54 protein-coding genes and 1 pseudogene (1 of these 55 cut by a window edge) are annotated in these 56,212 nt (G+C 59.0%); 33 read left to right on the plus strand and 22 right to left on the minus strand.

Annotated elements, in window-relative coordinates; genetic code table 11:
• Nucleotides 1-20 precede the first annotated feature (20 nt).
• From msrQ to AC30D7_RS12975, 6 genes are all read right to left on the minus strand, one after another.
• Nucleotides 21-641 (minus strand): protein-methionine-sulfoxide reductase heme-binding subunit MsrQ, encoded by a 621-nt coding sequence (msrQ, locus tag AC30D7_RS12950; protein ID WP_490134317.1) that lies wholly within the window; start codon nt 639-641, stop codon nt 21-23.
• Entirely contained in the window at nt 641-1,654 is a 1,014-nt protein-coding gene (gene msrP / locus AC30D7_RS12955) for a protein-methionine-sulfoxide reductase catalytic subunit MsrP (protein WP_490134318.1), read from the minus strand. The genes msrQ and msrP overlap by 1 nt, the downstream gene beginning before the upstream one ends.
• Nucleotides 1,655-1,717: 63 nt before the next feature.
• Nucleotides 1,718-2,575, minus strand: a complete 858-nt coding sequence (gene pssA / locus AC30D7_RS12960) for a CDP-diacylglycerol--serine O-phosphatidyltransferase (RefSeq protein WP_008006914.1) — start codon at nt 2,573-2,575, stop codon at nt 1,718-1,720.
• A 145-nt stretch (nt 2,576-2,720) separates the two neighbouring features.
• Nucleotides 2,721-3,737 (minus strand): ketol-acid reductoisomerase, encoded by a 1,017-nt coding sequence (gene ilvC / locus AC30D7_RS12965; protein WP_003228216.1) that lies wholly within the window; start codon nt 3,735-3,737, stop codon nt 2,721-2,723.
• A gap of 47 nt (nt 3,738-3,784) precedes the next feature.
• The gene (ilvN, locus tag AC30D7_RS12970; protein ID WP_003205610.1) at nt 3,785-4,276 is read right to left on the minus strand and encodes an acetolactate synthase small subunit; all 492 of its coding nucleotides are present in this window, start codon (nt 4,274-4,276) and stop codon (nt 3,785-3,787) included.
• Between the two features lie 2 nt (nt 4,277-4,278).
• Nucleotides 4,279-6,003 (minus strand): acetolactate synthase 3 large subunit, encoded by a 1,725-nt coding sequence (locus tag AC30D7_RS12975; protein WP_490134319.1) that lies wholly within the window; start codon nt 6,001-6,003, stop codon nt 4,279-4,281.
• 400 nt (nt 6,004-6,403) lie between these two features.
• Here AC30D7_RS12975 and AC30D7_RS12980 point away from each other — a divergent pair, with 400 nt between their 5' ends.
• Entirely contained in the window at nt 6,404-6,826 is a 423-nt protein-coding gene (locus AC30D7_RS12980) for a DUF4124 domain-containing protein (RefSeq protein ID WP_490134320.1), read from the plus strand.
• Between the two features lie 18 nt (nt 6,827-6,844).
• On the opposite strand, the gene AC30D7_RS12985 is transcribed toward AC30D7_RS12980, so the two are convergent.
• The 3 genes from AC30D7_RS12985 to mrcB are packed head-to-tail and all read right to left on the minus strand — an operon-like array spanning nt 6,845 to nt 10,249.
• Nucleotides 6,845-7,180 carry a YqcC family protein gene (locus AC30D7_RS12985; RefSeq protein WP_490134321.1) on the minus strand — a complete coding sequence of 112 codons (336 nt, stop codon included), beginning with the start codon at nt 7,178-7,180 and terminating at the stop codon, nt 6,845-6,847.
• Nucleotides 7,180-7,914 (minus strand): tetratricopeptide repeat protein, encoded by a 735-nt coding sequence (locus AC30D7_RS12990; protein WP_490134322.1) that lies wholly within the window; start codon nt 7,912-7,914, stop codon nt 7,180-7,182. The genes AC30D7_RS12985 and AC30D7_RS12990 overlap by 1 nt, the downstream gene beginning before the upstream one ends.
• A gap of 16 nt (nt 7,915-7,930) precedes the next feature.
• Nucleotides 7,931-10,249 (minus strand): penicillin-binding protein 1B, encoded by a 2,319-nt coding sequence (mrcB, locus tag AC30D7_RS12995; protein WP_490134323.1) that lies wholly within the window; start codon nt 10,247-10,249, stop codon nt 7,931-7,933.
• A gap of 119 nt (nt 10,250-10,368) precedes the next feature.
• Between mrcB and AC30D7_RS13000 the strand changes: the two genes are divergently transcribed.
• The 3 genes from AC30D7_RS13000 to AC30D7_RS13010 all read left to right on the plus strand — a co-directional run bounded on the left by AC30D7_RS13000 (nt 10,369) and on the right by AC30D7_RS13010 (nt 12,877).
• On the plus strand, nt 10,369-11,925 hold the full coding sequence (locus AC30D7_RS13000) for a bifunctional aminoglycoside phosphotransferase/ATP-binding protein (RefSeq protein WP_490134324.1): 1,557 nt from the start codon (nt 10,369-10,371) through the stop codon (nt 11,923-11,925).
• 91 nt (nt 11,926-12,016) lie between these two features.
• Complete coding sequence (locus tag AC30D7_RS13005; RefSeq protein WP_490134325.1) at nt 12,017-12,361, plus strand: pentapeptide repeat-containing protein; 345 nt, start codon at nt 12,017-12,019, stop codon at nt 12,359-12,361.
• Between the two features lie 243 nt (nt 12,362-12,604).
• Nucleotides 12,605-12,877, plus strand: a complete 273-nt coding sequence (locus tag AC30D7_RS13010) for a TfoX/Sxy family protein (RefSeq protein ID WP_009050884.1) — start codon at nt 12,605-12,607, stop codon at nt 12,875-12,877.
• A gap of 267 nt (nt 12,878-13,144) precedes the next feature.
• Here the strand turns inward: AC30D7_RS13010 and AC30D7_RS13015 are convergent, their stop codons facing one another.
• The 3 genes from AC30D7_RS13015 to AC30D7_RS13025 are packed head-to-tail and all read right to left on the minus strand — an operon-like array spanning nt 13,145 to nt 15,774.
• Nucleotides 13,145-14,011: a ChaN family lipoprotein gene (locus AC30D7_RS13015; protein ID WP_490134326.1), complete on the minus strand. Its 867-nt coding sequence runs from the start codon at nt 14,009-14,011 to the stop codon at nt 13,145-13,147.
• Nucleotides 14,012-14,023: 12 nt separating this feature from the next.
• Nucleotides 14,024-14,791, minus strand: coding sequence for a heme ABC transporter ATP-binding protein (locus AC30D7_RS13020; RefSeq protein ID WP_490134327.1), 768 nt, complete (start codon nt 14,789-14,791; stop codon nt 14,024-14,026).
• Entirely contained in the window at nt 14,791-15,774 is a 984-nt protein-coding gene (locus tag AC30D7_RS13025) for a FecCD family ABC transporter permease (RefSeq protein WP_490134426.1), read from the minus strand. The genes AC30D7_RS13020 and AC30D7_RS13025 overlap by 1 nt, the downstream gene beginning before the upstream one ends.
• 232 nt (nt 15,775-16,006) lie before the next feature.
• Here AC30D7_RS13025 and AC30D7_RS13030 point away from each other — a divergent pair, with 232 nt between their 5' ends.
• Nucleotides 16,007-16,324 carry a Rieske (2Fe-2S) protein gene (locus tag AC30D7_RS13030; RefSeq protein ID WP_490134328.1) on the plus strand — a complete coding sequence of 106 codons (318 nt, stop codon included), beginning with the start codon at nt 16,007-16,009 and terminating at the stop codon, nt 16,322-16,324.
• Here AC30D7_RS13030 and sfsA read toward each other — a convergent pair.
• Nucleotides 16,321-17,034 (minus strand): DNA/RNA nuclease SfsA, encoded by a 714-nt coding sequence (gene sfsA / locus AC30D7_RS13035; RefSeq protein WP_490134329.1) that lies wholly within the window; start codon nt 17,032-17,034, stop codon nt 16,321-16,323. The genes AC30D7_RS13030 and sfsA overlap by 4 nt on opposite strands.
• Nucleotides 17,034-18,206 carry a pyridoxal phosphate-dependent aminotransferase gene (locus tag AC30D7_RS13040; protein ID WP_018930205.1) on the minus strand — a complete coding sequence of 391 codons (1,173 nt, stop codon included), beginning with the start codon at nt 18,204-18,206 and terminating at the stop codon, nt 17,034-17,036. Before AC30D7_RS13040 ends, sfsA begins: the two co-directional genes overlap by 1 nt.
• A 336-nt stretch (nt 18,207-18,542) precedes the next feature.
• Between AC30D7_RS13040 and dksA the strand changes: the two genes are divergently transcribed.
• The 15 genes from dksA to AC30D7_RS13115 all read left to right on the plus strand — a co-directional run bounded on the left by dksA (nt 18,543) and on the right by AC30D7_RS13115 (nt 38,557).
• Nucleotides 18,543-18,986, plus strand: a complete 444-nt coding sequence (dksA, locus tag AC30D7_RS13045; RefSeq protein WP_490134330.1) for an RNA polymerase-binding protein DksA — start codon at nt 18,543-18,545, stop codon at nt 18,984-18,986.
• 170 nt (nt 18,987-19,156) lie between these two features.
• A complete protein-coding gene (gene gluQRS, locus AC30D7_RS13050) occupies nt 19,157-20,050 on the plus strand; it encodes a tRNA glutamyl-Q(34) synthetase GluQRS (RefSeq protein WP_490134331.1) in 894 nt (297 codons plus the stop codon).
• Nucleotides 20,051-20,127: 77 nt separating this feature from the next.
• Nucleotides 20,128-20,304, plus strand: a complete 177-nt coding sequence (locus tag AC30D7_RS13055) for a hypothetical protein (protein ID WP_003176118.1) — start codon at nt 20,128-20,130, stop codon at nt 20,302-20,304.
• Complete coding sequence (locus AC30D7_RS13060; RefSeq protein WP_490134332.1) at nt 20,288-23,242, plus strand: sensor histidine kinase; 2,955 nt, start codon at nt 20,288-20,290, stop codon at nt 23,240-23,242. Before AC30D7_RS13055 ends, AC30D7_RS13060 begins: the two co-directional genes overlap by 17 nt.
• 22 nt (nt 23,243-23,264) lie before the next feature.
• On the plus strand, nt 23,265-24,704 hold the full coding sequence (locus tag AC30D7_RS13065) for a sigma-54-dependent transcriptional regulator (RefSeq protein ID WP_490134333.1): 1,440 nt from the start codon (nt 23,265-23,267) through the stop codon (nt 24,702-24,704).
• A 714-nt stretch (nt 24,705-25,418) separates the two neighbouring features.
• Complete coding sequence (locus tag AC30D7_RS13070; protein ID WP_105343860.1) at nt 25,419-26,819, plus strand: polynucleotide adenylyltransferase PcnB; 1,401 nt, start codon at nt 25,419-25,421, stop codon at nt 26,817-26,819.
• 3 nt (nt 26,820-26,822) lie between these two features.
• Entirely contained in the window at nt 26,823-27,308 is a 486-nt protein-coding gene (folK, locus tag AC30D7_RS13075) for a 2-amino-4-hydroxy-6-hydroxymethyldihydropteridine diphosphokinase (RefSeq protein WP_490134334.1), read from the plus strand.
• A 378-nt stretch (nt 27,309-27,686) separates the two neighbouring features.
• On the plus strand, nt 27,687-28,487 hold the full coding sequence (gene panB / locus AC30D7_RS13080; RefSeq protein WP_490134335.1) for a 3-methyl-2-oxobutanoate hydroxymethyltransferase: 801 nt from the start codon (nt 27,687-27,689) through the stop codon (nt 28,485-28,487).
• Entirely contained in the window at nt 28,484-29,344 is an 861-nt protein-coding gene (gene panC / locus AC30D7_RS13085) for a pantoate--beta-alanine ligase (RefSeq protein ID WP_490134336.1), read from the plus strand. Before panB ends, panC begins: the two co-directional genes overlap by 4 nt.
• A 187-nt stretch (nt 29,345-29,531) precedes the next feature.
• On the plus strand, nt 29,532-29,912 hold the full coding sequence (gene panD / locus AC30D7_RS13090) for an aspartate 1-decarboxylase (protein ID WP_008153310.1): 381 nt from the start codon (nt 29,532-29,534) through the stop codon (nt 29,910-29,912).
• Between the two features lie 229 nt (nt 29,913-30,141).
• Nucleotides 30,142-31,806 carry a glucose-6-phosphate isomerase gene (gene pgi, locus AC30D7_RS13095; RefSeq protein ID WP_490134337.1) on the plus strand — a complete coding sequence of 555 codons (1,665 nt, stop codon included), beginning with the start codon at nt 30,142-30,144 and terminating at the stop codon, nt 31,804-31,806.
• A 203-nt stretch (nt 31,807-32,009) separates the two neighbouring features.
• The gene (gene acs, locus AC30D7_RS13100; protein ID WP_490134338.1) at nt 32,010-33,947 is read left to right on the plus strand and encodes an acetate--CoA ligase; all 1,938 of its coding nucleotides are present in this window, start codon (nt 32,010-32,012) and stop codon (nt 33,945-33,947) included.
• A 239-nt stretch (nt 33,948-34,186) separates the two neighbouring features.
• Nucleotides 34,187-35,203: a class I SAM-dependent rRNA methyltransferase gene (locus AC30D7_RS13105; RefSeq protein ID WP_490134339.1), complete on the plus strand. Its 1,017-nt coding sequence runs from the start codon at nt 34,187-34,189 to the stop codon at nt 35,201-35,203.
• Nucleotides 35,204-35,264: 61 nt separating this feature from the next.
• Complete coding sequence (locus AC30D7_RS13110; protein WP_490134340.1) at nt 35,265-38,261, plus strand: DUF748 domain-containing protein; 2,997 nt, start codon at nt 35,265-35,267, stop codon at nt 38,259-38,261.
• Nucleotides 38,261-38,557, plus strand: coding sequence for a DUF2845 domain-containing protein (locus tag AC30D7_RS13115; RefSeq protein ID WP_490134341.1), 297 nt, complete (start codon nt 38,261-38,263; stop codon nt 38,555-38,557). Before AC30D7_RS13110 ends, AC30D7_RS13115 begins: the two co-directional genes overlap by 1 nt.
• 173 nt (nt 38,558-38,730) lie before the next feature.
• On the opposite strand, the gene AC30D7_RS13120 is transcribed toward AC30D7_RS13115, so the two are convergent.
• Nucleotides 38,731-39,087: a BON domain-containing protein gene (locus AC30D7_RS13120; RefSeq protein WP_490134342.1), complete on the minus strand. Its 357-nt coding sequence runs from the start codon at nt 39,085-39,087 to the stop codon at nt 38,731-38,733.
• Between the two features lie 321 nt (nt 39,088-39,408).
• A complete protein-coding gene (locus AC30D7_RS13125) occupies nt 39,409-39,825 on the minus strand; it encodes a pilin (protein WP_018930190.1) in 417 nt (138 codons plus the stop codon).
• 226 nt (nt 39,826-40,051) lie between these two features.
• On the opposite strand from AC30D7_RS13125, the gene pilB reads away from it, so the two are divergent.
• Genes pilB through yacG form a run of 5 tightly spaced genes read left to right on the plus strand, consistent with a single transcriptional unit; the run spans nt 40,052 to nt 44,663 of the window.
• Complete coding sequence (gene pilB / locus AC30D7_RS13130) at nt 40,052-41,752, plus strand: type IV-A pilus assembly ATPase PilB (protein WP_490134343.1); 1,701 nt, start codon at nt 40,052-40,054, stop codon at nt 41,750-41,752.
• A 2-nt stretch (nt 41,753-41,754) separates the two neighbouring features.
• The gene (locus AC30D7_RS13135) at nt 41,755-42,972 is read left to right on the plus strand and encodes a type II secretion system F family protein (protein WP_490134344.1); all 1,218 of its coding nucleotides are present in this window, start codon (nt 41,755-41,757) and stop codon (nt 42,970-42,972) included.
• Between the two features lies 1 nt (nt 42,973).
• Nucleotides 42,974-43,846, plus strand: coding sequence for a prepilin peptidase (locus tag AC30D7_RS13140; protein ID WP_018930187.1), 873 nt, complete (start codon nt 42,974-42,976; stop codon nt 43,844-43,846).
• Nucleotides 43,843-44,466 carry a dephospho-CoA kinase gene (gene coaE / locus AC30D7_RS13145; RefSeq protein WP_026286732.1) on the plus strand — a complete coding sequence of 208 codons (624 nt, stop codon included), beginning with the start codon at nt 43,843-43,845 and terminating at the stop codon, nt 44,464-44,466. The genes AC30D7_RS13140 and coaE overlap by 4 nt, the downstream gene beginning before the upstream one ends.
• Nucleotides 44,463-44,663: a DNA gyrase inhibitor YacG gene (yacG, locus tag AC30D7_RS13150; RefSeq protein ID WP_007938961.1), complete on the plus strand. Its 201-nt coding sequence runs from the start codon at nt 44,463-44,465 to the stop codon at nt 44,661-44,663. The genes coaE and yacG overlap by 4 nt, the downstream gene beginning before the upstream one ends.
• A 9-nt stretch (nt 44,664-44,672) precedes the next feature.
• On the opposite strand, the gene AC30D7_RS13155 is transcribed toward yacG, so the two are convergent.
• Together AC30D7_RS13155 and AC30D7_RS13160 are read right to left on the minus strand one after the other, a co-directional pair.
• Nucleotides 44,673-44,888: a hypothetical protein gene (locus AC30D7_RS13155; RefSeq protein ID WP_007938959.1), complete on the minus strand. Its 216-nt coding sequence runs from the start codon at nt 44,886-44,888 to the stop codon at nt 44,673-44,675.
• A 63-nt stretch (nt 44,889-44,951) separates the two neighbouring features.
• A complete protein-coding gene (locus tag AC30D7_RS13160; protein ID WP_138866321.1) occupies nt 44,952-45,641 on the minus strand; it encodes an energy-coupling factor ABC transporter permease in 690 nt (229 codons plus the stop codon).
• 898 nt (nt 45,642-46,539) lie between these two features.
• Here AC30D7_RS13160 and AC30D7_RS13165 point away from each other — a divergent pair.
• The gene (locus AC30D7_RS13165) at nt 46,540-46,782 is read left to right on the plus strand and encodes a DUF2790 domain-containing protein (protein ID WP_490134345.1); all 243 of its coding nucleotides are present in this window, start codon (nt 46,540-46,542) and stop codon (nt 46,780-46,782) included.
• Nucleotides 46,783-46,791: 9 nt separating this feature from the next.
• On the opposite strand, the gene AC30D7_RS13170 is transcribed toward AC30D7_RS13165, so the two are convergent.
• Nucleotides 46,792-48,057, minus strand: coding sequence for an OprD family porin (locus AC30D7_RS13170; protein ID WP_490134346.1), 1,266 nt, complete (start codon nt 48,055-48,057; stop codon nt 46,792-46,794).
• Between AC30D7_RS13170 and AC30D7_RS13175 the strand changes: the two genes are divergently transcribed.
• On the plus strand, nt 48,020-48,238 hold the full coding sequence (locus AC30D7_RS13175; protein ID WP_490134347.1) for a hypothetical protein: 219 nt from the start codon (nt 48,020-48,022) through the stop codon (nt 48,236-48,238). The two genes, AC30D7_RS13170 and AC30D7_RS13175, sit on opposite strands and share 38 nt — an antisense overlap.
• Nucleotides 48,239-48,242: 4 nt before the next feature.
• Here the strand turns inward: AC30D7_RS13175 and AC30D7_RS13180 are convergent, their stop codons facing one another.
• On the minus strand, nt 48,243-49,610 hold the full coding sequence (locus AC30D7_RS13180; protein WP_490134348.1) for an aromatic acid/H+ symport family MFS transporter: 1,368 nt from the start codon (nt 49,608-49,610) through the stop codon (nt 48,243-48,245).
• 291 nt (nt 49,611-49,901) lie between these two features.
• Between AC30D7_RS13180 and AC30D7_RS13185 the strand changes: the two genes are divergently transcribed.
• The 6 genes from AC30D7_RS13185 to AC30D7_RS13210 all read left to right on the plus strand — a co-directional run bounded on the left by AC30D7_RS13185 (nt 49,902) and on the right by AC30D7_RS13210 (nt 54,647).
• Nucleotides 49,902-51,005, plus strand: coding sequence for an AI-2E family transporter (locus AC30D7_RS13185; protein ID WP_490134349.1), 1,104 nt, complete (start codon nt 49,902-49,904; stop codon nt 51,003-51,005).
• Nucleotides 51,006-51,027: 22 nt separating this feature from the next.
• Nucleotides 51,028-51,477, plus strand: coding sequence for an ion channel (locus AC30D7_RS13190; protein ID WP_490134350.1), 450 nt, complete (start codon nt 51,028-51,030; stop codon nt 51,475-51,477).
• A gap of 109 nt (nt 51,478-51,586) precedes the next feature.
• A complete protein-coding gene (locus AC30D7_RS13195; RefSeq protein ID WP_490134351.1) occupies nt 51,587-52,213 on the plus strand; it encodes a DUF1780 domain-containing protein in 627 nt (208 codons plus the stop codon).
• A 162-nt stretch (nt 52,214-52,375) separates the two neighbouring features.
• Complete coding sequence (locus tag AC30D7_RS13200) at nt 52,376-52,549, plus strand: DUF3094 domain-containing protein (protein ID WP_032830895.1); 174 nt, start codon at nt 52,376-52,378, stop codon at nt 52,547-52,549.
• 60 nt (nt 52,550-52,609) lie between these two features.
• Nucleotides 52,610-53,908 carry an NAD(P)/FAD-dependent oxidoreductase gene (locus AC30D7_RS13205; RefSeq protein ID WP_490134352.1) on the plus strand — a complete coding sequence of 433 codons (1,299 nt, stop codon included), beginning with the start codon at nt 52,610-52,612 and terminating at the stop codon, nt 53,906-53,908.
• A 337-nt stretch (nt 53,909-54,245) separates the two neighbouring features.
• Nucleotides 54,246-54,647, plus strand: a complete 402-nt coding sequence (locus AC30D7_RS13210; RefSeq protein ID WP_490134353.1) for an HvfA family oxazolone/thioamide-modified RiPP metallophore — start codon at nt 54,246-54,248, stop codon at nt 54,645-54,647.
• A 62-nt stretch (nt 54,648-54,709) separates the two neighbouring features.
• On the opposite strand, the gene AC30D7_RS13215 is transcribed toward AC30D7_RS13210, so the two are convergent.
• Both AC30D7_RS13215 and AC30D7_RS13220 read right to left on the minus strand, forming a co-directional pair.
• Entirely contained in the window at nt 54,710-55,573 is an 864-nt protein-coding gene (locus tag AC30D7_RS13215; protein ID WP_490134427.1) for a methyl-accepting chemotaxis protein, read from the minus strand.
• Nucleotides 55,565-56,212, minus strand: a pseudogene (locus AC30D7_RS13220) (MCP four helix bundle domain-containing protein) (its annotated part continues 123 nt past the right edge of the window); the annotation flags it as partial. The gene AC30D7_RS13215 and the pseudogene AC30D7_RS13220, both read right to left, overlap by 9 nt.

The following is a 56,212-nucleotide window of genomic DNA, read 5'->3' on the forward strand; positions in this document are numbered from 1 at the left end:
GATCTGCCGTCAACCTCTAATTACGCCTTTCTTGCAGAAGGTGCCTTTTTAACGATTAAACGTGGAATTCGGCGGGTTACAGGCGGCAATCTCAATACTAATAACAATGCACCTATAGAAGCGTAGATCACCCACTCCCTCAGATCGGCGCGAACGATCCACAACATATGCAGTAACCCAAGCCCGAGAATCACATAGACCAACCGATGCAGTCTTTTCCAGCGAACACCCAAATGCCGCTGACTGTAACGATTGGAGGTAACCGCCAGCGCCAACAAACCGAGAAACCCCAGCACCCCGACGATAATGTACGGCCGCTTGCGCAACTCGATACCCAGTTGTGACCAATCAAAGCCGAGGATGAACGCCGTATAACCGCTCAAATGCAAAACCACATAGGCGAAACACCACAACCCCAACTGCCGTCGGACAGCTATCCACCCCGACCAACCGGTGAGCTTCTGCAATGGCGTCATGCTTAACGTAATGAGCAGCAGGACAAGCGTCCCCAACCCTAGACGATCAACCAGCACCTTTCCTGGATCAGGTCCCAGCACATCCGCCCAGGCTTGATACAACCAAAGCAGCGGCCAAACAGCTGCGGCGATAAAGACACCAATACGCCAGAACAGATATCGCATCAGTAATTCTTCCGCAGATCGAGCCCTGCATATAAAGAAGCGACTTCATCCGAGTAGCCGTTGAACATTTGCGTGTCCCGCACATTGGGCTTGAACAGACCGCTCGGCAAACGCCTTTCCCGTGCCTGCGTCCAACGCGGGTGGTCGACTGTCGGGTTCACGTTCGCATAAAAGCCATACTCATTCGAGGCAATGCTCTGCCAGGTGGTTTTCGGCTGCTCACTGACCAGGCTGATTCGCACGATGGACTTGATGCTCTTGAAGCCGTATTTCCACGGCACCACCAGACGTAGCGGCGCACCGTTCTGATTGGGCAACTCACGTCCATACATGCCTACAGCGAGAATCGCCAACGGATTCATCGCCTCATCCAGACGCAGCCCTTCTACATATGGCCAGTCGATCAAGGCGAAGCCAGAACGTTGTCCAGGCATACTCTTGGGATCTTGCAGGGTTTCAAAGCGAATGAATTTAGCCTTGGATGTTGGCTCAACTTCCTTCAGCAAAGCCGAAATGGGAAAACCTATCCATGGAATGACCATTGACCAGGCCTCGACACAGCGAAGACGATAAATACGCTCCTCCAGTTGATAAGGCTTCATGAAGTCCTCCAGAGCATAGCGACCCGGCTTACCCACCTCCCCGTCTACTACCACGCTCCATGGTTCGGTTTTCAGTGCACCGGCGTTGGCCGCGGGATCGCCCTTGTCGGTACCGAACTCATAGAAGTTGTTGTAGTGGGTCGCATCCTTGAAAGGCGTGATCGCCTCATCCTTGACGCTGACCGCCCCCCATTTAGTGGAAGGCAGTTTTTCGGCAAACCAGGACGGCGCCTTGCCAGGTTCGACATCGGCATAACGCGCAACATCGTCGGCATTCGCCCAGCGCGGCAGACTGCTCACAGCCAAACCGGCAACGGCAGCGCCTAATACATTGCGGCGGGAAAGGTAGATAGATTCAGGCGTGACGTCCGACTCGTGACAGTCAGACGCTTTGGGGACTTTGATCAGCATGGCAACTCCGCAGCATTGGAGGACAGATGCACCCATTGACTGCGGAGTATGAGGGAAATTACATCACTCGGCTTTTTTGTGCCGACGAAGGCGCAACAGGTACTGCACCGGGCCAGAAGCTGCATAGGCAAGGAAAACCAGCAGCAGGATGCGCGGCGGATCACTGAACACAACGGCAAATACCAGCACCACTGCCAGGATCGCGACAAAGGGAACGCGCCCCTTCAAGTCCAGCTCCTTGAAGCTGTTGTACTTGATGTTACTGACCATCAGCATGCCCGCGGCGGCAACCATCAGCGCAACCAGGAACGACATCTTGGAACCCTGAATGCCGTAGTCGCTGAACGCCCAGACAATGCCCGCGACCACACCGGCCGCAGCCGGGCTGGCCAGACCGATGAAGTAGCGCTTGTCAGCGGTGCCGACCTGCGTGTTGAAGCGCGCCAGGCGCAACGCCGCACCCGCCACATAGATGAAGGCAACCATCCAGCCGACCTTGCCCATATCGCCCAAGGCCCAGCCGAATGCCAGCAAGGCCGGCGCGACACCAAATGCAACCATGTCCGACAGCGAGTCGTACTCGGCACCGAAGGCGCTTTGGGTGTTGGTCATGCGAGCGACGCGACCGTCGAGGCCGTCGAGCACCATGGCAACGAAAATCGCGATCGCGGCAAACGCAAAATACTTGCTCGCGCCGATTGCATCACCGGCACTCAAGGCGCTCTGGGCGCTCATCGAGTTGATGATGGAATAGAACCCTGCGAACAGGTTCGCAGTGGTGAACAGATTCGGCAGAAGATAGATACCACGATGCCGGACTTTACGGCCTTCAGCGTCATGCCCTTCTTCGATGTGCTCATCGATGGGCAGAAGGCTTTCGGCGTCAGAAGCCTGCTTTGGCTCTTCGGGACGTTCGCTCATGGACATTACCTTGCAACGGGGTGGAAAGTTTCGACGGGTGTCTGGGACGACGGTTCGACCGCAAACGATGCAGCTTTATACCAGAACCGGCGGATCCAAACGAAAAAACGCGGCCTAGGCCGCGTTTTCCGTACAAGCTCGTGACTTAGTTCTTGGCTTTGTCGACGATCTTGTTGGCACCGATCCACGGCATCATGGAGCGCAGTTGCTCACCGATGATTTCGATACCGTGAGCGGCGTTGTTACGACGCTTGGCGGTCATCGAAGGATAGCCGGTGGCGCCTTCGCTGATGAACATCTTGGCGTATTCGCCGTCCTGAATACGTTTCAGGGCATTGCGCATGGCCTGACGGGATTCGGCGTTGATCACTTCCGGACCTGTCACGTACTCGCCGTACTCAGCGTTGTTGGAGATCGAGTAGTTCATGTTGGCGATACCGCCTTCGTACATGAGGTCAACGATCAGCTTCAGTTCGTGCAGGCATTCGAAGTAGGCCATTTCAGGCGCGTAGCCAGCTTCAACCAGGGTTTCGAAACCGGCTTTTACCAGCTCAACGGTACCGCCGCACAGAACGGCTTGTTCGCCGAACAGGTCGGTTTCGGTCTCGTCCTTGAAGGTGGTTTCGATGATACCGGTACGACCGCCACCAACGCCGGCAGCGTAGGACAGCGCTACGTTTTTGGCGTTGCCCGAAGCATCCTGGTAGATAGCGATCAGGTCAGGGATACCGCCGCCTTTGACGAACTCGGAACGCACGGTGTGGCCCGGAGCTTTCGGCGCGATCATGATCACGTCGAGGTCAGCGCGCGGTACAACCTGGTTGTAGTGGATCGCGAAGCCGTGGGAGAAGGCCAGGGTGGCGCCTTTCTTGATGTTCGGCTCGATTTCGTTCTTGTACAGGGAGGACTGGAACTCATCCGGGGTCAGGATCATGACCAGGTCGGCAGCCGCTACGGCGGAAGCAACGTCAGTCACTTTCAGGCCGTGAGCTTCGGCTTTGGCAACGGTGGCCGAACCTTTACGCAGGCCAACGGTAACGTCAACACCGGAGTCTTTCAGGTTGCACGCTTGAGCGTGGCCTTGGGAGCCGTAACCGATGATGGCAACTTTCTTGCCCTGGATGATCGACAGGTCGCAGTCTTTATCGTAGAAAACTTTCATGAATTTCCCCTTTATATCTGGCCCTTCAGGCCATTCGCTAATTTGGTTTAGATGCTCAGGACTTTGTCGCCGCGGGCAATCCCGGTGACGCCACTGCGTACGGTTTCCAGAATCGAGGCAGTGCCGATCGATTGAATGAAGCTGTCGAGCTTGTCGCTGGTACCGGTCAATTGAACGGTATACACGCTAGCGCTGACATCAACGATCTGCCCACGATAAATATCGGTGGTGCGCTTGATCTCGGCGCGCTGGGCGCCGGTGGCCTTGACCTTGACCAGCATCAGTTCGCGCTCGATGTGAGCACTCTCCGACAAGTCGACCAGTTTGACCACTTCGATCAGCTTGTTCAGGTTCTTGGTGATCTGCTCGATGATTTCATCATGGCCGACAGTGGTCAGCGTCAGACGCGACAAAGTCGGGTCTTCGGTTGGCGCCACGGTCAGGCTTTCGATGTTGTAGTTGCGCTGCGAAAACAGGCCGACTACACGAGAAAGAGCGCCCGGTTCGTTTTCCAGAAGCAGGGAAATAATGTGCCGCATGATTAAGTACGCTCCGTCTTGCTCAACCACATATCACGCATGGAGCCGTCTTTGATCTGCATCGGGTAGACGTGCTCGCTGGTGTCAACCGAGATATCGATAACCACCAGGCGATCTTTCATGGCGAACGCCTCCTCCATCTTCGACTTCAAATCTTTCGAGTCGGTGATGCGCACGCCAACGTGACCATAGGCCTCTGCCAGTTTGACGAAGTCAGGCAGCGATTCCATGTAGGAGTGCGAGTGACGGCTGCCATAACTCATGTCCTGCCACTGGCGAACCATACCCAGCACGCCATTGTTCAGGATGACGATTTTTACCGGCAAACCGTATTGCAGGCAGGTCGACAGTTCCTGAATGTTCATCTGGATGCTGCCCTCGCCTGTTACGCAGGCGACATCGTCATCCGGGAAGCTCAGCTTGATGCCCATGGCCGCCGGAAAACCGAAGCCCATGGTGCCCAGGCCACCGGAGTTGATCCAACGGTTCGGCTTGTTGAACTTGTAGTACTGCGCCGCGAACATCTGATGCTGACCCACGTCGGAGGTCACAAAGGCGTCGCCCTTGGTCACTTCGCACAGGGTTTCGATCACGGTTTGCGGCTTGATCACGCTGCCGTCACCCTTGTCGTAAGGGAACAGACCGCGCTCACCGCGCCACTCATCAACTTGCTTCCACCAGCTGGCAACGGACTCCTTGTTCGGGGTCTCGCCGATTTCCTTGAGGATCGCGACCATTTCGGTCAGGACGCTCTCGACCGGACCGACGATGGGCACGTCTGCCTTGATGGTCTTGGAGATCGAAGCCGGGTCGATGTCGATGTGAATGATCTTGGCATTCGGACAGAACTTGGCCGGGCCGTTGATCACGCGGTCATCGAAACGCGCGCCGACTGCAAGGATCACATCGGCATGGTGCATCGCCAGGTTGGCGGTGTAGCTGCCGTGCATGCCGAGCATGCCGATGAACTGACGGTCGGTGCCAGGGTAGGCACCCAGGCCCATCAGGGTATTGGTCACTGGCAGGTTGAGCATCTTCGCCAGTTCGGTCAGCGGCGCGGAGCCACCACCGAGAATCACGCCGCCGCCCGAATACAACACAGGACGCTTGGCCGCCAGAAGCATTTCGGCTGCCTTGCGGATTTGCCCGGAGTGGCCGCGAACGGCCGGGCTGTAGGAACGCAGCTTGGCTTTTTTCGGGAAGATGTATTCGTACTTCTCGGCCGGGTTGGTCATGTCTTTCGGGATATCGACAACGACCGGACCAGGACGACCGGATTGCGCCAGGTAGAACGCTTTCTTCATGACTTCCGGGATTTCCGAAGCGTGCTTGATCATGAAGCTGTGCTTCACGATCGGCCGGGAGATACCGATCATGTCGGTTTCCTGGAACGCATCGGTGCCTACCATGGTGCTAGGCACCTGGCCGGAAATGATCACCATCGGAATGGAGTCCATGTAGGCCGTGGCAATACCGGTGATGGCGTTGGTTGCGCCCGGGCCGGACGTCACCAATACCACACCGGCTTTACCGGTGGCACGGGCATAGCCGTCAGCCATATGGGTCGCAGCCTGCTCGTGACGAACCAGGATGTGGGTCACTTCCGGTTCTTTGAACAGGGCATCGTAGACATGAAGAAGAGCACCGCCCGGGTACCCGTAGATATATTTGACGCCTTCGTCACGCAAAAAGCGGACGAGCATCTCACCGCCAGATAAAAGCTCCACGTTGTTCACCTCTAAAACGCCAGAATACCGCCCACATTCAAAGAGGACGGGTCTTAATAGGTTTACTTCTCGGCAGAGCATGAGCGACGGTGGTCGCCGACTACGTCAGCACTGACTGAGCAAGTATTGGGATCGTCCCAAGTGTTGCGGGCCTTTCCCACCCAGCGCGAGGTAACGCGTTGCGGGTGTAACAGGTCGGCGCGGATGTGCGCCTCATGATCTACCGAGTGGGTCTGCTTCTGGCAGTCCCTCTACAGCGGACTTTGGATTCTTCTGTTTCGCCCATCGCAAGTCAAGCCGTCAATGTGCTTTATTGAACTAAGCGCATGAGAACGCAAGAAAAAACCTTTAAACCGCAACTGTGTTAGCTTCAATTGCGCACCCCAGACAAGGAAATGGCATGCGAACGCTCATCTTCACCGCCAGCTTGCTGATCAGCCTGAGCCCTTTGTGCATGGCGGGTCAGATCTATAAATGGGTCGATGCCCAGGGCGTCACCCATTTCGATGCGCAGCCGCCCCAGGGCCGGGAGGCCACCGTCATGGTCACGCCCTCCCCGCCCATCGGCAAACCGGGCGCACTACCGCACGGCAACGTCATCGGCGATCAAAAGGCCATCGATCACAAAGTGAAAAAGCAGGTCGCCGAGCAGCAGAACCAGCTAAAAGCGTTCTGCGAACAAGCCCGGACGAACCTGGCTCAACTGCAGAACAATCCGCGATTGCGGGAGGAAGTCGACGGCGAGACACGCCGCCTGACCGACGAACAACGTCAGGAGCGCATCACCGAAGCACAGAAACAGATTGCGAAAAACTGCCAGTAAGCACTGGCAGTTTCCGATTCAGCGGGAGACGGTGATCAACGCGTCGAACTCTTTGAGTAAGACCTGGAGCTGCCGATCCTTGCCTTGGACATTGCGGGAGGCGAAGACCATTTCGGCCATCTCCTGAATCCCCGATGCGTTGGGCAATGGCAGATCCTGCTCCAGGATCGACTTCATCCTTGGCAAGAAGATCCATTGCAGCCATTGCTCGAAATCCAGCGTATCCACCGAAAATGGTTCAACGCTGGAAAGCGCCTCAGCGGACGGCGGTACTTCATCCCACCAGCCCTGAACGCGCAGCTCGCGCTCGATCAACAGCAACTGTTCGGCAATCTTCGGAAAGCGAGTATCCATCACAGCGAAACCTTGGCCTTCTGACGAGCCAATGCTGCACCGGCCGGATCACCCTGTTTCTCACGGGCCTGGGCGATCAATTCCCACAGGCTGGCCTGAAGGTCCGGACGCCCATTGGCGAACGTCAGACCACGACGGGCAAACTGCTCGGCCTGCGCCGCATCACCTTGAGCCATACGCACCTGGGCCAGGCGATAAAGCACTTGCGGCTCGCGCGGTGCAACACGCTGCGCACGTTCGAGACTGGAAGATGCGCCATTAAGGTCGCCACTGGCCTGTTGCTGCTGAGCGGTGGTCAACAATGCCAGGACCGGGCCGTCCAGTTGCTCGTCGGCAGACAGACCGCCGGCGTTTGCCGAAGGAATCCCGCTGGGCGTCGACGGCATGCTGTAACTGCCCTGATTGATCGGTGCCGACTGGATCGGCGAGGTATCAATCGGCCCCGGAGTGATCGGACCCGGGGTAATCGGCGAAGTGCTGATCGGTGCCGAGGAGACGGCGCCACCACCCGGGACCATCACCACGACCCCGGTGTCACCTTGCGGGATCGCCTGAGTCTGAGCTTGTACAGGACGTTTCACCGTCGACTGACGGAAACCGCCATTCGCCGAAATCCGCTCACTGTTGGAGACGGCAGTGCCGGCATCCTCAACCGGGATCGAACCACGCTGCACAGTGGAGCAGCCGCTGAGCAAAGCCACGGCAGTCACCGCTGGAATCAACCACTTGTTCACTTCAAATCCTCTTTGCTTAATTCATCCAGCCCTTGACCCAATCCATCACCGATTCAGCGGGGCTTTCGCCACCGCAAGCAGCACCGGGAGGCGGTTCGCTGCCGCGAATATACGGCATCTGCACTGCGCCTGGGCAGTTGGCTTCAGAACCTTGCCCTGTGCGCGAATCGACCCAGGCCTGAACAATGTTGTCCGGTTGCGGCATGTCCAGCGGCAGCGGATCGGCCTTGCGCATGAAACTGGTCCAGACCTGCAACGCGCCGGTGGCACCGGTGAACGGTGTCTTGCCATTATCATCGCGCCCCAGCCAGACCACGGCCAGCAGATCCTGACTGAAACCGGCGAACCAGCTGTCCCGCGAATCGTTACTGGTACCGGTCTTGCCAGCCAGCGTCAGGGTTTTCGGCAACACGTTGTAAACCGAACTGCCGGTGCCTTCACGCATGACGCGCTGCATGGCGCTCTGGATCAGGTAAATGGACGCCGGATCGAATTGCTGCTGAATCTGGAACGGATAACGCTTGAGCGGCTCGCCCTCGGCAGTCAGCACGCTGCGAATCCCGCGCATCGGCGTATTGAACCCGCCGTTGGCCAGCGTCTGGTACATGGTCGCCACTTCGATCGGGGTCATACCACCGGCACCGAGCAACATCGACGGGAACGCCGGGAACTCGCGGCTTACCCCCAAGCGTGCCAAGGTCTTCAAGACATTCGGCACACCCACCGCCAACCCGAGACGCGCGGTCGACAGGTTGTAGGAATGCGCCAACCCTTGATACAGGAATACCGTGCCGTGGGAACGGCGGTCATAGTTCTGTGGTTTCCAGACCTGACCGTCCGCACCCTTGACCGAGAAGTAGTCGTCCGACAGCCAACTGGTCAGCGTGTACTGGCTCGGCTTCTCAAGAGCTGTCAGATAAACCGCCGGCTTGATCAAGGAACCGATCGGTCGTACCGCGTCCAGCGCCCGGTTGAATCCGGCAAAACTCGCCTGACGGCTGCCGATCATAGCCTGGACCTCTCCGGTTTCCGGGTTGGTCACGACCATCGCCGCTTCCACGTCATCGGAACCCTTGCGCCCGGCCAGACGCTTGAACGTGTCATCGACCGAGGCTTCGGCTTTCATCTGCAGGATCGGGTCGAAACTGGTGAAGATTCGCAGCCCTTCTTCGGTCAAGTCTTCGTCGCGGTAGTCTTCGCGCAACTGACGCTTAACCAAATCGAGGAAACCCGGGAACGAGCTGTCGGCCAACTTGCCACGAGTGGTCACACCCAGTGGCATTTTCTTCGCCGCCTCAACCTGTTCGGCGCTGGCAACGCCTTGTTCCTTCAGTACATCGAGTACCAGATTGCGCCGTTCCAGCGCCCGCTCAGGGTTGCGACGCGGGTTGTAATAGGACGGCCCCTTGACCATGCCCACCAACAAAGCGACCTGGTGCAGTTTCAGCTCGGACAATGGCTGCCCGAAGAAGAACTGGCTGGCCAGGCCGAAGCCGTGCACCGCGCGCTGACCATCCTGGCCGACGAACACTTCATTGAGGTAAGCCTCAAGAATTTCGCTCTTGTCGTAATGCAGCTCAAGCAACATCGCCATCATGGCTTCGGTGAGCTTACGGGTCAGGCTGCGTTCACTGGTGAGGTAGAAGTTCTTGACCAACTGTTGCGTCAGCGTACTACCGCCCTGGGTCATCTTGCCGCCCGAGGTATTGACGTAGATTGCTCGGGCAATCGACTTCGGTGACACGCCCCAGTGGCTGTAGAAATCCCGGTCTTCTACGGCAACCAGGGTTTCGAGCAGATATGGCGGAACCTGATCGATCTTGATCAGGATGCGGTCTTCAAGGTTTTTCGGGTAAATCCCGCCGATCAGCAGCGGCTCCAGTCGCACCACGGACAACTTCGCATCGTTGGTCGACGAGAGTTCGGCCACATAGTCACCGGAGAAGCGCACGCGCACAGGCTGAGGCTTCTCAAGCCCTTCATAGAACTGGAAGCCTCGGGTGTTCAAGTCGACGGTATTGCCATTGACAGCCGCCGCGCCGGGGCCGTTGCTGACAGCTTCGCGTCGGTAGCCCAAGGCATCGAGTTCGGTGAGGAAGTCGTCCTTGCTGAGCTTTTGTCCGACGAACAGCTCGAGCGGGCGTGCGTACACCTTGGCCGGGATGGTCCAGCGCTTGCCGGAGAACTTCTCCTGGACCACGGCGTCGAGGTAAACCGCGAACCCGGCCAGCACAACAAGGCCGACCAGGCTGAGTTTAAGGGCCCAGCCCAGCCAGGGGCGCAGGCCTCTGGAAGGTGGTTTTTTAGGGGTGCGGGGGGATCGAGTTCGAGTCATGGCGGCGGATTATACGCACTTTATTCATACTCAACAGGAGCCCACCGAGGTTTGCGTCGGACGGACTTGCAGCCATAATGACGGCCTTGAATTTTCCCCCAGACTCTGAAGGATCGCCTGTGAGCCAGTCCCTGATCGCTGCCCTGCAAAACCCGGCCCTCTACCCGCATCCCGTAGAAGGGTTCCAGGTCATCGAGACCCATATTTCCTGGGTGATACTCACCGGTCCCTATGCTTATAAAGTGAAGAAGCCGGTGAATTTCGGCTTCCTCGACTTCACCAGTCTTGAAGCTCGCAAGCATTTCTGCGGCGAAGAGCTGCGCCTGAACCAGCGCCTGACCCATGACTTGTATCTTGAAGTGCTGCCAATCACCGGCAGCGCCGAGGCACCACAACTGGGTGGCGATGGTCCGGTCATCGAGTACGCGCTGAAAATGCGTCAGTTCCCACAAAGCCAACTGCTCAGCACCCTGCAAGCCAACGGCGAATTGACCACTGCACACATCGACGAGATGGCTGCGCAGATCGCTCAATTCCACCTCAGCGCGCCGAAAGTGCCTGCCGAACACGAAGCCGGCACGCCGGATAGCGTCATGGCGCCTGTACGCCAGAACTTCGAACAGATCCGCCCGTTCCTCAGCGACAAGGCCGATCTGCTGCAACTCGACGCACTGCAAGCCTGGGCCGAAAGCAGCTTCGAACGCCTCAAGCCGCTGCTCGCCCAACGCAAGGCCGACGGTTTCATTCGCGAATGCCACGGTGACATTCACCTGGGCAACGCCACCGTGATCGACGGCAAAGTAGTGATCTTCGACTGCATCGAGTTCAACGAACCGTTTCGCTTCACCGACGTTTACGCCGACACCGGTTTCCTGGCGATGGACCTGGAAGACCGTGGTCTGAAGAGCCTGGCGCGCCGTTTCATCAGCCAATACCTGGAACTGACCGGCGACTATCAGGGCCTTGAGCTGCTGAACTTCTATAAAGCCTACCGCGCACTGGTACGCGCCAAGGTCAGCCTGTTCAGCATGCCGGCCGAGGCCAATCCGGTGCAGCGCGCCACCACCCTGCGCCAATACCGCAACTACGCCAACCTGGCGGAAAGCTACAGCACCATTCCTTCACGCTTCCTGGCGATTACCCACGGCGTTTCCGCTGTCGGCAAAAGCTACGTGGCCATGCGTCTGGTCGAAGCCCTCGGCGCCATTCGCCTGCGTTCCGATGTCGAGCGCAAACGTATGTTCGGCGAGCAGACCGTACCAAACGACCTGCAGGCTGGTATCTATAGCGCCGACGCCAGCGTCGCCACCTATGCCCGCCTGCATGAAGTTGCCGCTGTGATCCTGCGTGCCGGCTTCCCGGTGGTGATCGATGCCACTTATCTCAAGCGCGACCAACGCGATGGCGCGGCAAAAATCGCCGAGGCCACCGGTGCGCCATTCCTGATCCTCGATTGCGACGCACCGCAAGCGGTGATCGAGAGCTGGTTGAAACAACGTCAGGCGGACAACAACGACCCGTCCGATGCCAGCCTGGCCGTTATCGCCGCCCAGCAAGCCAGCCGCGAGGCCCTGACGCCAGCAGAAATCCTCTGCAGCAAACGCGTGCAGACCAATGAAAGTGGCACCCTCGACACCGTCGTGGCGCAAATCCGCCAGCGTCTGCCAGGCCTGTAAGAAACTATTTCAGCCGTGAAGCCCTCGTCGGCTTCACGGCCGCCAAATAGTGGCACTATACTGGCGTCATAAAACCATCAGGTGATGCGACATGAGCCAGCCGAAACTTCTCGACACCCCGCTTTATGCCTTGCTGCACAAAGACGACATCACAGGCTTTAACAACGAACGCCCGAAAGACGGACCTATCGACATGGTCGGTGGTGACTTCCGTGGGCTCGATCTGCGTGAACTGAACGCCGACGGCGTCGACTTCACCGATGCCTATTTCCGCTCTGCCGACTTGCGTGGCATCGACTTTCGCAATTCGTCCCTGGAGGGCGCGAGCCTGGCCCACGCACAGATCTCCGGCGCCTACTTCCCGCCAGAGCTGAGTGCCGATGAGATTCTGATGTCGATGAATTTCGGGACACGCCTGCGCTATCGCTCCCGCTAAAAAAGCGACGCCTCACCCGGTCCAGCGCCCCCGCCTTGCGCTGGACTTTGTACTTTTTTTGCCCGAAAACTCAATTTTCCACTCGCCTTCGTACTACATGCCCCGCCTTTTAACGCCGCCTCTTGAGTTTGCCTCTTAGAAGCTTTTGCGTCGAAACCGACCAAACAATCACGCTTTTCCTACTGATGGCTACACTGCTGAGAGGCTCGCCCACGCACCGTTCGGCTGTCGCAAGGAGGCTTGATGAATGATGAACTGCAACACCTGAAGAATCTTGGCAAGACGTCGGCGCAATGGCTGCACGCCGTGGGCATCCACAGTGCCTCGGACTTGCGTCGGCTGGGAGCTGTGGATGCTTATCGAGCCGTGCGCACACGCGGTTTTCGGGCATCCAAGGTGTTGTTGTATGCAATTGAAGGCGCATTGATGGATGTTCATTGGAACGACATTCCCGCCGAACGCAAGGAAGCGTTGAACAAACAGCTGGATGCTATTTCCTCTCGTCACAAAAATTGACAAGGACTCTCACTCGAACACACAGCTTGAAACCCAATGATTACGAGGCTTTCCAGCGAAGCAATGGGGTAATTCACGGAAATGAAAAATCAGCAGTTGACTTGATAATGAGAATCGCTATTATTATCACAACTGGTCGCGAGACTGGTCGATATTCTGAAAAGCCCTTGGTTCGGACTCTCAGATTATCTCCTCATCAGGCTAATCACGGTTATTTGACCCGGCTCTTGCCGGGTCTTTTTTTGCCTGTGGAAAACTAGCCTGATTTTATTGGCCTGATGTCTTGCCGAACTGTTTGCGCATTTGCGCGCAGTAATCCTGCGGCGGCGTGGCGGGCGTATACCAGACGTAATCGGCCATGGCCGGTGTAACCTCCGCGCCCTGCTCCGCCAGCATCAACACCGTTGCCGCCTCGGGCTCACGCAGATCCAGCATATGGATCGGAACCCCTACATCCTTGCGTGCGTGGAACGCGCCGGCAAACAGTAGTGAAGGCATCGGTGCCGCCAGTAATCGCTCAGCTATCCGCCGGTCACGCTGCTGCTGCACGGCCAGCATCGCGGGCATCTGTGATTCAGGCAGCAAGCCGCAGTGGGAATCGCTGATCTGTGCCAGCAACTCATTCTTGACCGTCGGAGCGTTGGAGCGCGTACCGCTCAATGTCGGCGGATTGGCATAGACAGTACGGACTTCAGGCGTGTCCAGATTGGCCGCCAATAATGGATACGGCTGAGTCAGGGCAAAACGAACGATCGGCCCGTAAAGATTCCAGTCCCATCCCGGCTGCCAGGCCAATGCCCCGGACAAATCGGCCGGCAGCGTTGAGGCATGCCGAACGTCATCGATGCGCTGTTGTTGAGCCGGCGTGAGCATTTCCAGCAACAGACTGCCCTGGGGCCGCCGCTCACCCAGCGCCTGCAATAACCACAATTGCAGTTGATGGTGATCACGATTGTCATGCTGCTCCCCGACAATCAGTCGCGAGGAGTCAGCCAACCGAGTAAGCAGTCCCTGCGCCGTCAGGATCTTCCCGCTGCGCAGATCGCGGATTTCGCCGCTGACCGGTGGCACCACTACATGCTGGCAAGCACTCAGCAACAGCACAGCCAGAAAAACCATCACGCGTGTTTTCATCCCTAAAACACCTCAGCGGGCGATGATCAGCGGATGCCCACGTTCCGGGTGCGGTTGCACCAATACTTCCAGCCCGAACACAGCTTTGAGCGGTTCCGGGCGCAATACCTGTTCCGGCGTGTCCAGCGCCACAGGACGCCCACCGTCGAGCAGTAACAGGCGATCACAATAACGTGCCGCTAGGTTCAGATCATGCAGGATCACCATTACCGCTGCGCCGCGATCGGCGAATTCACGCACCGCTTGCAGCGTGGTGTGCTGATGCAGCGGGTCGAGCATCGACGTCGGCTCATCGAGCAACAACGTTTGCCCCGCCTCGCCCGGCCAGAGCTGCGCCAACACCCGGGCCAGATGCACCCGCTGACGTTCCCCGCCAGACAATGTCAGATAACTGCGACCGCTCAAGTGCCCCGCATCGGCGGCCTGCAGCGCGGTGGCGACAACCTCGTCATCCCGGACCCGGCCACTTTGATAAGGCAGGCGCCCCATACCGACCACTTCTTCAACGCGAAAGGCAAAGTCCAGGGTCGACACTTGCGGCAACACTGCCAAACGCCGGGCTCGCTGCACCCCGGCCCAATGACTCAACTCACGTTCATCGAGCCAGACACTGCCGTGCTCCGCATGCAATTCGCCGCACAGGGCGCCGAGCAACGTACTTTTACCGGCACCGTTGGGGCCCAGCACGCCGAGAACTTCCCCCGGTTTAAGCTCAAGGGTGATGTCCGTCAGCACAATCTTTCGAGCGCGGCGGATTTGCAAGTTCTGCGTTCGCAACATCAGGCACGCCCTCTGATCAATAAATACAGAAAGAACGGCGCGCCTATGAAGGCCGTGACAATCCCGATTGGCAACTCGGCTGGCGCCAGGGCCAGCCGCGCAGCCAGATCGGCCAACAATAAAAGGCTGGCCCCTGCCAACACCGACGCCGGCAACAACACCCGATGATCGGGCCCCGCCAGCAGCCGCACCAGATGCGGCACCACCAGCCCCACAAACCCGATCATCCCCGCCGCCGCTACCGCCGCACCGACACCCAACGCCGTGCAGAACACCAATTCGCGCTTGAGACCTTCGACGTCGATACCCAGGTGACCGGCCTCTGATTCACCCAGCAACAATGCGTTCAAGGCCTTGGCCCGGCGCGGCAACCAAAACGCCACACCGATACTCACCAGCAGCAACGGCCAGAGCCGCGAATAACTGGCGCCGTTAAGGCTGCCCAGGTTCCAGAACGTCAGGGTACGCAGGGTCGCGTCATCCGCCAGATAGGTGAAGAGCCCGACCGCCGAACCGGCCAGGGCAGTCAATGCGATACCGGCCAGCAACATGGTGGCGACGTTGGTCTGACCATCACGTCGCCCCAGTCGATAGACCAGCGCCGTTACACCCAACCCGCCGAGAAACGCGCAAACCGATAACAAATAAGGCCCGAAGGATTCAGGCAGTCCACCGAATACCGAGCCGCCGACAATCGCGATGGCCGCGCCCAGTGCCGCGCCGCTGGACACCCCCACCAGACCCGGGTCGGCCAGCGGGTTGCGAAACAACCCCTGCATCGCCACGCCGGAGAGCGCCAGTACACCGCCCACCGCCAATCCCAACAAAGTGCGCGGCAGGCGAATCTGGCCGAGAATCAGCTCGGCCTGCTCCAACCCGTCGGGTGCAATGGGCAAACCGATCAACCGCAGCGCCGCCCGTAGCGTATCGAACAACGGCAAGCTCACAGAACCCAACGCCAGCGACAGCCAGATCGCCAGCAAACACAGCAGGCTCAGGCCAATGAACAACGCACGAGGTTTAACCAGAAAGGTCATTGGCCAGTCGTACCAGGATCGAACAGGTGCATAAACAACCTCCTTTTAAAGGTTTCCCGGGCATCGAGATGACAGGCCAAGTATTCTCGGCATCCGGTAATCGCCCTGCGGGCGAGTGGCCATTTGATAATTGCTTGCATTTGAACGTCAAGCTCGGACGCAGGACTTGAGGATAGACATGAAACTTCTTTGCACAGGCGCCGAATTGGCTGACGCCAGCAGTCGCGGTTTCGACGTCGGCGGCCAGAAACTCCTGGCCGTGCGCCGGGGCGGTCGGGTGTATGTCTATGAAAATCGCTGCCCGCACCGGGGTGTCGGGCTGGAATGGAAACCCGACCAGTTTCTCGACCCCAGCAACAGCCTGATCCAGTGCGCCACCCACGGCGCACTGTTTCTGATCGAAGACGGTGAATGCGTTGCCGGGCCATGCGCCGGGCAATCCCTGACCACCATCCCCTGCCACGAAGATGAGCAAGGAATCTGGGTCACGCTCTAACCGTTCAACAACACATCCAGCCGCCGGTCCACCACCATCTCTTCGTGGGTCAAGCGCACGCCATACGCAAGCACTTCGACCCCGCACTCCACCGCTTCGCGCAAGGCTGCCGCGTAGACCGAATCGATTTCCTCTGCCGGACGCACGGAGTCAACGCCGGTCAGGTTCACGCAATACAACTGCACTGCACGAATCCCGTCCCGGGCCAAATGCGCCAGTTCGCGCAAATGTTTGGCCCCACGCTGGGTCACCGCATCAGGAAATGCCGCCACCGCCGAGCCATCGAAGCCCAGGGTGACGCTTTTGACTTCCACATACGCCGGCCCACTCGGGTAATCGAGACGGAAATCGATGCGGCTGCTTTCCTGACCATAGGCCACTTCGCGCTTCAGCTCGGTAAAGCCGTTCAACTCGCTGATAACGCCAGCCCGCAACGCCTCCTCGATCAGGCCATTGGCGCGCCCGGTGTTCACGCAAAACAGCCGCCCCTGTGGGGTTTCGCCAACTTCCCAAGTGCCGGGCAACTTGCGCTTGGGGTCGGTGGAGCGGCTGAACCAGACCTGCCCGCCCTCGACCTGGCAATTAAGCATCGAACCGGTATTCGGGCAGTGAATGGTCAGCAACTCGCCGCCAACGGTTTCGATATCGGCAAGAAAACGCTTGTAGCGACGAATCAAGCGACCTTCTTCGAGGGGAGGATGAAAGCGCATCAGCCTTGCCAGCTCTTCAAACCGCGAGCGATCCGTTCGACTGCTTCTTGCAAGCGCGGAAGGCTTTGGGTGTAGGCAAACCGCACATGATGCCCGGCTTGATGACGCCCGAAGTCCAGGCCCGGGGTAATCGCAACGTGCTCGGTTTCGAGAAAGTGTCGGCAGAACGCGAAGGCATCACCGCCGAACTTGCTGATATCGGCGTACAAATAGAACGCACCTTCCGGTTCTACGGCGATACCGAAACCCAATTCCCGCAGGGCTGGCAGGAGGAAGTCACGACGTCGACCGAACTCGGCGCGGCGCTCCTCGAAAATGCTGATGGTGGCAGGTTCGAAGCAGGCCAATGCCGCGTGCTGGGCCATGCTCGGTGCGCTGATGTAGAGGTTCTGGGCAAGTTTCTCCAGCTCACCGACCGCCGCTTCAGGCGCCACCAGCCATCCGAGGCGCCAGCCGGTCATGCCGAAATACTTGGAAAAACTATTGAGGACGAAGGCACTGTCATCGACTTCCAGCACGCTGGCGGCATCCGTGCCGTAAGTCAGGCCGTGGTAGATCTCGTCGACCACCAAATGACCATGACGGGCCTTGATCGCCGCGGACAGCCCGGCCAACTCATCGCGGGTCAGGATGGTCCCGGTGGGGTTGGCCGGCGATGCGACCAGAGCGCCGACGCTGTCGTGATCCCAGTGACGCGCGACCAGGTCCGGGGTCAGTTGATAACGCACGTCCGGGCCGACCGGCACCAGCTGCGCCGCACCTTCCACCAGGCGCAGGAAGTGCCGGTTGCACGGGTAACCCGGGTCGGCCAGCAGCCAGTGCTTGCCTGGGTCCACCAGCAAGGCACTGGCCAACAGCAATGCGCCTGAACCGCCAGGCGTGATCAGGATGCGTTGCGGATCGATGTTCAGCCCGTAGCGCTGCTGATAAAAACCCGAAATGGCCTCACGCAGCTCAGGGATGCCGCGAGCGGCGGTGTAACGGGTCTTCCCCGCCGTTAGCGCAGCCTGGCCGGCCTGGATGATAGGCTCGGCGGTGGTGAAGTCCGGCTCGCCGATTTCCAGGTGAATCACGTCGTGGCCGGCCGCTTGCAGCTCGTTGGCCCGCGCCAGCAGGGCCATGACGTGGAACGGTTCGATCGCGCGACTGCGCGCACTGTAGGACAGAGCCATTTAGCCTTCCTTACAACGGGGGAAAAGAATCGATTCTACCCAAGCGCAGGAACGAGCGAGAGTCTAAAGCGGTCAGAGCCCATATAATGCTGGTCTCAATCGATCCAAGCGTATGTCCCAAGTTTGACTAAAATCAATAATTGATCAGGTCTCCTTAGCCGCCAGACAAGGCTTTGCAATCTTTTGCAAGCACCACGGGCCGCGGGCTCGACATCCGGGAGTAGCGCGGTCCGATTTGATCTGGTAAGTTCGCCCGCTTGCAGCCGCAGGGCCGGCAGGTGTCGGTGATGGAGCAATCCTGCGCAATGGATTACAAGAGTAGAGGCGGTCTATTTCATGTCCACCCAAGCAAAGCAACAGGCAGTCCAGTCGATCAGTGGCTTCGAACCCTACAAAGAAGTGAAGGGCGAAGAGTACATGGGCAAGCCCATGCGCGCTCACTTCACCAAGATCCTGAACAAGTGGAAACAGGACTTGATGCAGGAAGTCGACCGTACCGTTGATCACATGAAGGACGAAGCGGCCAACTTCCCTGACCCGGCAGACCGTGCCAGCCAGGAAGAGGAATTCAGCCTCGAATTGCGCGCCCGCGACCGCGAGCGCAAGCTGATCAAGAAAATCGACAAGACCCTGCAATTGATCGAAGACGAAGAATACGGTTGGTGCGAGTCCTGCGGCGTCGAAATCGGCGTCAAGCGACTGGAAGCCCGCCCTACCGCCGACATGTGCGTTGACTGCAAGACCCTGGCGGAAATCAAGGAAAAGCAAGTCGGCAAGTAATCTCGACCTGAACGAAAAACGGAGCGTGCGAACGCTCCGTTTTTTGTTTCTGTGGGTCTCGCGATAGCGGCGTTACATTCACATCAATACTGACTGATCTATTGCTATCGCGAGCAGGCTCGCTCCCACAAGGTGGCTGGCTCTAGCCCAGACCAAGTAATATTGCCCTCATGATCATCCCCCCTTCTGCCTACATCGGCCGCTTCGCCCCCACGCCCAGCGGGCATCTGCATTTCGGTTCGCTGGTGGCCGCACTGGCCTCGTACCTCGACGCCCGTTCGGTCGGTGGTCGCTGGCTGGTGCGCATGGAAGATCTCGATCCGCCTCGGGAAGAGCCCGGCGCCCAGGCGGCGATTCTCAAGGCGCTGGAAAGCTACGGCTTCGAGTGGGATGGCGAGATGGTCCGACAGAGTGACCGCCACGCGGCTTACGCCGAAGTCCTCAATCGCCTGTTCAGCCAGGGCCTGGCCTACGCATGCACCTGCTCGCGCAAGCAACTGGAGCCGTATCATGGCATCTATCCCGGATTCTGCCGCAACGCGGGGCACGGTACCGAGGACGCGGCGATCCGCGTGCGCGTACCGGAGCTGGAATACCACTTCATCGACCGGGTGCAGGGCGAATTCCGTCAACACCTGGGCCGCGAGGTCGGCGACTTCGTGATTCGTCGCCGCGACGGGCTTTATGCCTACCAATTGGCGGTAGTCCTGGACGATGCCTGGCAAGGCATTACCGATATCGTGCGCGGCGCCGACCTGCTGGACTCCACGCCACGCCAGCTCTATCTGCAAGAATTGCTCGGCCTGCCGCAACCGCGCTATCTGCACATCCCGCTGATTACCCAGCCGGACGGCCACAAACTCGGAAAATCCTATCGCTCGCCACCGCTGACCGAAGATCAGGCTACACCGCTGTTACTGCGCGCACTGCGGGCGCTGGGGCACACTCCCGTTATCGAACTCAATGACGCCACGCCTCGGGAAGTGCTGAATTGGGGTATTGCCCACTGGGATGCGTCGCTGATCCCGCGCACACTGACCTTGCCCGAAGCGCAACTGCAGTGATGCCACTTGCAGTGGCGCACCCATCCGTTACCATCGCCGCACGTTTTCGGGCACGCGCATAAAAGAGAGAGGCCGGGATGTACATCTATCGCTTGGTCCTGCTCCTGGTAGTGGGGATTTATCTGTTTTCCCCGGCCATCATGGATTGGTGGATCGACGCCACTGGCGCCTGGTATCGCCCTTATTTGCTCTGGCTGATTCTGATCGTCGTGACCTTCATCCTGCAGAGCCAAAAAGATGCCGATGAGCTTTAGCCTGACCCAGATGATCCTGATCAGCGCCGCGTACCTGGCGGTGCTGTTCGGTGTAGCCTGGATCAGTGAACGGGGCATGATCCCCCGGGCGATCATTCGCCATCCGCTGACCTACACCCTGTCGCTGGGTGTTTATGCCAGTGCCTGGGCGTTTTACGGCACGGTGGGCCTGGCCTATCAGTACGGCTACGGTTTTCTGTCCAGCTACCTCGGGGTATCCGGGGCGTTTCTGCTGGCGCCGGTGCTTTTGTACCCGATCCTGAAGATCACCCGCACTTACCAACTCTCGTCGCTGGCCGATCTGTTTGCGTTCCGTTTTCGCAGTACCTGGGCCGGTGCGTTGACGACGGTTTTCATGCTGGTCGGCGTGCTGCCGTTGCTGGCATTGCAGATTCAGGCGGTGGCCGACTCCATCGGCATCCTCACTCGCGAGCCGGTGCAGCATCGCGTGGCCCTGAGTTTCTGCGCGCTGATTACGCTGTTCACGATTTTCTTCGGCTCGCGCCACATCGCCACCCGTGAGAAACATGAAGGCCTGGTGTTCGCGATTGCCTTCGAGTCGGTGATCAAGCTGATCGCGATTGGCGGCGTCGGCCTGTATGCACTTTATGGCGTGTTCGACGGCCCGCAACAGCTTGAGCTTTGGCTGCTGCAAAACCAGACCGCCCTCGCCGCCTTGCACACGCCATTGCAGGAAGGTCCATGGCGCACGCTGCTGCTGGTGTTCTTCGCCTCGGCGATCGTCATGCCGCACATGTACCACATGACCTTTACTGAAAACCTCAACCCGCGTTCGCTGGTCAGTGCGAGCTGGGGCTTGCCGCTGTTCCTGCTGCTGATGAGCCTGGCAGTGCCGTTGATTCTCTGGGCCGGGCTGAAACTCGGCGCCACCACCAACCCGGAATATTTCACCTTGGGCATCGGCATCGCCGCCAACAGCAAAGCCCTGGCGCTGTTGGCGTATGTCGGTGGATTGTCGGCGGCCAGCGGGCTGATCATCGTTACTACGCTGGCGCTGTCCGGGATGGCACTGAACCACTTGGTGCTGCCGCTCTATCAGCCGCCGGCCGAGGGCAATATCTACCGCTGGCTGAAATGGACCCGCCGGGCGCTGATCGTCGCGATCATCATGGCCGGCTACGGTTTCTACCTGATGCTGGGCGCGGAACAGGACCTGGCCAATCTCGGCATCGTCGCCTTCGTCGCCACCTTGCAGTTCCTGCCGGGGGTGTTGTCGGTGCTGTACTGGCCGACCGCCAACCGTCGCGGCTTCATCGCAGGCCTCCTGGCGGGGATTCTGGTGTGGCTGGTGACCATGCTGCTGCCGCTGGTCGGCAATCTGCAAGGCTTCTACATTCCGTTGCTGAACATGATTTACGTGCTGGACGACACCAGCTGGCATATGGCGGCGATTGCCTCGCTGGCCGCCAACGTGCTGATGTTCACCCTGATCTCACTGTTCACCAACGCCAGCCCAGAAGAGGCCAGCGCCGCCGAAGCCTGCGCGGTGGACAATGTTCGCCGCCCGCAACGCCGCGAACTGCATGCCGCCTCGCCTCAGGAATTTGCCACGCAACTGGCCAAACCGCTGGGCGCCAAGGCAGCGCAGAAAGAAGTCGAACAAGCGCTGCGTGACCTTTATCTGCCGTTCGACGAACGCCGGCCTTACGCCTTGCGTCGTTTGCGTGACCGTATCGAAGCCAACCTCTCCGGCCTGATGGGTCCGAGTGTGGCGCAGGACATGGTCGAAACCTTCCTGCCCTATAAGGCCGGCGGCGAAAACTACGTCACCGAAGACATCCACTTCATCGAAAGTCGCCTCGAGGATTACCACTCGCGCCTCACCGGCCTTGCCGCCGAACTCGATGCCCTGCGCCGCTACCACCGCCAAACCCTGCAGGAACTGCCGATGGGCGTGTGTTCGCTGGCCAAGGATCAGGAAATCCTCATGTGGAACAAAGCCATGGAGGAGCTGACCGGGATTGCCGCGCAGCGCGTGGTCGGTTCGCGCCTGAGTACCATTGCCGATCCATGGAAAGAGCTGCTGCAAGGCTTCATCAATCTGCCGGACGAACACTTGCACAAGCAGCACCTGGCCCTCGACGGCCAGACCCGCTGGCTGAACCTGCACAAAGCGGCGATCGACGAACCGCTGGCGCCGGGTAACAGCGGCCTGGTGCTGCTGGTGGAAGACCTGACCGAAACCCAGATGCTCGAAGACAAACTGGTGCACTCCGAGCGCTTGGCCAGTATCGGCCGACTGGCGGCCGGCGTAGCCCATGAAATCGGTAACCCGATCACCGGCATAGCCTGTCTTGCGCAAAACCTGCGCGAAGAGCGTGAAGAAGATGCCGAACTCACGGAAATCAGCGGACAGATCCTGGAGCAGACCAAACGCGTATCACGCATCGTTCAATCGCTGATGAGCTTCGCCCACGCGGGTGGTCATCAGCACAGCGACGAGCCCGTTTGTCTGGCGGAAGTGGCCCAGGATGCCATCGGCCTGCTGGCCTTGAACCGGCGCAATTTCGAAGTCCAGTTCTACAACCTGTGCGACCCCGATCACTGGGTCGAAGGCGACCCGCAGCGGCTCGCCCAGGTATTGATCAATCTGCTCTCAAACGCCCGTGACGCCTCGCCTCCGGGCAGTGCGGTGCGCGTCAAGAGCGAAGCCGGCGAACACACGGTCGATCTGATCGTCGAAGACGAAGGCAGCGGTATTCCCTCGAGCATCATGGACCGACTGTTCGAACCTTTCTTCACCACCAAGGATCCTGGCGAAGGCACCGGTCTGGGCCTTGCACTGGTCTATTCCATCGTTGAAGAGCATTATGGACAAATCACCATCGACAGCCCGGCTGATGTTCAAAGCCAACGCGGCACCCGTATCCGGGTGACCTTACCGCGTCATGTCGAAGCGACGTCCGCTGTGAACTGAGACCGTCGAGAGTATCGAATCAATGCCGCACATTTTGATCGTCGAAGACGAAACAATTATCCGCTCCGCCTTGCGCCGTCTGCTGGAACGTAACCAGTACCAGGTCAGCGAAGCCGGATCCGTGCAGGAAGCACAAGAGCGTTTCAGCATTCCCACGTTTGACCTGATCGTCAGTGACCTGCGCCTGCCGGGCGCGCCGGGTACCGAGTTGATCAAACTCGGCCAGGGCACTCCGGTGCTGATCATGACCAGTTACGCCAGCCTGCGTTCGGCCGTCGACTCCATGAAAATGGGCGCGGTGGACTACATCGCCAAGCCTTTCGATCACGACGAGATGCTCCAGGCCGTCGCGCGAATCCTGCGTGACCGGCAATCGGCGCAAGCCAGCGGTGAGCCGGTCGTCGGCAAAGCGTCCAATGGCGCCGCAGCCAAAAGCGGTGTCGACAACAGCAACGGCGAAATCGGCATCATCGGTTCTTGCCCGCCGATGCAGGACCTGTACAGCAAAATCCGTAAAGTCGCGCCGACCGATTCCAATGTCCTGATCCAGGGCGAATCCGGTACTGGTAAAGAACTGGTAGCACGTGCCCTTCACAACCTGTCCAAACGCGCCAAGGCACCGATGATTTCGGTGAACTGCGCAGCCATCCCGGAAAGCCTGATCGAGTCCGAACTGTTCGGCCACGAAAAAGGCGCGTTTACCGGCGCCAGCGCCGGGCGTGCCGGGTTGGTGGAAGCGGCTGACGGCGGCACCTTGTTCCTCGATGAAATCGGTGAACTGCCACTGGAAGCCCAGGCCCGCCTGTTGCGCGTATTGCAGGAAGGTGAAATCCGCCGGGTTGGCTCGGTCCAGTCGCAGAAGGTCGATGTACGCCTGATCGCCGCGACCCACCGGGACCTCAAGAGCCTGGCGAAGATCGGCCAGTTCCGTGAAGACTTGTATTACCGCCTCCACGTGATCGCCCTGAAACTGCCGGCCCTGCGCGAGCGCGGTGCGGACGTCAACGAAATTGCCAATGCGTTCCTGGCGCGGCAGAGCGCGCGGGTCAACCGCACCGACCTGAAATTTGCCCCGGATGCCGAGCAGGCGATCCGGCATTACTCTTGGCCGGGTAACGTTCGCGAACTGGAAAACGCGGTCGAGCGTGCGGTGATTCTCTGCGAGAGCCCGGAAATTTCCGCCGAGCTGCTGGGCATCGACATCGAACTCAGCGATCTGGAAGACGACGACTTCATTGGCCTCGCGCCCCAGCAGGGCAACAACGCCGGTAACACCAGCCACGAACCGACCGAAGATCTGTCCCTGGAAGACTACTTCCAGCACTTCGTGCTCGAGCATCAGGATCACATGACCGAAACCGAACTGGCCCGCAAACTCGGGGTCAGTCGCAAATGCTTGTGGGAACGCCGTCAGCGCCTGGGCATCCCGCGGCGCAAGACCGGGGTGGCCAGCGAGAGCTGAACTGCGCCTGTCAGATGCGCGGGTAACACGTGACATTGTGGAAAAACTGTTACCTCAGCTTTTTCACGTAACAGAAGCCGGGGCTTACGGTAACGAAGCCCCGGTTTTTTTTGACCTCGAAAAGCCCCATTAGCCCGCCTAACCCCTTGTTTTATTGGACTTCACAAAAGTTGGCACGCACCCTGCTATATGTTCAGTACAAGAACAATAACAAGTAATGCACAAGACAATAAAAATAAGACGAATCGACTCACGCACAATAAAAACAAGACGGCGAGAGGCGTAGCTAACTGATTCTTTTGGAGAGGCGTTGCATTTGGGGCATGCCCCGCAACCAGGCTGAGAACAATAAAAAACTGTCCCGAGACAGTGCCTGAACTGGTTGGATCACACGATCATAGCAACACAGCGACCAAAGCAATCCGTTTGCTCTTGGCTCCCGATTGGGAGGGTCATGAAGGAAAACTTCATGGCGAGGGCGCTCAACAAAAACAAGAAGCCCGAAACCAATAATAAAAATAGAGCACGCAACTACTTCTGGGGGAGCTTCGGCTCCCCTTGTGGTTTCTGGCGTTCAGCATTCTCGCCGCTACGACATGCCCTTCAAGTGGTTTCGCAGCTTCCTACACCATCCCCCGACTAAATGCTAGAATCCCGGCCCATCATGCGGTCATTCTTCGTTATGGCCGAACATTCCTTCAAACAGTGCATCCCATGCTGAAGAAGCTGTTCCAGTCATTCCGTTCTCCCCTGCGTCGTACGCAACACATCCGCAGCACGCCTGAAGTGCTCAATAGCGGCCAACATTCGCTGCAAAAGGCGCAATTCAGCCGTTACGCGGTCAACATCGTCGAACGCTTGCAGAACGCCGGTTACCAGGCTTACCTGGTCGGCGGCTGCGTGCGTGACATGCTGCTCGGCATCACGCCGAAAGATTTCGACGTCGCCACCAGTGCCACCCCTGAACAGGTACGCGCCGAATTCCGCAACGCGCGGATCATTGGTCGTCGCTTCAAACTGGTGCATATCCACTTTGGCCGCGAAATCATCGAAGTCGCGACCTTCCGCGCCAATCACCCGCAAAACGACGAGGACGAAGACAGCAACCAGTCTTCCCGCAACGAAAGCGGGCGCATCCTGCGCGATAACGTCTACGGCACCCTGGAAGAAGACGCGCAACGCCGCGACTTCACCATCAACGCCTTGTATTACGATCCGGTCAGCGAGCGCATTCTCGACTACGCCAATGGCGTACACGACATCCGCAATCACCTGATTCGCCTGATCGGCGATCCGAAGCAGCGCTACCAGGAAGACCCGGTGCGGATGCTGCGGGCCGTGCGTTTCGCCGCCAAGCTGAATTTCGGCATAGAGAAGCACAGCGCCCTACCGATCCGCGATCTGGCACCGATGCTGCGCGAGATCCCGTCAGCCCGTCTGTTTGAAGAAGTGCTCAAGCTGTTCCTCTCCGGCCACGCTGCGGACACCTTCGAGATGCTGGTCGACCTGCAGCTGTTCGATCCGCTGTTCCCGGCCAGTGCCGAGGCGCTGGAATACAACCCGACGTACACCCACACGCTGATCAGTGAAGCACTGATCAACACGGACTTGCGGATCAAGCAGAACAAACCGGTCACCCCGGCGTTCCTGTTCGCCGCCCTGCTCTGGCCTGCCCTGCCGGCCCGCGTGCTGCGCTTGCAAGAACGTGGCATGCCGCCGATTCCGGCGATGCAGGAAGCAGCGCACGAGTTGATTGCCGAACAGTGCCAGCGTATTGCGATTCCGAAACGCTTCACCATGCCGATCCGCGAGATCTGGGACATGCAGGAGCGTCTGCCGCGTCGCAGCGGCAAGCGGGCCGACCTATTGCTGGACAACCCGCGGTTCCGTGCCGGTTACGACTTCCTGCTGCTGCGCGAAAGCGCTGGCGAACAGACCGATGGCCTGGGCGAGTGGTGGACCGACTATCAGGACGCCAACGACAGCGAACGTCGGGACATGATCCGCGACCTAAGTGGTAAGGACGATGGCAGTGGGGCTCCGCGCAAACGTCGCCGCAGTGGCGGTGCCAAGCGCAAACGCGCTGCCGGCGCTTCGAGCACGACAGGCGAATAAGCCATGGAACGCATCTACATCGGCATGGGCAGCAATCTGGCTGACCCCGCCGAACAGTTGCGCAGCGCTGTCGAGGCCTTGGCGCGATTGCCGCAGACCGAACTGGTCGGGGTTTCCGGGTTTTATCAAAGCGACTCGCTGCTGCCCGGCCAACCGCGTTATACCAACGCGGTGGCGGCCCTCGATAGCAGCCTCGCGCCGCTGGAGCTGCTCGATGCCCTGCAAGCCATCGAGAACGGACAAGGCCGCCAACGTCTTGAACGCTGGGGCCCGCGCACGCTGGATCTGGACATCGTGCTGTTCGGTGATCGACTGATCGACGAACCCCGCCTCAAAGTCCCTCACTATCACCTGCAGGAACGAGCCTTTGTGCTCTATCCGCTGGCCGAACTGGCACCGGCGGACTTGCGCCTGGCCGATGGCCGCACCCTCGCGGAATTACTCGCTGCCTGCCCGTTCGTCGGCCTGGAACGCCTGCCGCCGATTTAACGCTAATCCCTTGTGGGAGCGGGCTTGCTCGCGAAGACGGCTTATCATTCGACATTGATGTTGACTGACACTCCGCTTTCGCGAGCAAGCCCGCTCCCACATTGGTTTTGTGGCCGGTGCCAGATCTCGCCTCACAAATACCTGCTGAATCGCATCAGTAACGTCGGTAACACCCCACACGTAACAATGCGGTAACACATGCAATTGACTTCCCGGGTTCTCCTCACGACTATAGGCGTCCCGCTGCCGCCAACGCGGCGCTAAAGGGCGCAGTCCAGGCCTTACAAGCACCACGAAAGAGGGTGCGCCTGTATAAATGACGAATCACGCGCGTTACTCGCAGTAGTTTTCATAGCGCCTGTAATGAGGATTTTTTTCATGCCAGCCATCACCCTGACCACGCTCCAGAGCCTCAAGCAGAAAGGTGAAAAGATCACCATGCTGACCTGCTATGACGCGACCTTCGCCCACGCCTGCAATGAGGCCGGGGTTGAAGTGCTGCTGGTGGGCGACTCCCTCGGCATGGTCTTGCAAGGTCACGACAGCACCCTGCCGGTGACCACTGCTGAAATGGCCTACCACGTGGCAGCCGTCAAACGCGGCAACACCGATGCCCTGATCCTCGCCGATCTGCCCTTCATGGCCTATGCCACCCTCGATCAAACCATGACCAACAGCGCCCTGTTGATGCAGGCCGGTGCGCACATGGTCAAGGTTGAAGGGGCATTGTGGCTCGCGGACTCGATCCGTCTGTTGGCCGAACGCGGTATCCCGGTGTGCGCGCACATGGGGCTGACGCCGCAATCGGTGAACATCCTTGGTGGCTATAAAGTCCAGGGCCGCAACGAGAACCAGGCACGGCAGATGCGTGCCGACGCGATTTCCCTGGAACAGGCCGGCGCGGCCATGCTGCTGCTCGAATGCGTGCCGAGCGAACTGGCCGAAGAAATCAGCCAGGCAGTGAAGATCCCGGTAATCGGCATCGGCGCCGGCAATGGCACCGACGGTCAGGTCCTGGTCCTGCACGACATGCTGGGCTTGTCCATTACCGGCCGCGTACCAAAGTTCGTGAAGAACTTCATGACCGACCAAACCAGCATTCAAGCAGCCTTGAGCGCTTACGTCACTGAAGTCAAAGCGGCGACTTTCCCTGGCCTCGAACACGGATTCTCTGCATGAACACCGTAAAAACCGTACGCGAACTGCGGGCCGCGGTGGCCCGCGCCCGTAGCGAAGGCAAGCGCATCGGCTTTGTGCCGACCATGGGCAACCTGCACAGCGGGCATATCGCGCTGATTACCAAAGCCACCCAACGGGTGGATTTCGTGGTCGCGAGCATTTTCGTCAACCCGCTGCAATTCGGCGCCGGCGAAGACCTCGACAAATACCCGAGAACCCTGGCTGCCGATCAGGAAAAACTGCTCCAGGCCGGTTGCCATCTGCTGTTTGCCCCGACCGTCGAAGAAATGTACCCCGACGGCATGGCCGGCCAGACCCGCGTCAGTGTTCCGCAACTGTCTGAAGGCCTGTGCGGCGCCAGCCGTCCGGGGCATTTCGAAGGCGTCGCGACGGTAGTCAGCAAACTGTTCAACATGGTCCAGCCGGACCTGGCGATCTTTGGCCAGAAAGACTTCCAGCAACTGGCGGTGATTCGCGCCCTGGTGCACGACCTGAACATGCCGATCCAGATCATCGGCGAACCGACCGTACGGGCCGCCGACGGTCTCGCGCTGTCGTCGCGCAATGGTTTTCTCAGCGAAGAACAGCGGGCCATCGCGCCGGAGGTCTATCGCACCCTGACCCGGATCAGCGACGCGATCAAACAGGGAGAACGCGACTACCCCTCGCTGATCAACGAGCAGATCAAGCAACTGGAAGCCGCCGGCCTGCGTCCGGATTACCTGGAAATTCGCCATGCGCTGACCTTGCGTCCGGCGACGACCGAAGATCGGGATCTGGTGATTCTGGTAGCGGCGTTCCTGGGCACGACGCGGTTGATCGACAACCTGCATCTGAACCTCGACGCACCCGCATAACTCCCCCTGTGGGAGCGGGCTTGCTCGGGAAGAGGCCAGCACATTCAATGACGATGTTGGATGTGCTGGCCTCTTCGCGAGCAAGCCCGCTCCCACATTAGGTCGACGTCGTTTCCAGACTGTATTGCCGCCCACAAAGCCTTCGGGCAAACTGCCCCCCGTTCGATTCCGACCCGGGGAAACACTCATGCACGCCATCATGCTCAAGGCCAAGCTGCATCGCGCCGAAGTCACCCATGCTGTACTCGATTACGAAGGCTCTTGCGCCATCGACGGTGAATGGCTGGATTTGTCTGGTATCCGTGAGTACGAACAGATCCAGATCTACAACATCGACAACGGCGAACGCTTCACCACCTACGCGATTCGTGGCGAAGAAGGTTCGCGCATGATCTCTGTCAACGGTGCCGCGGCCCACAAGGCCAAGGTCGGCGACCGCGTGATCATCTGCGCTTACGCCCACTACAGCGAAGCCGAACTGCTCAACTTCAAGCCGCGCATGCTCTACATGGCGCCGGGTAACGAACTGAGCCACACCAGCAACGCCATTCCGGTTCAGGTCGCCTGACCTCACCGCGCCCTGCTGCAAGCCTTCCGTTTGTCGGACCACTCTCGGTTGAATGTTAAAAAAGTACCGAGAGCAGGTCAGACAAAGTCAAGACAGATTGCAGCGCGAGGTTTACTGTATTCGCCCTGCGCCAGAAATCGTGTCGACGCAGTTGACCGGACGCCCACCCGCAGCGCTCCGGGTTTTTTAGTGTTCAAAAGGCCGTTCAAGTAAAAGGAAAACCGCAGCGATGGCGTATTACCGCACTCCTCACGACGTTACCGCTCTGCCCGCTTGGCAAGCGCTGAATGACCACCGCCAAGCCATGCAGGATTTCAGCATGCGCGAAGCCTTTAATGCTGATCCGCAGCGTTTTACTCAATTCACCCTCAGCAGCTGCGGCCTGTTTCTCGACTACTCGAAGAACCTGATCAACGCCGAGACCCGCAACCTGCTGGTGGGTCTGGCCAACGAAGTCGACCTCAAAGGCGCGATCAAGGCGCTGTTCGAGGGCGAAATCGTCAACGCTTCCGAAGGGCGTCCGGCCCTGCACACTGCACTGCGCCGCCCAGTGGGAGACAAACTGTCGGTCAACGGCGTCAACGTGATGCCTGACGTGCACAAGGTGCTGAACCAGATCACCGACCTCGTGGGCCGGATCCACGATGGTCTGTGGCGCGGTTACACCGAGAAGCCAATCACTGACGTGGTGAACATCGGCATCGGTGGTTCGTTCCTCGGCCCTGAGCTGGTGTCCGAAGCGCTGCTGTCCTACGCCCAGAAAGGCGTGCGTTGCCATTACCTGGCGAACATCGACGGCAGTGAATTCCACGAGCTGACCATGAAGCTGCGCGCCGAGACCACGCTGTTCATCGTCTCGTCGAAATCCTTCAACACCCTCGAAACCCTGAAAAACGCCCAGGCCGCCCGCGCCTGGTACCTGGCTCAGGGTGGTTCGGAAGCCGAGCTGTACCGTCACTTCATCGCCGTTTCCAGCAACAACGCGGCGGCCGTGGCGTTCGGTATCCGCGAAGAGAACATCTTCCCGATGTGGGACTGGGTCGGCGGCCGTTACTCGCTGTGGTCGGCCATCGGTTTGCCGATTGCCCTGGCCATCGGTATGTCGAACTTCAAGGAGCTGCTGTCCGGTGCCTACACCATGGACCAGCATTTCCAGAGCGCCCCATTCGAACAGAACATGCCAGTGCTGCTGGCGTTGCTCGGCGTCTGGTACGGCAACTTCTGGGGCGCGCAGAGCCACGCGATCCTGCCGTACGACCACTACCTGCGCAACATCACCAAGCACTTGCAACAGCTGGACATGGAATCCAACGGCAAGAGCGTACGCCAGGACGGCACGCCGGTGTCCACCGATACCGGCCCGGTGATCTGGGGCGGCGTCGGCTGCAACGGTCAGCATGCTTACCACCAGTTGCTGCACCAGGGCACCCAACTGATCCCGGCCGATTTCATTGTGCCGATCGTCAGCTTCAACCCGGTGTCCGACCACCACCAATGGCTGTACGCCAACTGCCTGTCGCAAAGCCAGGCGCTGATGCTCGGCAAGACCCTTGCCGAAGCCGAGGCAGAGCTGCGCGACAAAGGCATGAGTGAAGCCGAGGTGAAAAAGCTTGCAGCGCACAAGGTGATTCCGGGCAACCGTCCGAGCAATACCCTGGTGGTCGAGCGCATCAGCCCGCGTCGCCTCGGCGCACTGGTGGCGATGTACGAACACAAAGTCTTCGTGCAAAGCGTGGTCTGGGGCATCAATGCCTTCGACCAGTGGGGCGTGGAGTTGGGCAAGGAGCTGGGCAAAGGCGTCTACAACCGCCTGGTCGGCAGCGAAGAAACCCCGGCCGACGATGCTTCCACCCAAGGCCTGATCAACTACTTCCGTGGTCGTCACCGCGGGTGATCTGACGCCCCTCCCCCTGGTCAGCACTGATCCTGTGGGAGCGGGCTTGCTCGCGAAAGCGGTGTATCCGTCGACACCTATGTTGAATGGAAAAACCGCTTTCGCGAGCAAGCCCGCTCCCACATTGGTTCTATGTACACTTGAACTCAATATTCACAGGGCGCATCTTTATTCTTGTCGCAATACAAGAATAAGGAACCGTCATGTTCGATATCAGCACGTTCCCCAAAGCCGATGCCGTCCGCCGGGCTGCACAGTTGAGTCAGGACGACTATCAGCGCCTGTACCGCGAATCCATTGAACACCCCAGCACCTTCTGGGCCGAACAGGCCACCCGGTTCCTCGACTGGAGCGCGCCGTGGCAGACCGTTCAGCGGTACGACCTGAAAACCGGAGACGCAAGCTGGTTTGCCGGCGGAAAGTTAAACGTCAGCTACAACTGCATCGACCGTCACCTGGAAAATCGTGGCGATCAAACCGCAATCATCTGGGAAGGTGATGACCCCGCCGAATCCACCCAGATCACCTACAAAAAACTCCATCACAACGTCTGTCGACTGGCCAACGTGCTCAAAAGCCGTGGCGTGAAGAAGGGCGACCGCGTGTGCATCTACATGCCGATGATCCCCGAAGCCGCCTACGCCATGCTCGCCTGTGCGCGGATCGGCGCGATTCATTCGGTGGTTTTCGGCGGATTCTCCCCGGACTCGCTGCGTGACCGGATCCTCGACGCCGACTGCCGCACCGTGATCACCGCCGACGAAGGTGTGCGTGGCGGAAAACTCGTGCCGCTCAAACAGAACGTCGACAAGGCCCTGCAAAGTTGCCCGCATGTCAGCAGCGTGATCGTGGTCGAGCGCACCCAAAACCCGGTGAATTGGGTTGAAAACCGTGACCTCTGGTATCACCAGGCCCTGCGCGATGTGGGTGACGATTGCCCACCAGAGCCGATGGACGCCGAAGACCCGCTGTTCATCCTCTACACCTCCGGCAGCACCGGCAAACCCAAAGGCGTGCTGCACACCACCGGCGGCTACTTGCTGCAAGCAGCGATGACCTTCAAATACGTACTCGACTATCGCGACGGTGAAGTCTTCTGGTGCACCGCCGACGTCGGCTGGGTCACCGGCCACAGCTACATCGTCTATGGGCCGCTGGCCAATGGGGCGACTACGCTGATCTTCGAAGGCGTCCCAAGCTACCCCAGCACCTCGCGCTTCTGGCAGGTGATCGACAAGCACCACGTGAACATCTTCTACACCGCCCCGACCGCCTTGCGCGCGTTGATGCGTGAAGGCCCCGAGCCGTTGAAGGAAACGTCCCGCGAGAGCCTGCGATTACTCGGCACTGTCGGCGAGCCGATTAACCCGGAAGCCTGGGAGTGGTATTTCAATACGGTCGGCGAGCAACGCTGCCCAATTGTCGATACCTGGTGGCAGACCGAAACCGGCGGCATCATGCTCAGCCCGCTGGTCAGCACCCAACGGGTCAAACCCGGTTGCGCCACCCAACCGATGTTCGGCGTACAACCGGTGTTACTCGATGAACAAGGCAAGGAAATCAAAGGCGCCGGCAGTGGCGTGCTGGCCATCAAGTCCAGCTGGCCGGGGCAGATCCGCAGCGTCTACGGCGATCCGAAACGGATGGTCGAAACCTACTTCAAACCCTACCCCGGCTACTACTTCACCGGCGATGGCGCACGCCGCGACGAGGACGGCGATTACTGGATCACCGGGCGCATCGACGACGTGATCAACGTCTCCGGGCACCGCATCGGCACCGCCGAAGTGGAGAGCGCGCTGGTGCTGCACGACAGCATTGCCGAGGCCGCCGTGGTCGGTTACCCCCATGACATCAAAGGCCAGGGCATCTACGCCTTCGTCACCCCCATGAACGGCATCGACCCCAACGACGATCTGAAGAAAGAACTGCTGGCCCATGTCAGCCAGGAAATCGGCAGCTTCGCCAAACCGGACTTGATCCAGTGGGCCCCGGCCCTGCCGAAAACCCGTTCGGGCAAGATCATGCGACGGATCCTGCGCAAGATCGCCTGCAACGAACTGGACAGCCTGGGCGACACCTCGACCCTCGCCGACCCGAGCGTGGTGCAGGGTTTGATCGACAAACGCCTGAACTCGTAGATCGCTCGCGCAACCGCCGTTTGGCCGAACCATTCGGCGGGTTGCGCAAGCAAGCCCGCTCCCACAGGGTGATCTTCAGTGAACACGAAAATTGTGCCGCACCTAAATCCACTGTGGGAGCGGGCTTGCCCGCGAAGACGGCGGCACAGTCACCACATCCCTCGCATTTGCCACCCAAACTCAAAGCCCATAGCTGTTAAACTCCCGCGCCCCCAATTCCCTCCAGCAAGGCGCCCAGCATGTCTTCCTTGAATCAGGCGCTGTGCGCCGCCCTTGATCGTCGCCAGGACCTGCTCGCCGAGCTGCATCAGCAAGGCACCGATTGCTATCGCCTGTTCCACGGCAGCCAGGAAGGTGCCGGCGGTTTGACCATCGACCGCTACGGCCCACAACTGTTAGTGCAAAGCTTTCACCAGTCACTGGAGCGTGACGCCCTGTTGCAATTGCACGAGATCGTCAATCAACAGCTGGGGCTCGATAGCCTGCTGGTCTACAACGACCGTTCTCGCGGCAACTCGCGCATCGACCGCGAAGACACCGTCTACCGCGCCGACGAAGCTGCCCTGCAAGATTTGATCGGCCATGAATGGGGGCTGAACTACCGGGTTCGCGGGCGCCATGCCGGCCAGGACCCGTTGCTGTTTCTCGACCTGCGCAACGCCCGCGGCTGGGTCAAGGCACACAGCAAAAACAAAAGTGTGCTGAACCTGTTTGCCTACACCTGTGGCGTCGGTCTCTGCGCTGCGGCCGGTGGTGCCAGCGAGGTGTGCAACCTGGACTTTGCCGAAGGCAACTTGGCGGTCGGCCGCGAAAACGGTCTGCTCAACCCGCAATTGCCGACCATGGAGTTCATCCAATCCGATTACTTCCCGGCGATTCGTCAATTGGCCGGCCTGCCGATCAGCCAGCGTCGCGGCCAGAAGCTGCCGAGTTATCAACGTCTGGAACCGCGTCAATACGATCTGGTGCTGCTCGATCCACCGGCCTGGGCCAAGAGTGCTTTCGGCACGGTCGACCTGTTGCGCGACTACCAGAGCCTGCTCAAACCGGCACTGCTGACCACTGCCGACAATGGCGTGCTGATCTGCTGCAACAACCTGGCGAAGGTCAGCATGGACGATTGGCGCGGACAGGTGCTGCGCTGCGCAGAGAAGGCCGGACGCCCGGTGCGTGAGTGGACAGCGCTGACACCGGGCAGCGACTTTCCGTCGATGGATCAACAACCGCCGCTGAAAACGCTGATCCTGCAGCTCTGAAAATCCACACCCGTTATCAGACAAATCCTATAAAGCGTGATTGCTTCGGAACCGCAAACGCATGCCATACTCCAAGGCACTCCGATTCCGACAGATGAAGCCACACATGCCCAAAGGATTGATCCGCGCTATCGGCGCCCTGTTAACAGCCCTGGCCCTTTACAGCCTGCTGGGGTTTCTGATTTTGCCGGGCATCGCGTTGCGGGTTGCCAACCAGCAATTGGCCAACTACGCCACGACGCCCGCGACGATTTCGCGGATCGAACTCAACCCGTTCAGCCTTGAAGTAACCCTTTGGGGCCTGATCATCGGCGAGCCGGGCAAGGAACAAGTGGGCTTCGAACGCCTGTACGCCAACCTGCAGATCGACAGCCTGTGGACCAAGGCGCTGCACCTGTCCGATATCGAACTGGACAAACCCAAGACCGAAATACTCTTCGGCAAGGACGGCCAGCTCAATCTTCTCGGGCTGTTCAAAATCCCCGCCAGTGAACCGACCCCGGTCGACCCAAACGCCAAACCCTTCCCGCTGCGCGTGGAGCGGATCAAACTGGCCGGCGGCTATGTGCATTTCGAAGATGCACGCCCCAGTGAGCCCATCGAATTTCTCTACGACAAACTCGATTTCGAGCTGAAGAACCTCAGCACCCTGCCCGACGACAACGCTGACATGACCCTGGTCGCGGTCGGCCCGGCCGGCGGGCAGATCGACTGGACCGGCAACTTCAGCCTGAGCCCGATCGCCTCCGAAGGTAAGCTGAAAATCACCGATGGCAAGATGAAATCCTTCTGGCCCTATGTGCGCGATGCTGTGCCACTGGTCCTGGAAAACGGCGTCATGGACCTGAGCACCGACTACAAGCTCAATCTGAACAAGGGCACCGAACTGCTGCTGAACAACGTCGCCGTCAGCGTCGCGCCTTTCGCCATCAAGGCTCCGGACGGCCGACCGCTGGCGAAGCTCGAACGTCTGGACATCAGCGACACCACCGTGGACCTGGCCAAGCAACAAGTGGTGGTCGGCAAGATCCGCAGCCATAAACTGGAAACCTGGGCCGCCCTCGAAGCCGATGGACAACTCGATTGGCAAAAACTGTTCGCCAGCCAGCCGTCCAAACAGGCTGCCAAAGCCAACGCCGAACCTACCAGCACACCCGCGGCAGCCGATTCACCGAAGCCCGAGCCGACTGCACCGAGCAAGCCCTGGCAGGTGCTGCTCAAAGACGTGCAACTGCGTAATTATCAAGTGCACCTGGCCGACCGCAAGGCACAACCCGCCGTGGCACTGGAGCTCGGCCCACTGAACCTGGACCTGCAGAATTTCGACAGCCTCAATGGCTCCCCTTTCAACCTCAAGCTCGACACGGGCGTGGGCAAGCAAGGCAAGATCATGGCGGACGGCACGGTCAATCTGGCCCCGATCAGCGCCAAACTGAACGTGCAGACCAGGGATATCGACTTGCGCGTCGCCCAGTCCTACATCAATCCGTTCATTCGCCTCGAACTGCGTAGCGGCATGCTGGGCAGTGATCTGGCGGTCGACTTGAAAAGCACCGAGCCGCTGGCGTTCAGCGTTACAGGTAAAGCCCAGATCGACCAGTTGCATACCCTCGACACTCTGAAGACCCGTGACTTCCTCAAGTGGCAGCAGTTGGCGCTCGAAGGCCTGAACTATCAGCACGGCGACAGCCTGTCGATCGACAAAGTCAATCTGTTCCAGCCCTATGCGCGCTTCATGATCAACGATGACCGCACCACCAACATCGATGATCTGCTGATCCCGCAACCGGCCGACTCCGGCGCCACAAAGACCACGACCGCCGCAGCCAAACCGGCAGCCGGAAACGAAAAACCACTGGGCATCCACATTGGCAGCATCGCCATCAATGACGGTTCGGCAAACTTCGCCGACTTCAGCCTGACGCCGAACTTCGCCACGGCCATCCAACAACTGAACGGGAACATCGGCACCATCGACAGCCGCCACGTAAAACCGGCCAACGTCGACGTCAAAGGCAAGGTCGACCGCTATGCCCCCGTGACCATCAAGGGCTCGGTCAACCCGTTCGACCCGATGGCCAGCCTGGACATCGCCACCAGTTTCAAACGGGTGGAACTGACGACCCTGACGCCATACTCCGGCAAGTTCGCCGGCTACCGCATCCGCAAGGGGCGTCTCAATCTGGATCTGCATTACAAGATCACCAACGGCCAGCTCCTGGCCGAAAACAAAGTGGTGGTCGAGCAGCTGCAACTGGGTGAAAAAGTCGACAGTCCGGACGCAGTAAGCCTGCCGCTGAAACTGGCGATTGCCTTGCTCAAGGATGTCGATGGCAAGATTTCCATCGAACTGCCGGTGAGCGGCGACCTGAACAACCCACAGTTCAGCATCATGCCGATCATCTGGCAAACGCTGCGCAATCTGATCGTGAAGGCGGCCGCGGCGCCGTTCAAAATGATTGGCGGGCTGGTCAGCGGCGGTGGTTCAGAAGACCTGGGCACCGTAGCGTTTGCACCCGGTTCGAGTGACTTGAGCAAGGAAGCCGAAGCGACACTGATCAAATTGTCCCAGGCACTCAAGGAGCGTCCGGCCCTGCGTCTTGAAATCGAAGGCACTGCCGCCAAGAGCAGCGACGGCCCGCTGCTCGCCGAGCAACGCCTGGAACGGGAATACCAGTACAACTACTACAAAATGCTCCAGCGCCGCGGTGACAAGGTGCCGGCCCAGGCCTCCATGCTGGAAGTGCCGGACAGCGAGAAAGGCCCGCTGCTCGAAGGCATCTACCGCACACGCCTCAAGATCCAGCCGCCCGCAGAATGGAAGGATCTGGGCAAGGAAGAACGCAGCAAAAAAATGCGTGAAAGCGTGATCGGTTTCTGGAGTTCCAGCGAGGTGCTGTTGCGTCAGCTGGGCCAGGAACGGGCCAGCAGCATCAAGGACTACCTGGTGGACAAAGGGCAGTTGGCCGATGACCGCGTGTACTTCATCGACGCCAACCTCGGTGAGGCCGAAAGCGATGGCCGCGTGGTGACGGCCTTGCATCTGGATGCCGAGTGATGGGCGCGCAATGGCTTATGAGCCTGGCCTTGGTATTGGCTGCCGGCCAAGCTGTGGCGGCCGATACCCTGCGCTGCGGCAGTCAATTGATCAGCGTCGGGGACAGGTCCAGCGAAGTGCTGCAAAAATGCGGAGAGCCCGTCGCCCGCGACCTGCTTGGCTACAAGCGCAGCGCCAATCGACGGGAAGAGTTTCAGGTCGAGGAATGGACCTACGGGCCCAACAGCGGGATGTACCAGTACCTGCGCTTTGAAGGAAACCGGTTGGTTCAAATCACCAGCAAACGCGGTAACTGAACTCGCTCCCACAGTTTTTTGCGTTGCTCTCAATAGAACAGGCCCCGACACGAATGTCGGGGCCTGTAACGGCCACGTCCATATGGCCTTTCGCATGAACTCTCAAAAAGCGACAGACGTATGACTTGGCCCGCCTGCCGCATCTTCTCCCGGTCCAGGCGAGAAGCTTTGCCTTACTCCGTTTTCAGGCCGTCAGCGGACACCGCTTTGACGCCTTTGATTTTCTTGGCGATGGCCACGGCGGTGGTTTTCTGAGCTTCAGTCAGCGCAACTGTGGACGACAGTGACACTACGCCTTTGTTGGTTTCGACTTTGATATCAGTGCCTGGAATGCCTTTTTCGGTCACCAGATCTGCTTTGACTTTGGTCGTGATCCAGGTATCGGAAGTAGCTTCCTTGGCTTTGGTCACTTCACCGGCGGCCAGCGTCATGGGAGCATGGGTGGTTTGGCTGGTCTGGGCGAATGCAGCGTTGGCCATCGTCAGGGTCAGCGCGGTAGCAGTAGCGGCAGCGATAGCGAACTTCTTCATACGAGTAACTCCTGTTCTTCTGGAAAATCTGCTGCGTGTCGTCTTGTCAGCAGGGTTACCAGAGACAGTGCGAACGCTATGCCAACTGCTCGATAAAAAATAAATACATACAAATCAATAACTTAATAACAATGACAATTTTCGAAATCATGCAAAATGCATGAGTACAAAATTATCGACATGCAACTTGCGGGTTTTAGCGCAAGCCTAAAGCCATGAATTGTCGGAGCTTTCCTGATTATCCGACGCCCTCCAAAATGCCCCATAAAAAATGCCCCGCTTCGTGAGAGGCGGAGCACTGGGTATGCCTGGCAAAGTGAATCAGGTGCCGCTGGCGGTGCAGCCTTTTGGACTGTACTCCGGCGCAACCGTGGTGCCACATGTCCAGCCACCGGCGAGGGTACGCGAAAGCGTAATGGTTTTGCTGAGCACAGGCCCTGGAGCATTGAGGATCGTGCAGGCAATAGTGCCCACACCGGTAGCGGTGGTACCCGATGCCGTAATCGTGCAGTTACCTGTAGTCGCCGTACCGCCGATCAAAGCGAGGGTAGGATCGGTACCCTGATTCATAATGTCTTCGAAAGGCACCTTCAGTGCCGAGATTTCCGCAAGCGCAGCGGTGACCTTCGCCCGTGATTGGTACTTCGAATACTGCGGCAACGCAAACGTCGCCAGAATCCCGATGATCGCCACCACGATCAGCAGTTCGATCAGGGTAAAACCATTTTGATTTTTCATAGACAGGCTCCATGCATGAGTCGAAATCTCATGATCTGTACAGGGTACAGCACAGGTCATGCCAAGTCGTATGCGCCCCTGCAGACTGGGCTCGGGATCACGAAAAAGACCTTTCCTGCTCCCAGGATCCGCAGTTTCTGACACTTTTTGTCACCTCACCTCGGCTGGTTTGGTTCCACTGCTTGACTAGGCTATAAGTCATTAACCGCCTGCGTCCGGAATCCCAATGAATGACATTGCCCTTAGCGGTCTGGCCAAGCAATTGGTGCTGGCCGATCTGATCACTGATCAAAGTGCGCAACAGGCTTATCAGCAAGCCCAACGCGATCGAGTCTCGCTGGTCAGCTACCTGGTACAGAACAAACTGCTCAAAAGCTGGCAGGTCGCCGAGGTAGCTTCGGAACATTTCGGCATGGCCCTGCTGGACCTCAATTGCCTGGACAAGGACACCCAGCCCCACGGCCTGGTCAGCGAGAAGCTGATCCGCCAGCACCACGCCCTGCCCCTCTGGCGGCGTGGCAACAAACTGTTCGTGGGGATTTCCGACCCGAGCAATCATCAAGCCATCAATGACATCCAGTTCAGCACCGGGCTGAACACTGAAGCCATTCTGGTGGAGGAAGACAAACTCAGTGACGCCATCGAAAAATTCTTCGACCACCACTCCACCGGTCTGGAGGATATGGCTGATGTCGACCTCGACGGGCTGGACATCGAATCGGTCGATGATCAGAAACAGGATTCGATCCCAGGGCAGGACACCGATGACGCGCCCGTAGTGCGCTTCGTCCACAAGATGTTGCTCGATGCGATCAAGAGCGGGTCTTCCGACCTGCATTTCGAGCCCTACGAAAAAACCTACCGCGTGCGGATGCGCACCGATGGCATCCTGCATGAGGTCGCCAAGCCACCGACGCAGCTGGCCAACCGCATTGCTTCCCGGCTCAAAGTCATGGCCAGTCTCGACATCTCCGAGCGGCGCAAACCCCAGGACGGACGAATCAAGATGCGCCTGTCCAAGAGCAAGTCCATCGACTTCCGGGTCAACACCCTGCCGACCCTGTGGGGCGAAAAAGTGGTGATCCGGATCCTCGATCCGTCCAGTGCGCAAATGGGCATCGATGCCCTCGGCTACGAGCCCGAGCAGAAAGACCTGTACATGGCCGCCCTCAAGCAGCCACAAGGGATGATTCTGGTGACCGGGCCCACCGGCTCGGGCAAGACCGTGTCGCTCTATACCGGGCTGAACATCCTCAACACCGTCGACATCAACATCTCCACCGCCGAAGACCCGGTGGAGATCAACATGGATGGCATCAACCAGGTCAACGTCAATCCCAGGCAGGGAATGGATTTCGCCCAGGCGCTGCGCTCGTTTCTGCGCCAGGATCCGGACGTGATCATGGTCGGCGAAATCCGTGACCTCGAAACCGCCGAAATCGCCATCAAGGCCGCCCAGACCGGGCACATGGTGCTTTCCACCCTGCACACCAACAGTGCCGCGCAAACCCTGACGCGCCTGCACAATATGGGGATTCAGGGCTTCAACATCGCGACCTCGGTCAGCCTGATCATCGCCCAGCGCCTGGCGCGTAAATTGTGCAGCCATTGCAAGAAACCCATCGAGATTCCCCGCGAGGCGCTGCTCAAGGAAGGCTTCCCCGAGGAACGCATCGGCTCGTTCACGATCTATGAACCGGTCGGTTGCGATCAATGCAACGCTGGCTACAAAGGGCGAGTGGGGATTTATGAAGTGGTAAAGAACACCCCAGAGCTGCAACGGCTGATCATGGCCGAAGGCAATTCACTGGAAATCGACCTGCAGATGCGCAAGGACGGCTTCAACGACCTGCGCACGTCGGGCCTGCTCAAGGCCATGCAAGGCATCACCAGCCTTGAAGAAATCAACCGGGTCACGAAGGACTGAATATGGCGGTCAAAGCAGCGAAAATCAGCGTGTATGCCTGGGAAGGTACGGATCGCAAAGGGGCGAAAATGACCGGTGAGTTGACCGGTCAAAATCCCGCCCTGATCAAGGCCCAATTGCGCAAGCAAGGCATCAACCCGGGCAAGGTGCGGAAAAAGTCCGCGTCCATTTTCAGTGCCGGCAAACGCATCAAGCCTCTAGACATTGCCCTGTTTACCCGGCAGATGGCGACCATGATGAAAGCCGGCGTACCGCTGCTGCAATCGTTCGATATTATCGGCGAGGGCTTCGATAACCCGAACATGCGCAAGCTGGTGGACGAGGTGAAACAGGAAGTCGCGGCCGGTAACAGCTTCGCCGCGGCCCTGCGCAAAAAGCCCCAGTATTTCGATGAGCTGTACTGCAACCTGGTGGACGCCGGCGAACAGGCCGGTGCCCTGGATACCCTGCTGGAACGGGTGGCGACCTACAAGGAAAAGAGTGAAAGCCTCAAGGCCAAGATCAAGAAAGCCATGACCTACCCACTGGCCGTGGTGTTCGTCGCAATCATTGTGACCGGCATTCTGCTGGTCAAGGTTGTGCCGCAGTTCCAGTCGGTATTCTCGGGGTTCGGCGCCGAACTGCCGGCGTTCACCGTGATGGTTATCGGCTTGTCGGAGTTCATGCAGGACTGGTGGTGGATGATACTCGGCGTGCTGGCTGGGGGGATCTTCGGCCTGCGCCATGCCTTCAAGAATTCCCCGGGCTTTCGCGACCGGACGGACACCTGGTTGCTGAAACTGCCGCTGGTTGGCGCGCTCATGTACAAGTCCGCCGTGGCCCGATACGCCCGCACCCTGTCGACGACGTTTGCCGCCGGCGTGCCACTGGTCGAAGCCCTGGAGTCAGTGGCGGGCGCGACCGGCAATATCGTGTTCAAGCGAGCGGTGTTGCGCATCAAGCAGGACGTTTCGACCGGCATGCAGCTGAATTTTTCCATGCGTACCTCCGGTATCTTTCCGACCATGGCGATCCAGATGACGGCCATTGGCGAAGAGTCCGGCGCGCTGGACGACATGCTCGACAAGGTCGCGAGTTTCTACGAGGCCGAGGTGGACAACATGGTCGATAACCTGACCAGCCTGATGGAGCCGTTCATCATGGTGGTGCTGGGGGTTATCGTCGGCGGGCTGGTGGTTGCAATGTACCTGCCCATCTTCCAACTCGGCTCAGCGGTCTGATATGTCCTTGAACGAATTTCTGAGCCTCAACCCGCTGGCCTTCGTGATGACCGCAGGGCTGATCGGCCTGCTGATCGGCAGTTTTCTCAACGTGGTGGTCTGGCGCCTGCCGAAAATGCTTGAGCGTGAATGGCGCCTGCAGGCCCATGACGTACTGGACTTGCCAGCCGAAGCCCCCGGCCCGACCTACAACCTGATATTGCCCCACTCCGAGTGTCCTCACTGCGGCCATCGGATTCGAGTGTGGGAGAACATTCCAATACTCAGTTATCTGTTTTTACGTGGGCGATGCTCGAGCTGCGCAGCGCCGATCAGTAAACGTTACCCGCTGACCGAACTGGCCTGCGGCCTGCTGTCGGCGTTCGTCGCCTGGCATTTCGGTTTCGGCTGGCAGGCCTGCATGGTGCTGGTCCTGAGTTGGGGCCTGCTGGCGATGAGCCTGATCGATGCCGAACATCAACTGTTGCCGGACGTACTGGTGATGCCATTGATGTGGCTGGGACTGGTCCTCAACAGCTTCGGGCTCTTCGTATCACTGCATGACGCGTTCTGGGGCGCGGTGGCCGGCTACATGGCGCTGTGGACGGTGTTCTGGCTGTTCAAGCTGGTCACCGGCAAGGACGGCATCGGTTACGGCGATTTCAAGCTCCTGGCGATGCTCGGCGCCTGGGGCGGCTGGCAGATCCTGCCCATGACCATTCTGCTGTCATCGCTGGTAGGGGCCATTCTCGGGGTGATTTTGCTGCGCCTGCGGGATGCGAAAACCTCGACGCCGCTACCCTTTGGACCCTATCTGGCCATTGCCGGCTGGATTGCCTTGCTCTGGGGTGGTCAAATAACCGGCTTCTATTGGCAGTTTGTCGGTTTGAAATGAATACCCCTGTGGAAAAACCCTGGATTCTCGGCCTGACCGGCGGCATCGGCAGCGGCAAAAGCGCGGCTGCGCAGCACTTCATCGACCTCGGCGTGCACGTGGTGGACGCCGATCATGCGGCTCGCTGGGTGGTCGAACCCGGTCGCCCGGCACTGGCAAAAATCGCCGAGCACTTCGGCCCCGGCGTGTTGCAAGCCGATGGCCAGCTGGATCGTGCAGCCCTGCGCAAGCTGATCTTCGAGGTGCCGGAAGAACGCCGCTGGCTCGAAGCGCTACTGCATCCGTTGATCGCCGAGGAAATCGCCCATCATCTGGCCAAGGCACAATCGCCTTACGCGATTCTGGTTTCGCCGCTGCTGATCGAGTCCGGGCAGTACGCCATGACCCAACGGGTCCTGGTGATCGATGCCCCGGAACAGTTACAGATCGAACGCACCCTGCAGCGTGACCAGACCAGCGAACAGCAAGTCCAGGCGATCCTCAAGGCTCAGTCCAGCCGACAGGACCGCTTGAGCCATGCCGACGATGTGGTGGTCAACGACCGCGACCTCGCCTGGCTGCACAGCGAGGTCGAACGCCTGCATCACTTTTACCTTACTTTGCGTGGAGGCCAGTCATGAGCCAAACCCCGACCGTCGATTGCCCAACCTGTGGCGCCCCTGTCGAATGGAGCCCCGAGAACAAGTTCCGGCCATTCTGTTCGGACCGTTGCAAACTGATCGACCTGGGCGCCTGGGCATCGGAAGAGCACAAGATTCCGGTGCCCCCCGATGCCGAGGATGAGTTGTTCAGCGGCGACTTCGACCCACGTCACTGATCCCGGCCATCAGGGCCGCATAAAGCCATAGTCCTGGCCCTCGTCGAGGTTCTCGGCGAGAAACCGCAACTCATCGGCCAGGTCTTCAATATTGCGCACTGCCTTGCTCTGCTGCACCACTGCACTGAGCAAGGCGCGCAAGCTCAATCCCGGATCGAAGCCCACCTCTTGCGCCACATCCAGACTCTGACGCAACTCCTGCCTGGCCCACTCGTAGACACTCATTTCGATGCTCCTGAAAGTTTTCCGAAGCATGGATTCGTCAACGTTTTTTGGATTTGATGTGGATCAAGATTTGGGATCGTCATCTTTCCAGGGCGCCGATAGATAGCGCGTGCGATTGAACGTCTCCAGCCATTCGGGGCAGAACACCACCAACGCGCTGACCACCATGCCGTTGATGAACGCTTCTGGAAAAATCAGCAACCACAGGTAACCGACAAAGTCTTCCAGCCAGTACGGCATGACGAATCGCTCGTCGTACCACAGCAGCGTGAGCGTCAGGATCAGGCACAACAAGGCCGACAGCGCAGCGGCAAAAAAACCGGAGCAGAAGATATACACAAAGGGATTACGCGGCTGCGCGCGCTCCACCAGGATGGCGCAGCACTCGGTGACCAACACCGGCAGCAGAATCAGCAGCGCTCCGTTTACGCCGACAGCGGCCAGGTCCTGACGCCCTAGCAACACCAAGCCCACCTGCGCGACCAACCCGCCGACAATCGCCAACGGCCAATCCAGCAGTAAGGTCACAGCGGTCATGCCGATGAAGTGATAGGACACGCCGGTATCGAAGTCCCGTCGCACCAGCCACAGCATAAACAGCGCGAACACCGTACCGAACAGCAGATGTTGGCGGCGGCTGTCGCTGAACAGTTCGACCCATGGCGCTCGTGCAATTGCCCAGATCAGCGCCGGTATATAGATCAGCCAACCCATCGTCAGGGTTTGGGATGACAGTAACTCGGCACCGATCATGGCTGGGCACACTCCCTTGTCTTGCCAGAAGAGAACAGGTCATCAGTCTACACCGCCCTTCGACTTTGCTCTGGAGGGGCGTTTTAGGATTAGGGGGCATATGGCGGCTCTTTTCTGATCGTGTACATATCCGTTACTGCGGTAACGGCGACTTATGGTTTCGCTTTTACAGCGAGTCACTTTCGAAAAGCCGGAATGCCGGCCCAGGCGAAAGTAACCAAAGCGCTTTTGCCCCTCCATTCGGTGCCTCGCCTAGGCTCGGCATGCCCTCACTCCGGCATTGCTCCGGGGGCCCGCCGCCATCGGCCATCCATGGCCGGGGGCGGCTACCGCGGCATCCCTGCCGCGGTGCCCCCTACGCAACGCCTGCGTTCGGCCTCTGGGAAAGGGGCGGACAGATCAAGATCAAAAACCAAAGCAACGGCAACGGCAAGATCAAAAGATCGCAGCCTTCGGCAGCTCCTACAGGGGAATGCGTTCACTTGAAGTCAGGCCGGCCGGTAGGCCGCCTCGCTTTTGCTTTTGCGGTGCACGCCCCCTCGAGAGGCCGAGTGGAGGTTCTGCGCAGTGGGCAACCCGGCATGGATGCCGGGTTAGCCGCCCCCGGCCATGGATGGCCGATGGCGGCGGGCCCACGGAGCAGGACCGGAGCGAGGGCACCCTGAGCCTAGGCGAAGGGCCGAACGAAAGGGGCAAGAGCCTTTGGTTACTTTGGGCTTTTCAAAGTGACTCGCTGTAAGAGCGAAACCGCCAGCCGGCACTACCGCAGAAACGGATATGCACACAATCAACAGCGATTGTTACATTTCCTGCAAGACTGAATCAGACCCAGCCCCCTTTATCGCCCACAGGCAAAGACTAAAATTCAGACACTGGAACCCACACAGAGCACAGAAAAATGAAAACCCTGACCAGCCTGTTCCTGACCCTCGCAGCCACCTCGGCCCTAGCAGCCGGCAACGAACCAGCAGCCACCCGGTACAACCCGGCGCAGCCACTGGACATCGCCAAGGTCGTTTCAGTGACAGACACCGCAACTGCCTGCGGAGTCGTGCCAGCGACCATGGAATATGTCGACCATCAGGGCCAGACCCATCGCGTGACGTACGAAGTCATGGGCAACTGCACCACCGATCTGTGATCGCCCCGGTCATAACAACTTCCATGTGTAGCTGAGAATCAGGCGGTTCTCGTCGATATCACTGCGGTAGTTGGAGCGCGCTATGGCGTTGCGCACGCGGATCCCGAGGCCTTTGAGGCTGCCGCTTTGCAACACATAGCCGATGTCCAGATCGCGCTCGCGGTCCTTGCCTTCAAACCCCTTGCCGGTGTCGACGTTATTGCCGGTGATGTAACGCACGGTGCTGGTCAGCCCCGGCACGCCGAGGGCGGCGAAGTCGTAGTCGTAACGCGCCTGCCAGGAACGCTCGTCGGCGTAGGCAAACTCGTAGGTCGGCACCTCGTTGCCCAACGGAGTGATGTTGGCAAACACTCGCGGGAAGGCGCTGTCGCCGAACATACCCTGATAGCCGACATAAAACGTGTGACCGCCGCGCTTGGCCGACAGCAAAGAGAAGAACGCCTGGTTGTCGATGTTGCCCAGTAATTTTTTGCCGTCCTCGCGCGAATCGTAATAGCCAAGGTTGGCGCCCAGGGTCCAGTCACCCAACGGCTCGCTGTGCTTGAAGCCGAGAAAGCGCTGGTTGTAGATATCTTCCAGTTGCCCGAACCAGGCGCTGACCGAGCTGCGTTTATCGTTGAAGGCGTAGTCAGCACCGGCAAAGTTGAAACCATTGCTGCTGACCTGACGCTGGGGTACATGACCGAGCATGGCTTGCATCTTTTCATCGCCGGCCTCGTTGCGCAGGCTGGTCGAACTCAAGTGGCCGCCCTGCAATGTCAGGCCATCGATCTCATTGGAGCTGATGCTTGCACCCTGATAGCTGGGCGGCAGCAGACGGATATCGCTGAAGGCCAGCACCGGCAGGTTGGGTTGCAGCTCACCCACCTTCAATTCGGTCTTGGAGTAACGCATCTTCAGTGCACCTTCCAGACGACTGTATTCATCCGCCGCGCGCCCATCATCGCGCACCGGCAGCAAACCGGTATTGACCCGGTCCGGGCTGCTGTCGAGTTTGAGGCCGAGCAGGCCAATGACATCTACACCAAAACCGACAGGCCCCTGGGTATAACCGGATTTGACGTTGAGAATGAAGCCCTGTGCCCACTCTTCGGCCTTCGACTGTTTATTGGCGCCGACGATGTCGGAGAAGTCCCGACTGAAGTAGTAATTGCGCGCTTGCAAGGTGGCGGTGGTGTCTTCGATGAAGCCGCCCTCGGCGGCTACCGCACCGGTGGAGAAACTCGAGACGACAGCGATGGACAACAATCCGGTTGCTGGAGAAATCTGTTTCATCGTTTTTCTCTTATTTTTATTGATCGACAGGTTGAAGCGCTTCAGCCGCAGCGTTTGCGCTGCGAGCGATGGGGCGATGGGGCGATGGGCGTTTAACAACAAGTGGGGAGCCATGCCGAAAATCGCCCCCCCAAAAAGCGGCGAACAACGCCAACCCGGTCAGGAAAAAGTCCTGGAATAAGCTTTCATGAAATTTCGTCGACAGCCCCGTCAGGCGAACCATGGCGCAGGTCCGACAGCGCTTGTTTAGCGCCGCTCTGACTGCTGATGGCGAACACGGTCATGGCGATGGCGGCTACCGCACCGGGCACGGCAAACGCCATGAAGTTCAGTTGCAGTGGCAGGCTGATCCCCAGCAAGGCACCGCCCAGCAGCGGACCGACAATGGCGCCGTTGCGGCCAATGCCCGACGCCCAGCCCAGGCCAGTGGAGCGAATGGTCATGGAGTAGAACTGCGCGGCGCAGGCGTACAGCAGAATCTGCGAGCCGATGGTGGTGGCGCCGGCGATGGCGATCAGCAGATACAACACCGGCATTGGACTGTTGAAGCCAAGCAAGGTGATCGAAACCGCTGCAACGGTGAAAAACACCGCCAACACCCGTGGCAGATTGAGCTTGTCCCCCAGTACGCCACCGCCGACCGCGCCAAAAATGGCACCGAAGTTGAGCACCAGCAGGAACGACAGACTCGAGCCCAGGCTGTAACCGGCGTTAGCCATCAGTTTCGGCAGCCAGGAACTCAAGGCGTAGACCATCAGCAAGCAGCAGAAAAACGCCAGCCACAGCATCAGCGTGCGCAATGCCCGCCCCTCGCGAAACAGTTGCAAGACAGGCGTACCGCTGCCCTTCACTTCGCTCATGTGCAACTGATCGCTAGTTTGTGCGATGTACGCCGGATCGACCCGCTGGAGAACGTTGCGCGCCTCTTCACGGCGCCCCTGACGCAGCATGAAACCCACCGATTCGGGCAGGAAGTACATGATCAGCGGCAACAACAGCAACGGCAGTACCGCCACGTAAAACACCGACTGCCAGCCGAAACTCGGGATCAACACGATGCCGAGCCCCGCCGAGAGCATGCCGCCCACCGAGTAGCCGCTGAACATGATCGCTACCAGCGTGCTGCGGATTTTCTTCGGCGCGTATTCGTTCATCAGCGCCACGACATTGGGCATAACCCCACCAATGCCCAGCCCGGCAATGAACCGGCACAGGCCAAACTCGGTGGGATTACGGGCAAAGCCATTGAGCATGGTAAAACCGCTGAACAGCATCACGCAGATCGTGATGGCTTTTTTGCGACCGATCTTGTCCGACAGCGGGCCGAAAAACAACGCGCCGAACATCATCCCGAACAGTGCATAACTACCCAGCGCGCCGGCTTGCAGGGGACTGAGCCCCCACTCTTTCATCAGCATCGGCAACACCACGCCGTAGATCACCAGATCGTATCCATCGAAGATGATGATCAGGGCACACCAGAACAGCACCATCCAGTGAAAGCGGTTGAATCGGGCGTTGTCGATAACCTCATGTACGTCAATCTTGCGCATGGCATCTGTCTCTTGTTGTTGTTTTTTTAAGAGTCGGTAACGCGGCTAACGTCCCTGAAGCCGAGGGTAAAGACGCCCGGCACGGGGCAATAGCCGCTTTGCGCAGATCGCTATCCGTTTTGTGCAATGCCCCGAACCGGGCGCTGTGGCGAGGGAGAAGACGCGCTCGCCAATGAGGCAAACCGGGCCATTGCGAACAGTTGTGAGAGCGGGCAATACGAGGACTGTCAGCACGTCTATGCTGCTCTTACCACTCTCATGCCTTTGCTCCTATCCAAGGAGGAAAAATCAATGGTTCCCACACCCGCTTCCGAGAAGGCTTTTTCCCGAAGTCTGCTCGATGTACTGATTCGTGCCGGGCTGATTGCCGTTCTGGTGATTTTCTGCTTCCAGATATTCAGCCCATTCCTCGATCTGATGCTGTGGTCGTTCGTCCTTGCAATCACCCTCTACCCATTGCAAGTCAGGTTCAAAGGTATGCTGGGAAATAAGGATGGGCTCACCGCGACACTGATCGTATTGATAGCCATCAGTATCCTTATGGTGCCCGTCTATTTGTTGGGAACCTCGATTGTGGACTCCGTGGAGCGGGGGATGCACATGGTCAAAAGTGACAACCTCCATATCCCACTTCCGCCCGATACGGTAGCCAACTGGCCACTCGTGGGGAAACCTCTTCATAACTTATGGACACAAGCCGTCACCAACCTGCCCGATCTGGTAGAGAAGTTCATACCGCAAATCAAAGGGGTCAGCCTCACCCTGCTGAGCAAGCTTGCGGGGGTCGGCATGGGGCTTCTGTTATTCATCTTCGCCCTGATCATCGCCGGTATTTTCATAGCCTTTGGTGAAAGTGGCCAACGTAGCGCCTTGCAGATCGTTTCGTGCTTCTGCGGCCCGGCCAAGGGGCCGAAAATCACCGAACTGTGCACTGCGACTATCCGGGCAGTGGCGTTGGGCGTGGTCGGCATCGCCTTCATTCAGATGCTGTTGGTCGGCATCGGCTTTGTGTTCATGGGCATCCCCGGCTCAGGTCTTCTCGCCTTGGCGGTACTGCTGCTTGGCATCATGCAATTACCGGCCACCCTGATCACCCTTCCGGTCATCGTCTTCGTTTTCGCGAACGAAGGTGCCAGTACCGCGACCATTGTGTTTGCCATCTATGTCTTCATTGCGGGATTGGTCGATAACGTCCTTAAACCGCTGCTGCTGGGTCGTGGTGTCGATGTGCCGATGCCAGTGGTGCTGATCGGTGCCCTGGGCGGCATGGTGACGAGCGGCATCCTCGGCCTGTTTATCGGCCCAGTGATACTCGCGGTTGGCTATCAATTGTTCTGGCAATGGGTGGAGGATCAAGGGCGAGAATCGGGATCAGACAACCAGGGACAGACCTGACACGGCTGCCGAGGATTTTCCCATGCTGTTGAATCTACTCGCCGGCCTCCCCGTGATGCTGTTCTGCCTGCTGATGCAAGCCGTTTTCATAACTATATGTTTGCGCCATTACGTGCATTTCAGGCATACCCAACCCAATCGTGAATCGCAATGGCTGAATATCCTGTTGCTGTCGATGGTAATGGTGCTGATGTTGCTCGGCAATTTCGTGCAGATCGCCATCTGGGCCACGCTGTTCATGTTGCTCGACGAATTCGACGAATTCGCCACCGCGCTGTATCACTCGGCAGTCAACTTCGCCACGCTGGGCTATGGCGATATCATCATGTCCACACGCTGGCGTCTGCTAGGCCCACTGGAGGCCGCCAACGGAATCCTGATGTTTGGTGTCTCCACCTCAGTCATGACCGCTGCGGTGATGGATGTCATCAAACACAGCATGGAAAGGCTAAAGCAGCGTGAACGCCCATAGGCACACCAGAAAAAGCAGGTAGGGTTTCATCTGAAGAAATCGCGACAGCCTTTTTTCTTTTGAGGCAGACTTATTATTCAGATCACATTTGAACGCTAAGCTTGGGCCTATGGATGACTCAGATTATTTACGCCTGCTGACCATCGCGGCCGAGCAAGCCAACACGTTCCTTTCCAATGCCCGCAAATGGGAGCGTGAGCGTTGGGTTTGCCAGCGCCTGTTGCAAGGCCTGAACATTCACTATCGCGCCGACGAATTTGCCCCCGCCGCAGAGCCTCCGGACGTGCTGTTTCGCGACGCGAATTTCGAGGTGTTCTTCGTACTTGATGAAGGCCGACGCCTCAATGACGAATGGCGTGATGAGCTGCAACGCCGACGCAGTGCGTTTTCCCTGAGCCAACTGGTGCGTCGCGAGGCCAAGCCCCGGCGCATCCCGGCCAATGAATTCCTGCTGAGACTGGCGCCGACCTTGCGCAAAAAAGCTCACAACTACAAAGAGCGTGGCATGGACCTGGGGGATCTGGACATCATCGCCTTCGCCAGCCTCAAGCGCGAAGTGCTGGACCTCAACAGTCACTTCCCGCCCCCCACCGAATACCTGCGTCAAGGCTGGCGTTCGCTGTCGCTGGTTGGACCGACCTTCGCCCGCGTGCTCTTCGCCCACCCGGATGCCCCGGATTTTCTGCGCAGCAACCTGGGGCGCAGCATCGTCTTCGATGTCGGGATCAGCTTGTGAGTCCCGCCACAGATATCGGCATCACTGCACAGTGATGGCGCAATCACTGGCCGAATGTTACAAAACGCAATCGTTCGCCCGAACCACATGCACCGTTCAACGCTTGCAGACAATCTGCTGTAACGTCTGCACATTCAGCAACGTCTACCCGACGAGGCCTTTATGACCAGCCGCCTGAACCCCGACGACCAAAAGCATGTCGAAGAGTACCTGCACCTGTCCCAGCACCGAGTCGAGCGCCGGCCTTTCCGGCCGTGGATGCTCCTGGTGGTGGTGCTGGCAGTGACGATTGGCCTGGGCCTGTTGAGCCGACTGATCAGTTACCTGACGCTATGAGCTGCCTTGCGCTCGCTCGGGTAACGATACCGATTTCTTTTAGCCTTGCGAGATATCCCCATGACTCATCGTATTGTCATCGTTGGCGGCGGCGCCGGCGGTCTGGAGTTGGCTACCCGTCTGGGTAAGACTCTGGGCAAGCGCGGCACGGCCAGTGTGATGCTGGTCGACGCGAACCTGACCCACATCTGGAAACCGCTGTTGCACGAAGTGGCCGCCGGGTCGCTCAACTCTTCCGAAGACGAACTCAACTATGTTGCCCAGGCAAAATGGAACCACTTCGAGTTCCAGCTGGGGCGCATGAGCGGGCTCGATCGCGCACAGAAGAAAATCCAGCTGGCCGCCACCTACGACGAGGCAGGGCTGGAACTGGTGCCGGCGCGCGAAGTGCCTTACGACTCGCTGGTGATCTCCGTCGGCAGCACCACCAATGACTTCGGCACTCAAGGCGCGGCGCAGCATTGCCTGTTCCTCGACACCCGCAAACAGGCCGAGCGCTTCCATCAGCAACTGCTCAATCACTACCTGCGTGCGCACGCCGGGCAAACCGACACCGTGCAACAGATCAGCGTGGCCATCGTCGGCGCTGGCGCCACCGGGGTCGAACTGGCAGCGGAACTGCACAACGCCGCCCATGAACTGGCAGCTTATGGCCTGGACCGGATCAAGCCGGAAAACATGCACATCACCCTGATCGAAGCCGGGCCACGGGTTCTCCCGGCGCTGCCGGAGCGGATCGGCGGGCCTGTGCATCAAACCCTGGAGAAACTCGGGGTCAACGTCATGACCAATGCCGCTGTCAGCGAAGTGACCGCCGACAGCCTGATTACCGCCGACGGCCAGGTAATCAACGCCAGCCTCAAAGTCTGGGCGGCCGGGATTCGTGCGCCGGGTTTCCTCAAGGACATCGATGGCCTGGAAACCAACCGCATCAACCAGCTGCAAGTGCTGCCGACCCTGCAAACCACCCGTGACGAGAACATCTTCGCCTTCGGTGACTGCGCGGCCTGCCCGCAACCGGGCAGCGACCGCAATGTGCCGCCGCGTGCCCAGGCGGCCCACCAACAGGCTTCGTTGCTGGCCAAATCGCTGAAACTGCGGATCGAAGGCAAGGCCCTGCCGGAATACAAATACACCGACTACGGCTCGCTGATTTCGCTGTCGCGTTTTTCGGCTGTGGGTAACTTGATGGGCAACCTCACCGGCAGCGTGATGCTCGAGGGCTGGCTGGCGCGGATGTTTTACGTGTCGCTGTACCGCATGCACCAGATGGCGCTGTATGGCGCGTTCCGTACGGCGATGTTGATGCTGGGTAGCAAGATTGGGCGTGGGACCGAGCCACGGCTCAAGTTGCACTAAATTTTCGGCGTCTGTCAGGGCCCATCGCGGGCAAGCCACGCTCCCACAGGTTATGTGTCGATACCAGATTCCATGGTCGCCCCATAACCTGTGGGAGCGTGGCTTGCCCGCGATGCAGGCGCCTCGGTCTAACCTGTGAACACTTCTGTGTCTCACTGTATCTGCCCCGCCGATTCCATCCCTTCGCTTACAAACTCCCCCATGCGCGACACAGTAGCGATACACCGCCCCCGCTAAATGGCCACACCCGAGCAAGGCACCGCCTGCTCCGGTCATCGCCGCACTTGCGTGGCGTCCTTTATCGAACGGTTGCGTCGTGCAACCCAGGAGATTTGTAATGTCCCGTACCACTTCTCTCAGCAAAAATACCGTTGGCTTGCTTGGCGCAGTCTTGGCTGGTGGCCTGATGTTGTCCGGCTCCGTATTCGCTGCGCAGCCACTGGCCCAGGGCTACATGGTCGCGTCGGCCGAAACTTCGGTAAAAACCCCGGAAGGAAAATGTGGCGAAGGCAAGTGCGGCGACGCTTCGATGGCCAAGACTGACACCGATGGCGATGGTCAGGTGTCCCGTGCGGAGTTCTTGAAAGTGGCGCCCAAGGGCGACTTCGACAAGATCGATACCAACCACGATGGTCAAATCTCGGAGCAAGAGGCTTTCGATAACGTGAAAGCCAACTACGAAGCCAATGGCAAACAAATGCCAAAAGGCTTGTTCGAGCACCTGAAAGACAACAGCTGAGCCAATGAAGACCAGGCCCTGCTTCTGCATCGAGAAGCGGGGCTTTTTTTCGTCCGGCGGATTTACACCTGAAACCGCTGCACCATGGTCCGCAACGAGTTGGCCAACTGCGACAGCTCATGGCTGGAGGCGCTGGTCTGATCGGCGCCAGCAGCGGAGCGTACCGACAAATCGCGAATGTTCACCAGGTTGCGGTCAACTTCACGCGCCACTTGCGCCTGCTGTTCGGCGGCGCTGGCGATCACCAGGTTGCGTTCGTGGATCTGATGAACCGAGGTGGTGATGGTCTGCAGTGCCTCACCCGCATGCTCAGCCAACGCCAGGGTGCTGGTTGCCCGCGAGGAGCTGGCCCGCATGGAGTCCAGCGCCTGCGTTGAGCCACTACGCATGCCCTGAACCATTTGTTCGATTTCCTGAGTCGATTGTTGCGTGCGGTACGCCAGGGCGCGCACTTCGTCGGCAACCACCGCGAAACCCCGACCGCTTTCGCCTGCTCGCGCCGCTTCGATGGCGGCGTTAAGAGCCAACAGGTTGGTCTGTTCGGCAATAGCACGAATCACATCCAGAACCTTGCCGATGTCTTGGGACTGGTTGGCCAACGATTGCACCAAGCCGCCGGTTGTCTGCACATCACTGGCAAGGGCACTGATGGCACTCACGGTTTCGCTCACTCGCTGCTGACCAACGTGTGCCGACTCACTGGATTGGCGCGTGGCATCGGAGGTAGAAACCGCATTGCGTGCGACCTCCTCTACCGCCGTGGTCATTTCGGTGACGGCCGTCGCCGCTTGTTCTATCTCGTTGTTCTGCTGTTGCAGATTCTGGGTGCTGTCGAGCGTGACCGCGTTCAATTCATCGGCTGCCGTCGCCAATTGCGCCGCCGAACCGCTAATGCCCTGCAAGGTTTCACGCAGGTTGTGTTGCATAGTCGCCAGCGCCTTGAGCAAGCGGCTCACTTCGTCGTTGCCATGGGTTTCGATAGGACGGGTCAGATCGCCTCGTGCCACGTTTTGCGCAGCGCTCAACGCCTCTGCCAAGGGTTTGACGATGCTGCGGGTCAACAGCATCGCAAGGCCGACCGTGGCCAGCGCCGCGAGGGCAATGAACAGGCTGACGATCATCCGGGAGCTGGCGTAGTGCTCTTGGGACTTCTGGCTCTCGGCGGCCACTTGCCGGGTGAACAGTTCCGCCAGATCGTTGAGCTGTTTGCCCGAACCGTCGACAACGGTCTTCATGTCGACCAGCAGCAGTTTGGTCAGCTCGTCACGCTTCCCTTGCTCAGCGAGAGTGAAGGATTGAGCGATGCCGCTGCGGTAGGCGGCGAAGGTTTTTTTGAACTGGTCATACAACTCCTGGCCCTCAGGGGTAGTGACCAATTTGTCATAAGCGGCAATTTTCTCGCTCAACTCCTTGTCGCGCGTGTCCATCTGGCTGCGGTAAGCGGCGATGTTCTTCGGATCCTGATCCAGGGCCATGCGCAGGGAAATGGTACGGATGCGCAGCATGAGCTCGCGGATCTCGTCACCGCCGCGAATGCTAGGCAGCCATTGGGTCTCCACCGCCAC

It is taken from the genome of Pseudomonas sp. DF5 (genome assembly GCF_058148225.1).

Coding starts and splice junctions, on each gene's coding strand:
- acs (WP_490134338.1), top strand. CDS start 32,010: ATGTTCGATATCAGCACGTTCCCCAAAGCCGATGCCGTCCGCCGGGCT.
- AC30D7_RS13175 (WP_490134347.1), top strand. CDS start 48,020: ATGGACAACAATCCGGTTGCTGGAGAAATCTGTTTCATCGTTTTTCTC.
- ilvC (WP_003228216.1), bottom strand. CDS start 3,737: ATGAAAGTTTTCTACGATAAAGACTGCGACCTGTCGATCATCCAGGGC.
- AC30D7_RS13055 (WP_003176118.1), top strand. CDS start 20,128: ATGTACATCTATCGCTTGGTCCTGCTCCTGGTAGTGGGGATTTATCTG.
- folK (WP_490134334.1), top strand. CDS start 26,823: ATGGAACGCATCTACATCGGCATGGGCAGCAATCTGGCTGACCCCGCC.
- AC30D7_RS13205 (WP_490134352.1), top strand. CDS start 52,610: ATGACTCATCGTATTGTCATCGTTGGCGGCGGCGCCGGCGGTCTGGAG.
- msrQ (WP_490134317.1), bottom strand. CDS start 641: ATGCGATATCTGTTCTGGCGTATTGGTGTCTTTATCGCCGCAGCTGTT.
- panC (WP_490134336.1), top strand. CDS start 28,484: ATGAACACCGTAAAAACCGTACGCGAACTGCGGGCCGCGGTGGCCCGC.
- AC30D7_RS13065 (WP_490134333.1), top strand. CDS start 23,265: ATGCCGCACATTTTGATCGTCGAAGACGAAACAATTATCCGCTCCGCC.
- AC30D7_RS13040 (WP_018930205.1), bottom strand. CDS start 18,206: ATGGCTCTGTCCTACAGTGCGCGCAGTCGCGCGATCGAACCGTTCCAC.
- AC30D7_RS13020 (WP_490134327.1), bottom strand. CDS start 14,791: ATGTTGCGAACGCAGAACTTGCAAATCCGCCGCGCTCGAAAGATTGTG.
- pgi (WP_490134337.1), top strand. CDS start 30,142: ATGGCGTATTACCGCACTCCTCACGACGTTACCGCTCTGCCCGCTTGG.
- AC30D7_RS13180 (WP_490134348.1), bottom strand. CDS start 49,610: ATGCGCAAGATTGACGTACATGAGGTTATCGACAACGCCCGATTCAAC.
- yacG (WP_007938961.1), top strand. CDS start 44,463: ATGAGCCAAACCCCGACCGTCGATTGCCCAACCTGTGGCGCCCCTGTC.
- AC30D7_RS13190 (WP_490134350.1), top strand. CDS start 51,028: ATGCTGTTGAATCTACTCGCCGGCCTCCCCGTGATGCTGTTCTGCCTG.
- AC30D7_RS13015 (WP_490134326.1), bottom strand. CDS start 14,011: ATGAAAACACGCGTGATGGTTTTTCTGGCTGTGCTGTTGCTGAGTGCT.
- pssA (WP_008006914.1), bottom strand. CDS start 2,575: ATGAGCGAACGTCCCGAAGAGCCAAAGCAGGCTTCTGACGCCGAAAGC.
- AC30D7_RS13135 (WP_490134344.1), top strand. CDS start 41,755: ATGGCGGTCAAAGCAGCGAAAATCAGCGTGTATGCCTGGGAAGGTACG.
- AC30D7_RS13105 (WP_490134339.1), top strand. CDS start 34,187: ATGTCTTCCTTGAATCAGGCGCTGTGCGCCGCCCTTGATCGTCGCCAG.
- AC30D7_RS13070 (WP_105343860.1), top strand. CDS start 25,419: ATGCTGAAGAAGCTGTTCCAGTCATTCCGTTCTCCCCTGCGTCGTACG.
- AC30D7_RS13160 (WP_138866321.1), bottom strand. CDS start 45,641: ATGATCGGTGCCGAGTTACTGTCATCCCAAACCCTGACGATGGGTTGG.
- AC30D7_RS13195 (WP_490134351.1), top strand. CDS start 51,587: ATGGATGACTCAGATTATTTACGCCTGCTGACCATCGCGGCCGAGCAA.
- AC30D7_RS13170 (WP_490134346.1), bottom strand. CDS start 48,057: ATGAAACAGATTTCTCCAGCAACCGGATTGTTGTCCATCGCTGTCGTC.
- AC30D7_RS12985 (WP_490134321.1), bottom strand. CDS start 7,180: ATGGATACTCGCTTTCCGAAGATTGCCGAACAGTTGCTGTTGATCGAG.
- dksA (WP_490134330.1), top strand. CDS start 18,543: ATGTCCACCCAAGCAAAGCAACAGGCAGTCCAGTCGATCAGTGGCTTC.
- AC30D7_RS13125 (WP_018930190.1), bottom strand. CDS start 39,825: ATGAAAAATCAAAATGGTTTTACCCTGATCGAACTGCTGATCGTGGTG.
- AC30D7_RS13110 (WP_490134340.1), top strand. CDS start 35,265: ATGCCATACTCCAAGGCACTCCGATTCCGACAGATGAAGCCACACATG.
- AC30D7_RS13185 (WP_490134349.1), top strand. CDS start 49,902: ATGGTTCCCACACCCGCTTCCGAGAAGGCTTTTTCCCGAAGTCTGCTC.
- mrcB (WP_490134323.1), bottom strand. CDS start 10,249: ATGACTCGAACTCGATCCCCCCGCACCCCTAAAAAACCACCTTCCAGA.
- panD (WP_008153310.1), top strand. CDS start 29,532: ATGCACGCCATCATGCTCAAGGCCAAGCTGCATCGCGCCGAAGTCACC.
- AC30D7_RS13115 (WP_490134341.1), top strand. CDS start 38,261: ATGGGCGCGCAATGGCTTATGAGCCTGGCCTTGGTATTGGCTGCCGGC.
- gluQRS (WP_490134331.1), top strand. CDS start 19,157: ATGATCATCCCCCCTTCTGCCTACATCGGCCGCTTCGCCCCCACGCCC.
- AC30D7_RS13200 (WP_032830895.1), top strand. CDS start 52,376: ATGACCAGCCGCCTGAACCCCGACGACCAAAAGCATGTCGAAGAGTAC.
- pilB (WP_490134343.1), top strand. CDS start 40,052: ATGAATGACATTGCCCTTAGCGGTCTGGCCAAGCAATTGGTGCTGGCC.
- AC30D7_RS13005 (WP_490134325.1), top strand. CDS start 12,017: ATGAGCCAGCCGAAACTTCTCGACACCCCGCTTTATGCCTTGCTGCAC.
- AC30D7_RS13140 (WP_018930187.1), top strand. CDS start 42,974: ATGTCCTTGAACGAATTTCTGAGCCTCAACCCGCTGGCCTTCGTGATG.
- AC30D7_RS13120 (WP_490134342.1), bottom strand. CDS start 39,087: ATGAAGAAGTTCGCTATCGCTGCCGCTACTGCTACCGCGCTGACCCTG.
- msrP (WP_490134318.1), bottom strand. CDS start 1,654: ATGCTGATCAAAGTCCCCAAAGCGTCTGACTGTCACGAGTCGGACGTC.
- AC30D7_RS13155 (WP_007938959.1), bottom strand. CDS start 44,888: ATGAGTGTCTACGAGTGGGCCAGGCAGGAGTTGCGTCAGAGTCTGGAT.
- sfsA (WP_490134329.1), bottom strand. CDS start 17,034: ATGCGCTTTCATCCTCCCCTCGAAGAAGGTCGCTTGATTCGTCGCTAC.
- AC30D7_RS12980 (WP_490134320.1), top strand. CDS start 6,404: ATGCGAACGCTCATCTTCACCGCCAGCTTGCTGATCAGCCTGAGCCCT.
- AC30D7_RS13010 (WP_009050884.1), top strand. CDS start 12,605: ATGAATGATGAACTGCAACACCTGAAGAATCTTGGCAAGACGTCGGCG.
- AC30D7_RS13060 (WP_490134332.1), top strand. CDS start 20,288: ATGCCGATGAGCTTTAGCCTGACCCAGATGATCCTGATCAGCGCCGCG.
- ilvN (WP_003205610.1), bottom strand. CDS start 4,276: ATGCGGCACATTATTTCCCTGCTTCTGGAAAACGAACCGGGCGCTCTT.
- coaE (WP_026286732.1), top strand. CDS start 43,843: ATGAATACCCCTGTGGAAAAACCCTGGATTCTCGGCCTGACCGGCGGC.
- AC30D7_RS13210 (WP_490134353.1), top strand. CDS start 54,246: ATGTCCCGTACCACTTCTCTCAGCAAAAATACCGTTGGCTTGCTTGGC.
- AC30D7_RS13165 (WP_490134345.1), top strand. CDS start 46,540: ATGAAAACCCTGACCAGCCTGTTCCTGACCCTCGCAGCCACCTCGGCC.
- AC30D7_RS13030 (WP_490134328.1), top strand. CDS start 16,007: ATGAAACTTCTTTGCACAGGCGCCGAATTGGCTGACGCCAGCAGTCGC.
- AC30D7_RS13215 (WP_490134427.1), bottom strand. CDS start 55,573: ATGCAACACAACCTGCGTGAAACCTTGCAGGGCATTAGCGGTTCGGCG.
- panB (WP_490134335.1), top strand. CDS start 27,687: ATGCCAGCCATCACCCTGACCACGCTCCAGAGCCTCAAGCAGAAAGGT.